Source organism: Heyndrickxia acidiproducens DSM 23148, assembly GCF_000374345.1.
In the GTDB taxonomy this organism is placed as follows: Bacteria; Bacillota; Bacilli; order Bacillales; family Bacillaceae_C; genus Weizmannia; species Weizmannia acidiproducens.
Genome location: NZ_KB893982.1, coordinates 1 through 57,671, shown reverse-complemented (window position 1 = coordinate 57,671; position 57,671 = coordinate 1). Strand labels below are relative to the sequence as shown.

Below are 57,671 nucleotides of genomic sequence, written 5' to 3'. Positions count from 1 at the left end.
CGGCGATTGCCCAGCCGCTTTTATGGCCGCAAAGTTTTATCATGCCATCCGCTTTGCGGGCGGCAGGTGATTCAAACTTCACTTCGCTGGCATCATTATTGTCGATGTGGCTTTTGCGGGTAGTGCTCGGCTATTTGTTGGGCATCACATTCGGTTTTGGGATTATCGGTGTCTGGGTTGCCATGATTGTCGAATGGTGTGCGCGCGGCTGGATCTTCACCGAGCGCTTTAAAGGCAGCAAATGGTATACACACAAGCTCGTGTAAAACAGGGCTGGATCTTTAGTGTCCAGCTTTACTTTTTTAAAATAATGAAAGCGTTAACAATTCTGTCACAGCTTTTTCCGGGCGGCCGTGTTATACTGTAACTGTAAGGAAGAGATAAACAAAAAACATTTAAAAGCTTCTTACAAGTTGGCGTTGCAGGAGACTCAACCATCCTGGTTAGTTCCGAAAGAAAACGAGGTAGCGATTATCGGGTTACTTGAAAGGATGAAAGCCGGTGAATCCACCACAAACTTTCTAATCTGCTCAATGTAAACTGAAAAGGAGCGTCTTCCGAAAATAAACCGTTGCTTAAGAAGTGATTTGAAAGCCCATTCAAACTTTAAGAATCTGAGTAAAATGAAAAAGGGCCAAGGGCGAATCGCGGTTCTATGAAAGAAAATCAGAAAACCGTCATTCAAACCGCTGCGCGGAGAAGATTGCCGGGAAGAACATTTTCAAAATAGGACGGATCGGTAAATGGCAGGCTTTCATTGGAAAGGATTCCTTAAAAGTGAAGATGCAAATTCAATAAACTTTACAGCAAAGAGGATATTGGAGGCAGCCAGGCTCATCCCAAACTTTTCAGAACCGAATCATTCGAAACTTGAGTCTTAGGATGAACAAATCTTATGAAAGATTTGAATCAGTCTCGGAGCTGACGACAGACATCCTAACGCAGACACTTCCATTTGGCGGCTTGCACAGCTGCAAACTCAAAAAAAGTTAATGATTGAGGAGTGTCGAAAACCCCATCTGAGGTTGAAATGTTACCTGAAAAGGTTGAACAATTTCATTAGGATGCGGAATGGTTGGGTCCCCTGCGATGCCAAACAAAAAGCAGTGCGATAAACATTTATCGCACTGCTTTTTACGTTTATCCGATGAAAGCCCGAAATGGGTGAAGTACGACAGAAACGGTCGTTCATTAGGGTTATGAAAGCCCGAACCAGGCAAGTGCCCGGGGAAACGGTCGTTCATTGGGGATATGAAAGCCCGGACCAGGCAAATGCCCGTAGCAACGGTCGCTCATCGGGTTAATGAAAGCCCGGACCAGGCAAATGCCCGGGGAAACGGTCGTTCATTGGGGATATGAAAGCCCGAATCAGGCAAGTGCCTGGAGCAACGGTCGTTCATTGGGGATATGAAAGCCCGAATCAGGCAAGTGCCCGGGGAAACGGTCGTTCATCTGGGCTATGAAAGCCCGGACCAGGCAAGTGCCCGGAGCAACGGTCGTTCACCGGGGATATGAAGGACGAAAAAACATATATGACAATAAAAAAGGATATGAATTATGTCATTTAAACAAACAGTACAGGTTAAAGTTTTTGTTTCTCCTGCACAACAGCATCCTCTAAAACTTTGAGTTTTTCTTCGTATTCAACCAAACGAATCCGGCAGCCCGGCCCGATCTCGATATTTTGCCCGCGGACGGTATCTGCTTCCGTATTCTCCAGATATATATCATCGCCTTCAATAGCAGAGGCCTGCAACAGCAGCCGTTTCTTACTGGCATGAAACATATTGGCCAATCCGTTCTGTACCTTGACATTGATTTTCTTACCGCCGATTTCACCTGCATGGCTATGTTTATATCTCAGCGAAATCTCAATTTCATCTGCATTTAACAAGCCGCCAACTTGAAACTGACCCTTTGAGATAAAGGTTTCCGCTTCGAGGTCGTTTTTTACCACAAGCAGCCCCTTGATCTCTGCTTTATCTCCATTATAGTTTCCGTCAATTTCAAGCGAACCGCGCACCACACAATCTTGGATATGCGCATTTTTTCCAATTTTGCATGTTCCTAATACGCTCGCTTTATCTGCCTGTAAAGTCCCGTCAAATCCTGCCTCCCCGTGTACGGACAGACATTCCGCTTTGATATCACCAGCCACTTTGCTTGTGCCGTTAATGGTGAAGTGCAGGCAGTCAAGATGATCCACAATTTCTGCTTCGCCGTTCACTTTTACTTTCCCGTACATTCCGCCGCCAAAGCTTCCAGAGCCGTTCACGGTCAAATTGTTTCTTTGCATATTTTCCACACAGCCTTCCTTTATATTTTTCTGGATTTCTTCACTGTTGCACCATCATCTTTTTGAAAAGTGCCTGTGTACTCGACAAGATCAACTTCACATTTTTTGCCGATCTTCACATTCCGCCCGCGGACCACTTTTGCGGCGGTTACTTCCAAATCAATTTCGTCACCCTCGATACTATTGACCGATAGGGTGGTTGGGAAGAACGGTTTGAGCCAGCTTGAAAAAGAAGCATCCTTTTTTACTGTGATACTTTGCCCGCCGATTTCCTGAATCGTACAGCGCCCGAAAGGTTCCAGCAAAATGTGGTCGGCATTCAGTTCCCCGCCGATTTTAACAGGCCCCCGTATATAAACGGTTTCCGCTTCACAGTTTTCCGCAATCGCCGCGCGTCCTTCGATTTTGATAGAATCACAACGGACTGTTCCGCCAAAGGAGCCGCTTCCTGAAATTTGCAAAGCAGCAGCTGTTACATCTTTCTTTATTTTTGCGACACCTTCAATGCTTATCTTTTCAGTGTCAAGGCTGCCTGCAATGGTTGTCGTCCCATTGATCCGAACCGTTTGTGAAACAATGTTACCCTTGAAAGAAGCAACCCCATTCGATTCCAAAACTTCGCATTCAATATCGCTATTTACGGTGCTTTTTCCACTCACCGCCACAGTTTGAAAAGTCCCGCCATTCGAAGATCCGACTCCGTTTATGATAAGATTTCCTTTATTCACTTTGTTCATCTTTTACCCACCGCCTGTTATAAAAAATTGATCTTTAATTCTTCTGATACATGCATAAAGTCGATTTTTGCAACGACTTTCGTATCTTTTTCAAACACAATCTCTTCAGCTTTATTTGCCAGGAAGCAGGAGGAGATGCCCAGCTTACGGATGATCCATAACTGTGTTTCGTCAGTATAAATTGCTTTCCCATTTGTAGCTTGCAATAACCGGAGGATCATTTTTCCTTCTTCAATATTAATTTCTCCAGCGTGCAATAGTTTTTCAAGAATGTAGACCATTAAAATTTCTTCAAAGGAAAATGAATGTTCCGCTGTATTCGTTTGCTCCAAATAAAAATTCATGACATATTCCGAAGCAATCCCGCGTTTGATGATTTCTTCTCTACCGGCCAGTTTGCCGCCGCCGGGGGAGAACATCTTCGCCAGCTCATCGAGTGAAAGGTTCTCTTTCATCGACTGAATCCTTGCTATGCGTTCAAGGATGCGTGCGCGCGGGAAAAAGGTTTCCTGGCCGGTGAACGTTGATTTGCGGATAAACCAGTTCTCCGGAATCAGATTTTTCCTTTTCCAGCGGTACAGCTGGCCGTAGGAAATTCCGGTTTCTTCAAGTAAATCTTTTTTGGAGATTAAATCCTCATCCATTTTTTACTCACCCCTTATGATGCCTTAAATATAACATAACACTGTTACGTTGTAAACAAAAAGAAATAAAAAGCTGCAGCCATTCCTTTCGACGGTAAAGTGAAACTTCCATCAGTGGGGTTTTCCTTCATCCTCCACTGATGAAAATCCTAACAAAGGCTAAAATCTCAGGTGTCTTGTTGCAACGCCATTGTGACCTGCATCATGCAAGCCTGCCCATTTGAACTTTTATGGCCTGCTATAAAAGTGAAATAAATTTCGAATATTTTATATTAAGAAACGCATGAAATATGGTATAGTTAACATAAAAAAGAAGTCGCTGACTTTTATATAAGGGGAGCTGAAGTTAAATGATTGCTGAAAAATATAAACAAATGCTCGGGCAGAAATCCGTGATTCGGGAAATAGCTGAGTATGGTGCTGAGCGGGCAAAAGAAATCGGTTCTGAAAATGTTTTTGACTACAGCCTTGGCAATCCGTTTGTGCCGGTTCCGCAGGCATTTACCAATAAACTGGTTGAACTGGCCCAAAGCCCTGAACCTTCCACTGTCCATGGCTACAGCCCGAGTCTCGGAATTACATCGGTTCGGGAAAAAATTGCCGAGTCGTTAAACAGGCGTTTTCATATGGGCTACCGTAAAGAACATATTTTTATGACGACAGGGGCTGCCGGCGCGATTGCCCATGCGCTGCGGGCAGTTACGACAGCAGGGGATGAAGTGCTGACATTTGCGCCCTTTTTCCCGGAATACACGCCATATGTCAATCAAACCGGCGCCGTGTTAAAAGTGGTCCCGCCCAATACAGACGACTTTCAGATTAACTTTGAAGCATTTGAAAAAATGCTGACGGCAAAAGTCACAGCGGTATTGATCAATTCACCGAATAATCCTTCCGGTGTCGTCTATTCACCGGAAACGATTCAAAAACTCGCCCAACTGCTGCAGGAAAAAGAACGGGAATTCGGACATGAAATCTATTTAATTTCAGATGAGCCATATCGGGAAATTGTTTTTAAAGGTGTCGAGGCTCCATACATTGCTAAATATCACCCGAACTCGATTACTTGCTACTCTTTCAGCAAATCGCTGTCGCTTCCGGGCGAACGAATCGGTTATGTTGCCGTCAACCCGGCATGCCCGGATGCGGAGCTGATTGTAAATATGTGCGGCCAGATTTCAAGAGGGATTGGCCATAACTGCCCGCCGTCGATTATACAGCTGGCTGTAGCCGAGGTGGCGGACATGACAGCGGACTTGTCTGTGTACGAAACCAATATGAATATTTTATATGATGCGCTGACCGATCTGGGATTTTCGTGCGTGAAGCCGGGCGGGACTTTTTATATGTTCCCGAAAGCTTTGGAAGAAGACGCCGTCGCCTTTTGCAAAAAAGCGCTTGAGTACGATTTGCTGCTCGTGCCGGCAGATAGTTTTGGCTGTCCGGGATATTTCCGGATGGCTTACTGCATCCCGACGGAAAAAGTTGAACGGTCGCTTGCGGCATTCAGAAAGCTCGCTGAAGCGTATAAAAAAGAAGGCATTCACTAAGCAGATAAGCCGTTTTAGTTTTGTGATTTGTAAGCACCATTCTTTTCAAAGTAAATAAAAAGGTTGGTAATAATTTTTGAAACGAAAGCAATTAACAGGTAACCGATAAAAAGGTGAAAATAGTTTGCTCCGTTGTATAATTTAAAAAGATTCAACATAGACAATACTGGCTTAAATACAAATGCTAAAAAGGCACTTAACAGGATCATAAATGAATAATAATTTTTCTTATGATTCAGTGTCCATTGATAAACAAACATGTACAACACCGGAATCAGTGATACATCAAGTGCAAAACTTGTTACGAAAAAAGGAAATACTTTGTAAGGGTAAAACCAATAATTATTAATCCCGCCAAGTGAGTCGATGTAAGAAAACCATACATGAATGTTAAATCCGAAAAGCCTAAAGGAAGAGCCCTCTTTCTATCAATAAAAAAATATAGAGCGATTAATGGGAGAAGTAAGAAGGCTATGGTAAGCCAAAATTGCCATGTATTAAAACTTGAATACTTCTCCCAATAGTCTGTTCCTGTATTTAATAAATGGGTTTGAATTCCTTGCATGGTTTTAATTAGTTTTTCCTGGCCGTCACCCATATTTAATCACCCTTTCAAATCATTTGGTATTAACCTTTCCGTTAGAAAAAATGTTATACAATTCATACTGGACACGTTTAGCGGATCATTACTACAAAAGGCGATTTGTCGTTGTCTGCCGCAACCATAACAAAATGTATAATCAAACAAATTGTTGCTAACTTACCGTCCGTAGTGAATGAAAATGTAAAAATTATCCTTATTATAATCTCAATCACCAAAAGGAGAACCTTCTTGCAAACTTCTATGTCTATCTCATTCCAAAATACGTAATGTTCCTTTATACTATTGAAGTGTGTTCCTGAAGATTAATCATGCGCAGGCATATGAAGATATAAATTAAGTTTTGAAAGGAGCAGTCAGGATTGGAGATTACACAAGGTGAAACATTGGTGACTGAAATCCGCCAATTAGATAAAAAGGGTTCCGGGCAGGCTGTCGTTTGGCGCGAAAATGTGTTCGGCAACCCGAAAAAATTAAAGCTGACGATTCCGCAGACGCTTCCGGGTGAAAAAGTGCGCGTTGTGGCGGACCGGCCAGAAAAAAGGCGGATAAAGGCGATTCCGGAAGAAATTCTCGAAGCCCACCCGGAAAGAATTGCGCCCGCGTGCCCGCATTTTGACCGCTGCGGCGGCTGTGTGTGGCAGCATTGGCAGTATCAGGGGCAGCTGAACCAAAAAACGGCCCATGTTAAAGAAGCGATTGCATCCCAAGGGTTTGATCCTGAACTTGTCCGCTATACGATCGGCATGGACGAGCCCTGGCATTACCGCAATAAAATGGAATTTACGTTTGCGCCGGATGGTTCAATGGGCCTTCATGAGCAGGGAAATTTCCGGAAAATCATTTCGCTTGAAACCTGCCTGATTGCCGGCACAGAAATGGTGGAAGCAGCAATGGAAGTAGCCGCCTGGGTGAAAGAACATGGCTTAAAAGGTTACGATAAGGACCTGCACGAAGGATTGTTCCGGCATTTGATGGTGCGCCAGTCGTTTGCAACCGGAGAAATGATGCTGGCTCTTTTCGCTACGGAAGCACCAGCCGGAGACTTGGTACAAGCAGCCCGCGATTTAACGGATCGGATTGAGCATAAATTTCCTTACGTAAAAAGTTTAATCTGGCTTGAAAATACGCAATGGGCCGACCGTACGCAGGCTGAAAAGACACATGTCCTGTCCGGCCGCGATTTTATTTACGATGAAATGGGCGGCTACCGTTACCGAATCTGGTTCGATACATTCTTCCAAACGAATCCGGTACAGGCGCAAAAACTTGTGGATCTTGCAATTGAAATGGGGCAGCCGAAAAAAGCAGAGAAAATGATCGATCTTTTCTGCGGTGTCGGCACTTTCTCGTTGCCGTTTGCTGACCGTGTCGGAAAACTTGTCGGGATTGAAATTGTCGAAACGTCAATTGCATCGGCAAAACGGAATGCGAAGGACAACGGGATCTCCAACACGTATTTTCTCGCCAAAGATGCCCGCAAAGGGATCGATGAAGTGCTGGAAAGCTTCGGTAATCCGGATTTGCTGCTTCTTGATCCGCCGCGCTCGGGTGCCGGCGGCAAAGTCATGCGCAAAATTGGCCGCGCAAAACCACAGCGGATCGTTTATGTTTCCTGCAATCCCGATACATTTGCCACGGATATTAAGGAACTGGAACCATTCGGGTACCAGTTGACTGCCGTGCAGCCGGTGGATTTATTTCCTCATACGGTGCATGTGGAGTGTTGTGCGCTGCTTGTTTTGAACGATGAAGGACAATTGTAAAAATAAAGGAGCTCTGAAATCCGGAACTTAAACATATCCGGCTTCAGGGCTTTTTTCTTTCCAACCCCATTTGTAATTCCTTTAATTGGGTTGGCGAATAGAATTCGAGTACTGTCACCACTCGAATTTTGTCTAATATGAAAAGGCATCCATTTCATTGACACTGCTCTGGTTTTTAGATAATATAGAATAAATCGATACAATTCCTCATACAATACAATCTCAAATAATACTAACCCCTGAAAGGACCGATCCCCATGACAACAGAATACCTCGACCTCAAAATGGACTTTATGTTCAAACAGCTATTCGGCCACCCAAGCAGAAAGAAAATCACGATTGCCTTTTTGAACGATTTACTGCATCGGCAAGGCCGCGACCGGATTACTGATGTTCAATACGAAAACACCGAACTCATTAAGGCAGAGCAGGTTGGCAAGACAAGCCGGCTTGATGTATTGGTTTACACTTCCAACGATGAAAGGATTAATGTGGAAATTCAAATGGTAGACCAGCACGATATGCCGGAACGGGTGCTGTATTACTGGTCAAAACTTTTTTCATCATCATTACAGTCCGGACAAAATTACTCCGAACTCGTCCCTGCCATCATGATCTCCATCTTAAACTACCCGCTTTTTCCCCACGAAACCGACAGCTTCCACAACGTTTTTCATCTTTACGAGGATAACGAGCACTTCATTTGGAGCCCGCATCTGGAATTCCACACATTTGATTTATCGCAGTTTATGGTAAAATGGAAAAAATACAGACGTGAGATGAAAGCGAAGCCATCTGCCGAATACCCATGGCTGATGATGCTTTCCGCTGCGGATTACCGCAAAAAGACGATTGACACAAATATTTTCCATGAACTGGAGGGATTTGCGATGAATGAACAAGAAGTGCGTGAAGCGATCAAGGAATGGGAAAGCTTAAGTGCCAACCAGGAGAATAAGGTATTGTACGAAGCGCGGTTAAAGTATTTGCGTGACCAGCTCTCAAATATCATGGGTGAAAGGCGTGCTGGACGAGAAGAAGGCAGAGAAGAAGGCATAAAAGAAGGTATAAAAGAAGGTATAAAAGAAGGCGTTAAAAAAGGCGTAAATAAAGGCATAAAAGAAGGTATTCAAAAAGAACGGGAAGCTGTAATTAGAAAAATGCTGAGCAATGGAACCGCACCCGACACGATTGCAAATATGTTGGACTATCCGCTTGAAGAAATCAAAAAAATTCAGCGGGAAATAGAGAATGGCAAGTGATTTTTCCACGAACTGGAGGAATTTGCGATGAATGAACAGGAAGTGCGTGAAGCGATCAAGGAATGGGAAAGCTTAAGTGCCAACCAGGAAAACAAGGTATTGTACGAAGCAAGGTTGAAATATTTGCGTGACCAGCTCTCGAACATCATGGGTGAAAGGCGTGCTGGACGAGAAGAAGGAAAAAGGGAAGTTCGTGAAGCGATGATCCGGAACATGTTAAACAGAGGAATGGATTCTGAAACGATTGCTGAAATTTCCGGATGTACTGTAGAAGATATTGAAGATATCAAGAGGGACATGAATAGTTGAATTTTCCACGAATTGGAGGAATATGCATTGAACGAGCAGATTTCGAATATTCGGGGAAAGGGTGCTCGTAAAGACCGCGAAACTGTAATTAGAAATTGAGGCACTGCATATGGGAAATTGCTGATTTGCCGCAATGTCCTTGAAAAAAATAAAAAATTCAGCAGAAAAAGCAACACGATTAGTAAGGAAGAAACCGTTGATGAGCTGCATACGGAACCACCGGCTTGCTTTTGCCGTACATGAGCTTTCTTTCTTGCTGCATAGACCGGAAACTGCAGGAACTGATTGAAAAGAAACGCAGCCTATTTTATGATGGAATCATAAAAAAATGTTCAAAGGGCTGATTCAGGTGAAGAAAAAAGTGTATTTCAACCATGATGGCGATGTTGATGACTTAGTTTCACTGTTTTTATTATTAAAGATGGATAATGTTGAGTTAACCGGTGTATCTGTTATCCCTGCTGATTGTTATTTGGAACCGGCAGTGTCTGCAAGCAGGAAGATCATTGACCGGTTCGGAGACGGGAAATTGCAAGTAGCGGCATCGAACTCGCGCGGAAAAAACCCTTTCCCGAAAGAATGGCGCATGCGCGCTTTTCAAGTCGATGCGCTACCGATTTTAAACGAAAAAGGGAAGATCAATACACCGGTAGCAGAGCAGCCAGCGCATATGCATTTGATTGATAAGCTGCTTGAAGCTGAAGGGAAAACAACATTGCTTTTTACCGGGCCTTTGACCGATCTGGCGCGCGCTTTGGATGCTGCACCACAGATAGAAGATAAAATTGAGCGCCTCGTTTGGATGGGCGGCACTTTTCGGGAAGCAGGAAATGTTGCTGAGCCTGAACACGATGGGACAGCAGAATGGAATGCATTTTGGGACCCGGAAGCGGTTGCGCGTGTTTGGGAAAGTGGGATTAAAATTGATTTGGTAGCACTCGAAAGCACGAATCAGGTACCACTGACTACAGAAGTTCGGAACCGCTGGGCTACAGAACGCAAATTTTCCGGCGTGGATTTCATCGGGCAATGTTATGCCATGGTGCCACCGCTTGTCCACTTTGCAACAAATTCCACCTATTATTTGTGGGATGTACTCACGACCGCTTTTATGGGAAACGAAACGCTTGTCCGGACAAAAAAAGTGTCGGGGATCGTCGTCACAGACGGGCCAAGCCAGGGAAGGATGATGGAGAGTACAGACGGGCGTACTGTAAATCTCGTTTATGATGTTAACAGGGATGCATTTTTTGATTACATCACTTCTTTGGCTAAAAAAGCGGAAGCATGAGATTTTCGAAAAAGTTCTAATACAATAAGTAAAAGCTTTGGCGCATTCTGTCTTAACAGCAAAATGCCAAAGCTTTTTTTGCATATTTTTCAAATGTAAAAGATAAAAATATTAATGTCTGAACATCCTATTGCTTTTTATGTTTACGCTTTGAAAAATAATGCAGGAACAAGGATAAAATCAAGTAGGAAAAAATGAGAAATACAAAATAATTTGTCCAGAAATGGGTAAGATCGATAAGATTGAGACTGCTCAACCATCTTTGAATTCCCATCACAATCAGCACGGTAACAGCAAACATAAAGAAAAGCTGTATATATCGTTTCAAAACAATTCCTCCCTCATAAATCCGGCAGATTCATGGCTTTTCGTGCCATTTTCTAAAGGTGATGCCAGATGATGACTGAACGCTTCAGTAAAATCTACTAAACGATCATTACTATTATGTAGGATAAAAAACATTCTACCAAAATACTATGATCCAAATCATATAAAACAAAATAAATATGGCAGAATTGTGAAATGCTGCGTCTGTTTTTCCCTTTAAAGCCGTGCTGCTATCTGCCTTACAATAGAATGTTGAAAAAATGAAACAGCAGGCACGGATTGAATTTAAACCGGCCTTTGATTTGCGATAGTTTTTGGGCTTTGCCGGTACCGCTTTCCAATACTTTCATAAAAAGTAATTCCGATTCATTTGGTAGTAAAATGGGCCACAGTTTTCGTGTTATAATGGGGCTATATAAAATTCCGCACTGCGGTAGAGGTATTAGCACCCTCTTTAAAAAACTAAGAAAACAGCACTTGTTTCTTAGTGCTGTTTTTTTGTGGAAGGGAAGCGTAAAAATTGAAAAAAGAAAAAGCACTGGTTGTTTTTAGCGGGGGACAAGACAGCACCACATGCTTGTTTTGGGCCCGGGAAAGATTTGAAGAAGTAGCGGCAGTCACGTTTGATTACCACCAGCGCCACCGTTTGGAAATCGATTGTGCAAGAAATATTGCAGAAGAACTTGGGGTTAAACATTATATATTGGATATGAGCCTATTAAATCAACTGGCTCCAAACGCGTTGACAAGAGATGGAATTGCGGTAAAAGAGGGGGAAGATGGCGGGCTGCCGTCTACTTTTGTGCCAGGCCGCAATTTGCTGTTTCTGTCTTTTGCCGGTGTGCTGGCAAGTCAAATCGGTGCCAGACATATTGTAACCGGTGTTTGCGAAACAGATTTCAGCGGCTATCCCGACTGCCGTGATATTTTTGTGAAATCACTGAATGTGACGTTAAATCTTTCCATGGATCAGCAGTTTGTCATTCATACGCCTTTAATGTGGTTGAATAAGGCTGAAACATGGAAACTTGCGGATGAGCTGAATGCCTTCGATTTCGTCCGGGAAAAAACGTTAACCTGCTACAATGGCATCATCGCGGACGGCTGCGGGGAATGCCCGGCATGCAAACTGAGGAAAAGGGGACTGGAGGAATATTTAAAAGTAAGGAGATAAATATTTTAAAATTTTATGATAAAATGGAAGAAAAAAGGGGATGAGGAAATTTGGAAATTAAAACGGTATCAATTATCGGGCTTGGGGCGCTCGGGGTACTCTTTGGCCGCCAGTTAGCGAAAAAAATGCCGGAGGGGGATCTTCGGGTCATTGCGGACCGGAAGCGGATTGAAAGGTATGAACGGGATGGCGTATATTGTAACGGTGACCGTTGTTCTTTCCATTATGTAACGCCTGAAGAAGAATGCGGGCCGGCTGATCTGCTCATATTTGCCGTGAAATTTAACGGGCTGGCAGATGCAGTTCAGGCGGTAAAAAAACATGTGGGACCCAATACGATTATTTTGTCGGCGCTCAATGGCATTTCCAGTGAGGAGATCATTAGCCGTACATACGGGATGGATAAAATTTTATACTGTGTTGCCCAGGGCATGGATGCTGTAAAAACTGGAAATCAATTGACTTACGACCATATCGGCATGCTATGTTTTGGCGAAAAAGAACCGGGATATGTTTCGGAAAAAGCAGAGCGGGTTGCCCGTTTCTTTGAAAAAACGGATTTTCCATATGAATTGGACAAGCATATGATGAAAAGACTGTGGGGGAAATTCATGCTGAATGTTGGTGTTAATCAAACGGTTGCCGTGTTCAAGAGTAATTTTGGCGAGATCCAAAAAGAAGGGCCGGCAAGGGAAATGATGATTGCCGCAATGCGTGAAGTCATGGCCTTGTCGGAAAAAGAAGGCTTTCCGCTGACAGAAGCTGATCTGCAGTACTGGCTCAAAGTTGTCGGCGCGTTAAGCCCGGACGGAAAACCATCGATGGCACAGGATGTCGAAGCAAAAAGGTACAGTGAAGTAGGCTTGTTTTCGGGAACCGTTATAGAGTTGGGAAAAAAACACAATGTTCCGGTTCCCGTAAACGAAGCACTGTACCAGCGGATTCAGGAAATGGAAAGCGGGTATGAAAATTTAAACAGCAAAGTAGCAGAGTAAAAAGGAAAAGCGGCGGGATCTAAGTTCCCGCCGCTGCAATTGAGGAATTTAACAAGTTTTCAGCTCCAGCAGCGAAAATTTTTCTTCCAGGGCGATTTGCGCATTTTTATTTGCCAAATGCACCATTTCTTTTTTCTGCCCGCGTTTCGGCTGCACGACACGGATGTAAAGAAGCTGTTTTGCTGTTTCTTTTCCGACCGTATCCGGAATCAGGATTTCCTTTGGCAGCGCAGTTTGGCTGCTGCCATAATAATACTGCAAGAATTCAAGGAATGCTGCATCCGGATCTTTGCTGCCGGTCTGTTTAAAAGATATTTCCCGTTCCATGATTTTGCCTTGCCGCAAATAAAAGGTTTGGACACACATCCATCCGTTGCCCGCGGCGTAACCGAATATATCCCGGCTTATATGATCATTCAGCGCAACGTTTTGCTGTTCCATTGTCAGTTCAAGCTGTGCCATTTGTTCTTTCAGGTTTTCTGCTTTTTCAAAATCAAGCTGTTCCGCCGCATCCTGCATTTCTTTTTTCATATCCTTTAACACTTTCCGGTAGCCGCCATGGAAGAAGTGGACGATTTTGCGGATCTGTTCTTTGTATTCTTCCTCACTTACTTCCCTTGCACAAGTTCCGATGCAAAGGCCAAGCTGGTAATAAAGGCAGGCGTGCGTGCTTGATTCCGGGCAGCGCCTGAGCGGATAAAGCCTGTCCAGCAATTTTTTTGTCTCTGCTGCCGCCCGGACATTCGGAAACGGGCCGAAATATTTTCCTTTATCCCGGACCGATTCGCGTGTCAGGATCAGCTGTGGATGCCGTTCCGCCGTAATTTTAATATAAGGATAGCTTTTGTCATCTTTAAGCATGATGTTATATTTCGGCCGGTATTTTTTGATCAGGTTCATTTCCAGTACCAATGCTTCCGTGTTTGTGTCCGTCACAATCCACTCCAAATCGAAAATCTCCCGGACAAGCTGCGCTGTTTTCTCATCATGTGACCCGGTAAAGTAGGAGCGTACACGGTTTTTCAGTTTTTTGGCTTTCCCAACGTAAATGACTTTTCCCGCCCGGTTTTTCATCAGATAGCACCCCGGCTGGCCGGGCAGAAGGGAAAGCTTGTGCTGGATGACGGGGTTCATTGCCGTATTAGCCCCATTTCACGGCAGCGGCGATCAAGCTGTTGTGCAAAAGTTTTACAGGCAGCTTTAATTTCATCATCCGGGACGACATCCACTTTTAAACCGTCAAGCAAGAGTTCACAGCCTTGTTGTTTCAATGCTTCTTCCATCGTATCCACGGCCCCGGCAAAGTGTTCATAAAAGGAGTCGCCTGCGCCAAACACCGCGCCTTTTTTGCCGGATAAGTCCACATCCGGCAGTTCTTCGTAAAAATCAATCATTTCATCCCAGAGATCGCCGTCGTCCCAGGTGCTGGCGCCGATCAATATCAGATCGTAATCTGCAATTTCCTGTGGGGATGTATTTGTTGCTTCTTTTATATCAACGGCATGCCCTGCTTCTGATAATGCCGCTGCGATTTCATCTGCCATAAATTCCGTTGTGCCTGTCATGCTCGAGTATACAATGACCGTCTTCATCTTCTACACTCCGATCGTTTTAAATTCCCTCTCTTTTTATTCTATATCAATTGTGAAAATATGCATTTGATCTGCATCAAGATTTTGACGGAATGAGCAGCTGCCGGATTCCCGGGTGCAGTGATGGCCTATTGTAAAAATGCAGTTTAAAAAAAGAAAGACTATTCCGGGATTCCGTTAAAGCAGGAAATGAGTATAGGAGCTTGTGGGAAGTGTGAATACTAAAATGAATGGGCCGCCGCGAAACGATTGGAGCATTCAGGAAAAGATTCCCGGTCATGGCTGTATGTCTGCATGCACAATATAATGAAGGGCTGTTTCCACTCACTGTAAAAGCAAAGGAGACATGAACATGTCAAACATTGGCCAAAATCAAAGCCATAAAGAACAATACCGGATGCCGGAAGCTGTCCGGAAAAGCGAGCGATCAGATTTTCAAGTCGGCTATACCTCAAATACCGGAATTGAAACAGAAGACCAGCGCCGGAAAGGTACAAAAAAATGACAAAAAAACAGCCGGACCCGAAATAGGTCCGGCTGTTTTTGCTTATTCCGTTACGCCATGTTCATACATTTGTTTGTATTGGCGGTGATAATGTGTGACGAAATACAGCAGGGTCAGCAAGGATGCAGCAAGAATGTAGATCAGCAAAATGCCGGCATTTTGCCACATCACTCCGTATTCTCCACTGGAAATCACTGCTTTGAACCCTTTTACGGTGTACGTCATTGGCAGCAGCGGGTTAAATGCTTGGATAAATTCCGGTACGGTTTCCAATGGGAATGTACCGGCGCTGCTTGTCAACTGCAAAATCAAAATGACAATCGCAAGGAACCGTCCGGGATTTTGCATCGTCGTTACAAGGAACTGGATCAGCGTAATAAAGGTCAAGCTTGTGATGACAGAGAATAGGACGAATAATGGAACACTCTTTACATGAATGCCGACAACATTCAAAATAATGACATCTGCAACGAGCGCCTGTAAAATGCCTACTCCGGCTAAAATGCTGATCTTACTTGTAAACCAGACCAGACCGCTTTTTGGAACGCCGGCAGACTCAACGAGCGGGTACACAATTGTAATCAAAAGTGCTCCGACAAAAAGGCCCAGTGACAGGAAGTAAGGGGTAAACCCTGTTCCGTAGTTTGGCACTCTGTGGTAATGATTTGTTTTTAGTGATACAGGATCCGCCATCATGTTGTACGTGTTATTATTCGCTTGGACAGCACCTGCCGTTTTTGCGGCATCTCCTAATTTATTTTTTAGCTCATTTGTGCCGTTTTTCAATTTATTCGTTCCGTCAGACAAATCCCCGGATCCTTTGGACAATTGCTGTGTACCGGAAACAAGCTGGTTAGAACCGTTCGCCAGTTGTCCGGTGCCGCTTGTAAGCGTGTTTGTTCCATCTGCCAGTTTAGAAGAACCATTTACAAGCTGGCCGGAACCATTCGCAAGCTTGGCTGTACCGTTTGAAAGCTGGCCTGCGCCATTTTTCAAGTCTTTGGAGCCGTCCGCCAGTTTCGCAGATCCGGACTGCAATTGGCTGGTACCATCCGCCAACTTCGCGGAGCCGTCTGCCAGTTGGTCAGCACCCTGTGTCATTTGAGAACCGCCACTATTCAAGGTTTCCAGTCCGCTTGCAAGTTGTGATGAACCGGATTGAACCGTTTTTGCACCTTGATTCAACTGATTCAATTTTGGAATCAGATTAGTCTGTAATGCTGTCACATAAGCATCTTCACCTTGGCTGAGTGCGGCCGCACCTTTTGCCAATTTATCAGTACCGGCGAATAATTGTTTCATTTGATCCGTTTCGGAAATGCCCCGGATACCAGCATTTAATTGGTTGATTCTTGCCGAAAGCTGATCAAACGCTGCGTCCGTCCCGGGTTGGCTGTCTGTTCCGTTTGCAATTTCCCTTGCAATTTCTCCTGGTTTCAGGAGTTCACTTTTATTTTGAGATAAGTTTTGATTAATTGTATCCGCTATTTCCTTTTTTAATTTGTCTTTATCAGTCGCATTTTCTGCCAATACTGTTTGAATTTTACTGTCTGACAAACCGGCTTTTTTTAAGCTATTCGATAAATCTTCAGCTTGTTTTTGTTGGTTCGCTACGATTTGACGGGCCATTTGATCCGCAATTTTCTCAACAAGTTGCGGAATGGTGTCGTTTTCTAACTGCTGGGAAACTTGGCTGGCAATGGCAATCGGCAACTTGGATTTCATTTCATTAACACCAGTTTGCAATTTCTGGGTCCCGCCAAGCAGCTGTGTTGGAATTTTATTCTTTGCAGTGTTTAATCCCTCCTGCAGGTCTGCACTGCCATCGGCAACTGTCTTTGCGCCTTTTTGCAGTTTCGTAGCGTTGTCCAACAGTTGCTGGCTGCCGGTTGTGGCAAGAGTGTTGATCCCTTTCGACAGAACCGTTGTTCCGGAAGCTAACTGATCTGCTCCCGATTTTGCGTCCGACAGTCCGTTTGAAAATGTTATAGAACTTCTAGCCAGTTTTTCCAAATTTGCTTTCAAAGCCTGTGCGCCGCTGTTCACTTGGCCTGCACCGGAATTTAACGAAACGGCACCTGTGTATAATTGGCCTGCGCCGTTATTCAGTTTGCCTGCCCCATTATTTGCCTGAACGATTCCGTTGTTCAGGGTAAGGGTGCCATTATGAAGTGTAAGGGTGCCCTTATGCAAATCTTTCGCGCCTTTATCGACTTTCGTGATCCCTGTGTTCAAGGCAATCTGGCCGTCGTACAATTTGTTTGCGCCTTTCCGGAGGACGCTGACGCCGTCGCCAAGCTGTACAGTACCGTTATTTAATTTTTTGGCACCATTGCTTGCGGTTTTAAAACCGTTCGCCATTTCTGTTGCTTTTTCGAAAATTGTCTCAGCGTATGTTTTTGAAACTTCTGCGGACAGTTTGTCTTTCACTTTTAACATGCCCGATCCGCCAACCTGGCTGGCAAGGAAGTTTGTGCTGTCGTTCGGGATATATTGCAGCTGGAGTTTTTTAGGTTTTTTATCCAGCAGTGTGGTCGCATTCTCGGAAAAGTTTTCCGGGATTTTTACAACCATATAATATTTTTGGTTGTCAAGACCGTCCATTGCTTCCTGCTCAGAAACAAAGTGGAATTCAAAGCCGTCGCTTTTCTTTAAATTTTTTTCCAAATCTTTCCCAATGGTAAAAGTCTCTCCGTTCATTTTGGCGCCCGTGTCCTGATTAATAACTGCAACAGGCACTTTGTCCATTCTGGCATATGGGTCCTTAAAAGCCCAGATAAACATTCCTGCATATAGAACTGGAGCTAAAATAACCGCAATGACCGGTATCAGGAATTTTGGGCTTTTGATGACTTGCATAAACTCTTTATGAATCAGTGTAAAACCATTCACTTTAAAACCTCCAAACTTCTTGACTAGAATATTCAAACGGTCATTTTTGGGTAAAAAAGAGCTTGCACGATTAACGACAGCTCTCTGGATGGTCTAAGGATAACCCCTTGAAAATGTATAGTTCAAATAACTTGGCAATCTCTTTTTTTGAAAGCGGGGGATGTTTTTTCTCCCAGTCGAAAATCAGTGCGATATACATTTTCAACATAATAAAAGCAGTCAGATTCGGGTCGCATGGAACAATCTCCTGCTTGCCGACCGCTTTTTCAATATACTGGCTGATGTAATGAATAATGGTATCTTCCATTACATGCAGTGCATCCACCACTTCCGGCGTGCCAAGTTGGACTTCCTCGTAAAGTTTGATCGCCAGTTTATGTTTGAGGCGGAACTCCAGCATGTCGTAAAGGGCACGGTGGACGTTTTCTATAAAAGAAAGATGTTCATCGATCGCCTGTTCAGCAGCCTGTTTCATGTCTGCAATCAGATTTTCCATAATATAATTTAGCAGTTCTTCTTTATTTTTGAAAAAAGTATAAATGGTGCCTTTGCCGACGCCCGCAAGCTTTGCCACCTGATCCATAGTCGTGGCTTTGTAGCCGAAAGCTGAAAAAGACTTTTCCGCAGCGCTGACAATCTGCATTTTCCGGTCTGCCATGACAATCCCTCCCTTCTTGACCAAATGAATAAAACAGTCATTTAGTGCTGCAAAAGTAAAAAATAAAAGTGGCTTTTATTTTCACCACCCAAGCATGATAACACAAATTGGGAAAAATGCATAGAAAAAAATCCTCCCGTTTACAAAAAAAGGCAAGGACGGATACCTTGCCCGGGATATGCAGCAGATCATTATTGATTTTCAGGGCCAATCACTTTTAACGGGCGCATCATGTCATAGTCTTCATGCTCTAAAATATGACAGTGCCAGACATAATCACCGCTATAAGGCGCAAATCGCATCATTACCCGCGTGATTTGTGCTGCCGGTGCCGCAACCGTATCTTTCCAGCCCCGTTCGTTCGGCGCAGGCGGTACAGCCGGTCCTGTGTAAACGATCTGGCCATTTTGATTATAAAGATTGAGATCAAACGGGCGGCGATCCAAAATTTGAAATTGGATCAAATGAATATGAATCGGATGAGTAAAGGCCGTTATATTCATCAGTGACCAGATTTCAGTCGCGCCCAGCTTCGGTGTTTCTGTAACCGGATCCATCCATTTTTTGTTATCCAAAAGCAGCAACGGGCGCCCGTATTTATCGGTCGCACCGGAAAGTTTCAAATTCCGGAGGGCTGTAATATTGTTTTTCGAAAGCGACGGAATGGATGATAAAGATTGCGGAATTTTACTGGTATCTTCGTTTGAAAGCGGCAGAGAGACCCTGAACTGCATGATATCGCCGGTTTGGTCTTCGGGATCAGCATTTGGGCCAAGGTCATTTTTTAATGTCATGGTCCGGCCGGCATACTTGGAAAAATCGATGATGATATCTGCTCTTTCTGCCGGTTCCAGCGATAATCTTTCCAATTTAACCGGTCTTCTGAGCAGGCCGCCGTCCGTACCGATTTGGTAAAGCGGTTGGCCTGAATCGAGATATAACTGGTATGGCCGTGAATTGGAGACGTCAATGACCCTAAACCGGTATTTTCTCGGTTCAACTTCTAAATACGGCCATATTTTTCCGTTAACAAGAATTGTATCTCCCAAAAAGAACGGGATCACGGAAGGATTGGGCAAATCTTCGGAAGGATTGGCCGGCTGGCTCGGGTAAAATAAGGAACCATCGTTATTGAAGGTCCGGTCCGTTATCATCAGCGGGATTTCATAGTCACCTGCCGGCAGATTCAAACCTTTTTCTTCTTGATCGCGAATGATATACATTCCCATAAGGCCGGCGTAAACGTTTAAACGTGTGATGCCGATTGCGTGGTCATGATACCATAATGTTGTGGCACGCTGTGTATTCATGTATTCATACACTTCTTTTTTAAAATGCGGGCCTGTTTCGTTAAAATTGCGGGTAAACCAGGCTTCAGGGTAGCCATCGCTTGCCGGCTCGGTTTCGCCGCCATGCAGGTGCACAACGGTTCTTACTTCCGGCAGTTCCATTCCCATTTCATCAAGTATGGTGGTATCAACCGGCAGAAAATGTCTTTGCGGCAGTTGGTTCATCCATTTGACCCGAACCTTTTCCCCGCGGCCGGTTTCAAACACCGGACCCGGAAAACTGCGGTTATATCCCCACAATCTTGTCGGCCTTAAATCCCTGTGCAGCTTCTGCCAAAATTCTTCCATCCTGACTTCATAGTAGGCATATCCATCTTCCGTCCCCACCGGCTTGATCGTATCCAGCATCGGAAGGCGGTCAACAAACTTTTCCAGATTTGGACTCAAAATCCTCAACTCCCATTGATGGTCATTTTATTCATTTACAATAGACTATGAAACAATGGAAGCGTTGGAAAGGGGCAGATGTAACAAGAAGGGGAACACAGAGAAAAGTTTATTTGGTGAACATGTATAACCAGCCTGCCCCCAGCTTATGTAAGTATATGGCAAGGTTCGCCTGTCCTTCATTTTTTCACGAAAAAATAAAATTGAACGGCACGTCCAAAAAACATATAATAGCCTATATTGGTTCGCATTTTAAAGTTATGACGAAAATGAAGGTGGCATCGATGAAAAAATTACTATTGCTGGCAACAGGCGGAACAATCGCTTCTGTAAAAAGGAAAGAAGGCCTGGTACCGGGGCTGTCCGCTGAAGAATTGCTCCGGTATGTTGAACATACTGCGTTCGCTGCGAATGTCACGGCTGAAATTTTAATGAACCGTGACAGTACGAATATGCAGCCGGAACATTGGGTTGAAATAGCCGGGGCAGTTGCCAAAAATTATGATCAATATGACGGTTTTGTGATCACACACGGGACAGACACATTGGGATATACGGCAGCAGCTTTGTCATATATGCTGCAGGGATTGCAGAAACCGGTTGTGATTACAGGTTCGCAGGTGCCGATCAGTTTTAAAAAAACAGATGCGAAGAAAAACTTATCGGATGCCCTTCTTTTTGCAAGCGAGGATATTGGCGGCGTGTTTGTTGTCTTTGACGGCCGCGTGATAATCGGAACAAGAGCCGTGAAAATGCGGACGAAAAGCTATGACGCTTTTGAAAGCATCAATTATCCATATGTCGCCCGTATTGCTGCGGATAAAGTGGAATATATTTGGAAACCGGCTCCTGCCGATCATGAGTTCACTGCTGATACAAGCCTTTGCCCTGATGTGTTTCTTTTAAAACTGCATCCCGGCACCAAGCCCGAAATCTTTGATTTTTTAAAAACCCATTACAAGGGGATTATTATAGAGAGCTTTGGAAATGGCGGTGTCCCGTTTGAAGCACGAAACCTGCTGCCGAAAATGAAAGAATTGACAGAAGCCGGCATTGCCGTTATGATTACGACCCAGTGCCTGGAGGAAGGCCATGACTTATACCTTTACGAGGTAGGGAGAAAAGTGGCACAATATCCTGTCATCGTTTCAGGCGATATGAATACGGAGGCCATCGTGCCAAAACTGATGTGGGCCCTCGGCAAAACAACGGATTTTGAAAAAGTAAAGGCGCTGATTGAAACGCCGGTTGCTTATGATTTGTCGGTAGACTGGGGAACAGCAGATTAAAAGAAGGATAGGAATGATTCAAAATGTGGCCTGATGAACGCCATTGCGGGTGAAAATTCGGATCGAAATGTCTTTCATCGGCCTGATGAACGCCATTGCGGGTGAAAATTCGGATCGAAATGTCTTTCATTGGCTTGATGAACGCCATCGCAGGTAAAAATTCGGTTAAAGATGTCTTTCATTGGCCTGATGAAAGACATTACAGGTAAAAATTTGAATCGAAATGTCTTTCATCCTTCAAATGACGCTATCCTACACAAAAAATTAGAACAGAGTGGGGTTCATTCATACTTATTTGTAAAAGCGACATGATTTTACAAATTAATATTGCCCATTCTTGCTATACATGCTATTATGAATACAAATGTATTTCCTTTAATCCGGTCCAGAGAGGCTGAAAAGGCGGTAATATAGGACGTTTGTATATACCATGCCCTTTTCCGGTTCGGACGGAAAGGGCATTTATTTTTGCCCGGATTCCAGGAAACTCTTTTAAAACAAAGTCCATGTGAGGCTTGGAAGGAGCACGATAAAATGAATTATCGCAGTAAAACAGTTGCAGCATCTGTTATAGGCTTGACATTGGAAGGCATGGATATCATGTTCATTTCCTTTGCCATGTCAATGATCATTGCCAATTTCCACATTGATATGACAAAGGGCGGCTTTATCTCTTCCATTACCAACCTCGGCATGCTTGTTGGCGGCATGGTTTTCGGAATCATGGCAGATAAATTTGGCAGAGTCAGAGTTTTTACGTATACCATTTTCCTTTTCGCAATCGGCACTGCACTAACCGGATTGGCAACCAGTATTGAGCAGGTTTACGTATTTCGTTTCATTGCGGGCCTTGGTGCCGGCGGGGAGTACGGCATTGGGATGGCGCTGGTTGCGGAGGCGTGGCCGAAAAACAAACAGGGCAGGGCATCTTCTTATGTCAGCATCGGCGCACAGTTTGGCGTCATCATTGCGGCACTTATCAGCGCGGTTGTCCTGCCGGCATGGGGTTGGAGAGGATTATTCTTCGTCGGCATCATTCCGGTTATATTTGCTTATCTCGTACGTAAAAATTTAGATGAATCCCCGGAATGGCTGGCTGCCCAGAAACAAAAACGGACAGCCAAAAAAGCGGAAAAAAGCAAGTTAATTCAACTGTTTGCAACACCGCGCACAGCGGCAACCACAGCAGCATTGGCGATTATGGCAACCGTACAGATCGCGGGATACAATGGGCTCATGATCTGGCTGCCATCTATGCTGCAGCAATCGCAGGGGCTGTCTGTCTCAAGCTCGGCGCTGTGGACGATCAGCACAGCTGTCGGTATGATTGCCGGTATGCTTGCATTCGGGCAATTGATTGACCGGATTGGAATCAAACTGGCTTACGGCATTTTCCTTCTAGCATCGGCCACGGCAGTCTTTCTGTACGCTTATGCGAGCGGCAGTGCCGGGGTATTGATTGGCGGTGCGATTGTCGGGTTCTTTTCAAACGGGATGTTTGCCGGATATGGGGCATTAATCAGCAGATATTTCCCGGTTGAAGTCCGCAGTACGGCTACCAATACGATTTTTAACTTTGGGCGTGCAGCAGGCGGTTTTTCACCGATGCTTGTCGGCTTCATTCTCCAGCATTATCAAATGTCAATGGCGATGGGTTATCTTGCAGCACTCTACTGTATCTCCTGCCTGGCAATGCTGACATTGGCAAAGAAAACTTCAGATGGGAAACAGCATAATTCAATCAGCTCGGTTTCAAAATTAGCATAAAATGAAAAAAGCCATTCATTCCGCTAAAATAGCTGAGTGAATGGCTTTTCGCTGCAAATAGCAAATGAACCGTGTAAAGAATACATTCACGGCTCATTTCAGTGGATATGTTTTTTTATCGATAAAAACATTCAGGATTATTTCTGTAAGACTTCCCTGTTAATCAAACTCGGCGGGCATTCTCCCAGCAGCCCCTTTGTTAAGTTCTCGGCTGCCAGTTTCGCCATGGCATAGCGGGTTTCAGATGTGGCAGAGCCGATATGAGGCAGGGTAACGACATTTTCCATTTTCAAAAGCGGGTTGTCGGCTGCGACTGGTTCCTCATCAAAAACATCCAGCCCGGCAGCAAGAATCGACTTGTTTTCCAGTGCTCTGATCAAAGCCGCTTCATCGACAGTCTGCCCTCTTGAGCCGTTTACAAAAACAGCTGTTTTTTTCATCAGCCGGAATTCGCGGTCTCCGATTAGATGGCGGGTTTCAGGTGTGAGCGGCGTCATTAAACAAATAAAATCGCTTTTTTGTAAAAGTTCATCGAGTGAACAGTATGTAGCGTCAAAAGCATTTTCTGCTTCCTTGTGCCGTGAGCGGTTATGGTATAGAATTTTCATATCAAAACCGCGATGGGCCCGTTTTGCGATTGCACTTCCGATTCTCCCCATTCCGATAATGCCTAGCGTTTTATGATGGACATCGATGCCATATTGGGCTTCAGAGACCGGTTCTTTCCATTTTCCTTCTTTTACATAACGATCCAGTTCTGTGAATCTTCGTGCTGCGGCCAGCAGAAGACCAAAAATAGTATCAGCGGTTGTATCATCTAAAACGCCCGGCGTATTCGCAGCCATTACCCCACGTTTTGTCAGCTCACCGATATCCAGGTTGTTATAGCCGACAGCGATGTTACAGACGATCTTCAAGGCAGGCGCGTGGTCGAGCAGGTTACGGTCCACTGCCAGCCCGGATCCGATCAGTCCCTCTGCTTCTTCCAAGTCAGGCAATAAGTCCGTATAGGCGTTGCAGTTTTTGTAATATTTTACGTCAAACTGTTGTTTTAAATTTTCTACCAGATCTTCCGGCATTTCACTGTAAACAATAACTTTCTGTTTCATGATGATCCTCCCTTGATTCATGATAATAAAAGTATATCAAATGTTCGCAATGTTTTCTTTGATAATGAATCAGAGGAAATCGATAAAGATCAAATTTGTTTATGGGGCCGATGAACGCCATTTCAAGGATCAACCCCGGTAGAGATAGCGTTCATGCGGGCGATGAACGCCATTTCAAGGATCAAACCCAGTAGAGATAGCGTTCATACGGCTGATGAACGCCATTTCAGTCATCAACCCCGGTAGAGATAGCGTTCATACGGCTGATGAACGCCATTCCAAGGATCAACCCCGGTAGAGATAGCGTTCATACGGCTGATGAACGCCATTTCAAGGATCAAACCTAGTAGAGATAGCGTTCATACGGCTGATGAACGCCATTTCAGTCATCAACCCCGGTAGAGATAGCTTTCATACGGCTGATGAACGCCATTTCAAGGATCAAACCTAGTAGAGATAGCGTTCATGCGGCTGATGAACGCCATTTCAAGGATCAACCCCAGTAAAGATAGCGTTCATACGGCTGATGAACGCCATTCCAAGGATCAACCTCAGCAGGAGACAGCGTTCATCTCGTTCCATAAATAATTGTGCCCGTCATCCAATATTTAAGCATTTTTTGGCTTTAACCAAACCTGCCCCCGCCGCAGCTGAACAGTCTTTTTAGCCGCATCGCCCGGTAAATGACCGCAGCTTGCCTGCCTTTCCTGGTATACGGATTCATCTTGGTACGCAGGCATTCAACCATTGCGCTGTCGCATTCACAGACGGACCGCCCCCGCTTGAGGCAAAGATCATGGCGCATACAGCAGGCATCCACATCATTAGTAGGAGCCCCCGGCCCGCTGCATCCCGGCCCGCACCAGCGGTATCCCGGAAATATGCAGTGAGAAAAATGTTTATTATGCTTCGGTACCTTGTACATCTAACTGCACCCCTTTTCCAATCTTTACGATAAAATATGATTGGAATGGCGGGTTGGAAAGGCATATCAGCCCTTAAATGGTAAAACTTGCATAAAAGCATAATTTTCGGGGCTCTGGATTGTAATTTTCAGCTGATAGATTATGATAAAATTAGAAATGAAAGGCGATACTGAACCAGACTCGTAAAAAATGGGGGTCCCGGATGTGGAAACATCACTTCAAATATTGCTCCAATTGTTTGAAAGGGCTGCACTGCTATTTACCTGTTTATTTTTCATCACAAGAATTCCGCGCTTCAAGGAAATTTTTCAGAAAGAACGGCCGTCTGTATTTGAATTATGTTTTATCACAACCGTTTTTTGCAGCTTTGCCATTTTTGGCACTTATTCCGGGATAAAAGTAGACGGCTCGATTGTCAACGTTCGGATCATTGCAATTGTTTCGGGCGGGATTTTGTTTGGCCCCTGGGTTGGCATTACGACGGGAGTGATCTCGGGCCTGCACCGTTACCTCATTGATATTGGCGGTATTACATCCTTTCCGTGCCTGATCAGCAGTGTTGTCGCCGGGATTATTTCGGGCCTGATCAGCAGGAAAGTAAAGGACTCTTGGCGTTGGTTTGTCGGTATTGGCGCCGGAATGTTTTGTGAAGTATTGACGATGCTATTGATTCTGGCTTTTTCCCATCCGTTTTCAATCGGCCAGGAAATTGTCTCAAAGATTGCTTTTCCAATGATTCTTGGAGAAGTCAATATTGGCTTCATTGTTCTTCTCATTAAAAGTGTTGAGAATGAGAAGGAGTTTGTTGCAGCTAAGCAGGCAAAACTGGCACTTGATATTGCCAACAAAACATTGCCCTATTTTCGCTCGATCACGACCGAATCGCTGAAAACAATCTGTACGATTATCAAAGAGGATATAAAAGCCGATGCGGTCGCGATCACCGATACAAAAAAAATCCTTGCCTATGTCGGTTTTGGGGAAGAACGGTACCAAATCGGCCATGAGATTATCAGTGATTTGACAAAGTCTGCAATCAGAAGCGGGGAAATTACAATCCGCAATCATATTCAGGACCAACAGACCCCGCAAATCCAATGCTTGTTGATTATTCCCCTGAAAGAACGGGATGAGGTAACAGGCGCGCTGAAAATCTATTACCGGAAAGCCAATAAGATTACGTATTCTTTGCAGACAATGGCAATCGGGCTTGCTCAAATTATCTCAACTTTAATGGAAGTGTCGCATATCGAAGAAATTAAGGAAGAGGCAAATAAGGCGGAATGGAAAGCCCTGCAGACGAAGATCAATCCGCATTTTTTGTTTAACTCTCTGAATGCGATTGCCTCCACAACGCGCAGGAATCCAGGGAAAGCAAGGCAGCTGATCATGAATTTATCCGGATTCATGCGCTATAATCTTGAACTGAACGATGAATTTATCGATATCCATAAAGAGTTGCAGCAAGTTCGTGATTATATTGAAATTGAAAAAGCAAGATTCGGCAGCCGCCTTCAGGTAGAATATGAGATTGACGAAGTAGCCGTCCGTATTCCAAGCCTGATGATCCAGCCGCTTGTCGAAAATGCCATTAATCATGGCGTTCTGAAAATAAAGGGGCCCGGAGTCGTGACGATTGCTGTCAAAGATATCGGGGACAGGGTCCGTATCAGTGTAAAAGATACAGGAGCAGGCATTCCGGAAGAAGTGATTGAGCATGTGTACCAGGATAATGCGCCGGTCACGCAGATTGGCCTGTACAATGTTTACCGGCGTGTCAAGCTGATTTATGGAAAAGGCTTGGTAATTAAAAGGCTTGAGCCCGGGACGGAAGTATATTTTGAGATTCCAAAGGTGAGTGAACATGAAGGCAATTATAGTAGAGGACGAAATACCGGCACGTGAGGAACTGGAATATTTGATCGAAACTTACAGCAATATTGAGGTTACAGACTGCTTTGAAGATGGCTTGGACGTATTAAAATTTTTGCAGGAAAATGAAACAGATGTCATATTTCTCGATATTAATATTCCTTCTCTTGACGGTATGCTTTTGGCGGGCAATATCAGCAAGTTTGCACATAAACCTTATATCATCTTTACAACGGCTTATAAGGAGCATGCTGTCCAGGCATTTGAACTGGAAGCTTTCGATTATATTTTGAAACCTTACGATGAAAAAAGGCTGGCCGCTACACTAAAAAGATTGGAGGCCGCTTATCAAAGAGATAGGAATAGCCGTGAAGAGACCGCTTCTCCGTTAGAAAAAGAAAATTCACCCGGGACAAAACGGGTCAATTTACGGAAAGACGAAAAGATTATTGTGACCGATGCCAATGATATTTTTTATTGCGAGGCACGGGAAAAAACCACGATCGTCTACACGCGCGAGGAAACATATGTGATGCCGATGAACATTTCTGAATTCCAGACGCATCTGCCGCCGGATTTGTTTTATCGCTGCCATCGGTCCTATATTGTAAACCTGACAAAGATCCGTGAAATTGTGCCCTGGTTCAATCAAACTTATTTGCTGCGGTTGAGCGGTTTGAACGCGGAAGTTCCAGTAAGCAGAAGAAACATGAAGGCATTTAAACAGCTGATGCATTTGTAAACGAAAGCCTGAATGGGATGGATTGTCCAGGCTTCCGCTGTTTCCTTTCCACCGCCTGCTTTATGCCCCTTCCAAATGGGTCATCTATGCGTTTCTCTTAACCGCTTATGCCTATTTAAAGCGATTTCATTCCTGAAATGGTTTCTCTCTTTATTTTCGTACTATACTTTTCACTGTAGAAAAGGAACGTGAGAAAAAGGAGGAGAGGGCATGAAGGAAAGAAAAGCAAACCGCAGTTTGATCGTCCTGGGTACAATCATTGTGCAGATGGGTCTTGGAACGGTTTATACATGGAGCTTATTTAATCAGCCGCTTGTGGATAAGTTTGGCTGGCAATTGAGCGCGGTATCCACTACGTTTTCGATTTTAAGCTTGGCGCTTGCGGTTTCCACTTTATTCGCTGCAAAGCTTCAGGAAAAATGGGGGCTGCGCCGTTTAATTGTTTTTTCAGGGCTGCTGCTGGGCGGCGGGTTAATCCTGAGTTCAATGGCCCCGTCATTATGGATGTTGTACCTTCTCGCCGGGTTGGTTGTCGGTTATGCGGACGGGACGGCATATATCACTTCATTGTCCAATATCATGAAATGGTTTCCGGAGAAAAAAGGGTTGATGTCAGGAATTTCTGTTGGTGCATATGGTACAGGAAGCCTGGTTTTCAAGTTTGTTAACAGTGCGGTTCTCGAAAATTTAGGGGTTACACAAGCCTTTATCTGCTGGGGATTAATCGCAATTGTGATGATTGCGGGAGGGGCTTTCCTTGTAAAAGAAGCCGCAATCGAAACAGAAGCCGGTTCGCGAAACGCTGAAATGGGGAAGGGAAAAGATTTCTCTGTGAAAGAAATGCTGAAAACACGGCAATCCTGGCTCTTATTCGTGATTTTCTTTACAGCCTGCATGAGCGGTTTATATTTAATTGGCCTGGCAAAAGATATTGGGACACATCTTGTTGGCCTGGATATGGCGACCGCAGGCAATGCAGTGGCATTAATTGCGATCTTCAATACAATCGGAAGGATTATCCTTGGCAGTTTGTCTGACCATGTCGGGCGGATGCGGGTTGTATCCGGCACCTTGCTCGTAACTGCAATAGCTGTTTCCATATTAAGTTATGTTCAACTGAACTATGCTTTATTCTTCATCTGTGTCGCAGCGATTGCCTTCTGCTTTGGCGGAAATGTCACCGTGTTTCCGGCAATTGTCGCAGACTACTTTGGATTAAAAAACCAAAGCAGAAACTACGCGGTCATCTACCAGGGCTTTGGTATCGGCGCATTATCAGGATCCGTCATTGCCTCTGTTTTAGGTGGATTTATGCCAACATTCAACGCCATCATGATATTATGCCTGATCTCCTTTCTGCTCACACTTATCATCAAATCTCCGGCTGATAAAGCGGTGCAGCCGGAAAACGCAACATATCGCAAAACTGTCCGGCGTATCGGAGCCCATTCAAATTAATGCATGGCATGGAGCAGAAAACCCGCCCGAAAGCATTCTCCACGGGCGGGTTTTCCATGTTCATGCCCCCCGCTTTATCCCTAATAAATGGATGATCCAGATTTTTACAAATAAATTTTTACAGCCTGGAAACAAAAAATAAGTACAAAACATTGAAATAAACAACTGATTACAAATATAATAATATTAACAATACGAGGAGGGATTCTTTTTATGGAGGCTATACAATCCAGGCAAAGGTCGATGTTTCAAAAAGTGCTTGCGGTATTCGCCGTTTCGCTTTTGTTTGCTACGGCAGGCCTGTATACGGGAAGGCTTGTGCCGCCAGCTTTGATGATGCCGCTGATGGTGGCGGAAGTGGTCATGATTATCGCAGCATTCTGGCTGAGAAGGCGTAAAAGCGTCGGCTACTTATTTGTTTATGCGTTTACGTTTATTTCCGGAATTACAACTTACCCGATCGTTTCTTATTATGCATCGGCAGCCGGGGCGGAAGTAGTCCTGCTGGCATTCGGTTCAACCTTTGGCATTTTTGCCGTCATGGGAACGATTGGTGCCGTAACAAAAAAAGACTTATCATTTTTAAGCACCGCCTTATTGGTTGCGCTGCTGGCGCTGATTTTTATCGGGATATTTAGCATTTTCAGCCCGCTGACTTCAACAGGCCTGCTTGCATTCTCTTTCATTGGGGCCATCGTTTTTTCATTGTATACGATGTATGACTTTAATATGATGAAACATCACGGCATTTCAGAAGAGATCATCCCGCTTTTGGCACTTAGCCTGTATCTTGATTTTCTTAATCTGTTTACGTATATTTTGCAAATCCTCGGTATCTGGGGAAGCGACGATTAATTCAGCACAGACCCCAAACTTGCACCGTCCGGATCTCCATTGTTTGAATGGGATGAGCCTGTGGCGGATATGAAAAACTCCTGCCTGAACCGGCAGGAGTTTTTCGTTAAGGTTTCCTTTTTATGACAGTGTCTTTTTCACACGCCGTAACCGGTCGCAAGGGGCTTTTCATCCCACTTAACGGGCCGTAAGTTTTCCATCTCAACTTTTTTATAAAGGTTTCCTTTTTATATCTGTTAGGATAAAGCCGCTTTCCGGCAATGTTGGCATTTTATTCATGTGGAAGCTCAGGTCCTGGGCCGGCACGCGATAGTCAATTTTGTTGCAGAGAAAATCGAGAGAAGCTTTTATGACTTCCTGTGTGATGCCTTCTCCAGGGCAGCGGTGGCCTTTTGCCGGGTCGGAACCGCCCTGTGGAATCAATTCAAATAAGCTGCTGTTCCAATCTTCAAAACGTTCAGGGCGGAAAGCATCGGGATGGTCCCAAATTTCCGGGTCGTGGTTGGTGCCATAAATATCCAATAAAACAAGCGTGCCTTCTTTAAACTTGTACGCGTTCCATTCGAAATCTTTACGTACTTTTGCACCGAGGAATGGGCCAAACGGATAATACCGCCTGACTTCACGGGCAAACCAATCGAGCTGTTGTTCATCCTGTGTCCGCAGTTTTTCTTTATAGCCGGGATGCTCATGCAGGGCCAACGCTGCGAAAGTAATAAAAGTGGCAATCGCTGTAATCGGGCGCAAAACATTAATGAGTTCAATGGCTGCCATGCGCGGTTCCCATTCGCGGCCTTCACTGTCACGGTAATGTGCCATTCTGCTTAAAGCGGATCCTTCTTTCACCTGCAGTTTGCCCGCTCTTGTGTCTTTTATGATGCCTTCTATCCAATCTTCCGTGTTTTGTCTTGCCAATCTGCCTTTCCAGTGGCGGGGTCCGACAGCGCCAAAAGCATAAACCATGTCAATAAAATCTTCCGCCCGTTTTTCTGCTTCCTGTTCCTCCAGCGGTACACCGGTCCAGCTGCACGCAACACGGCACAACAGTAATTTTGCTTCATCAAATAAAACAACTTTTTCACTTTTTTCCCATCTTGGAATCAAAGCTTCCCATTCGGCTAATGCCAAATCGGCGAGCTGTTTTTGGTGTTCAGGTGTCATGAGTGACATAAACAGCAGTTTGCGGCGGCTGTGCTCCTCGCCGTCGATCGTTTGAATGGCATTTTCACCGAATAGCGATTTTTGGATGCGTTTGGGGACAGCGCTGCTGCGTTTGAATTTTTCCCGGTCATAAAATAATTTCCCGGCTTCTTTGCCGCTGATGCAGATGGCTTTTTGCCCCAGAACGCGTGTTTCGAATATATTTGTTTGGTACTCATCCGTGCGGTTTTTGATGTAAAGATAGCCTTCCTTTAATAAATCCGCGGTATCGTCAATTGTTCGTTCGTTAGGGATTTGGTTATCCATTGTATGATTCTCCTTTTTATTTCCTTTTCACCTTTTTTGAGCTGCTTAAACGCCGGGGATTTTGAACGGGTTTGTACTAGCTCAATTTTTCCCGGGGAATGAAATAAATATGAGCTGTTTTCCGAAAATGTCATTTTTGTTTACATTTGCTTCTTCAGGGTAAAAAAAAAGGGGAAGCTTACGAAACTGGAGTGGAATAGGGTAATGAAAAATGAAATCAATGTTGGAATTGGTTTTGTGACTGGAAGAAAAAGTTTTAAAGCGGTCCTGAAAACCTATATGTATAATTTAAAGGAATCCGAATTAACGGATAGCGAGCGTATCCGCTTGCATCTTTTTGTTGCCTACGATCTAAGTTATGAGGATGCTGAACCGGAAGATTTCCTGCGTATTGATCCGGAGTTAATGGAGGATCTTGACAGTACTTGCTTTATAGGGGAAAAGGAGACAGATCAGGAAATCAGTTCAATGACGGCACGCGGCATCATTGATGAACAGGAGGCGCAGCTGTTGTTTGGAAACGGATACGCGGCGAAACGGAACATCATCATGTATAAGGCGATGAAAAAGGGGATCGATTATTTAATGTTTCTCGATGATGATGAGTATCCGGTTGCGGTTACGAAAACGCGGTCGTATGCCATCTGGGGCGGCCAGCAGGTGTTGCGTGCCCACTTGAGGCATATCAGGGAAGCGGATATCACCAATGGCTTTCATTGCGGCTACATCTCCCCAATTCCTTATATTGCTTTTAATGAGACGCTAAAGGAAGCCGATTTTAAAGAATTGATTCAAGCGCTCAGCAATGATATTGTGAACTGGGAGACGATAAAGGCAGTCATGGCAAATGGCGGGGTGACCTATGCAGATACGGGCGTGCTGGTCAGTGAACAGGTTGAGGAAATAAAAGAAGAAAACAGGGCGAAATTTATTACCGGATCGAATTTAACATTGAACTTAACAGACCCAAGCCGTGTATTTCCGTTTTACAATCCGCCGAATGCGCGCGGTGAGGATACTTTTTTAGGCACATGCCTCAGCGGCCGCAGAGTGCTTCGTGTTCCCGTATATACATTTCACGACGGATTCGGGATTTACCAGCATCTTCTGTCAGGTGTACTGCCGACAAATTTAAACTATATTAAAGCGGATACAAAAAAAGTGATCGAACGTTTTTACAAAGCATGCATGGGATGGATCCGCTATAAGCCGCTTTATTTGTATATTACACAGCATGAGCAATACGAAACGAAGATCAGGGAAACCCGGCGGCAGCTGGCTGATGCGCTGCCAAAAGTTTGCCATTATTTTGGGCGGGACGATTTCATGAACGTACTTGCCGCATTTGAACAGTATCATAAGCAAGTTGAAAAACATTATCGGGAATTTTTGGATACAAAAAGAGCGTGGAAAAAGATCTGCGCAAGTTTTCCTCAATCGGCTGAAATAGAACAATAAGGTTGAAGCAGGCCTTTTGGAATGAATTTCCAAGGATGAAAAATGATCAAGGATTTCCATAGACATCGGGGAGATTTTTGTAAAAAGTAAGGAGGCCGCTTCGATATGCGGCCTCTTTACTTTTTACGTGTTTCGCAGCCCTTGGGCAAAAATAACGATCCCGATTAAAATGTGCAGAATCATACCGACACCCGGGATGATCGCCAGTACATTGCCGGCCATCCCGAATACATGCCCCCACTTCGCTTTTCCGCCCACAATGGCGAGCACCAGCCCGACAAGGTGGAGCAGAAATAATCCGCCTAAAGGAGCCCAAAGATTTGAAAAGATAATGATTCCGCCCAAAAATGGAATGCCAAAAAATAATTCTGTTAAGCCTAACAGTATTTTGTATATTCGTGTTAGTGACGCCATGTTCATATGCTCCTTTATACCGTTTTTTTGTCAATATCGCATAACCCCTGCGCTTTAAGCCATAAGGATTTTTGTTGATCGGCAGGCTTGCCCTGTAGATCCATTATCTGTTTTTTTTCTGTTTTTTCCTGCAGCTTCTGCGGTCCTTACCATTATACGGGAAGTAAAGGCGAAAGTTTCATAAAAAACTTCTTCATGTATTTTATCTGGAAAACAGAGCCGCTGCAAGGAACATTATTTTTTATATCATTGCCGGGTATAGAGAATTTTACCTGCGAAAATTGGTGGAAAATCCCAAATGGCATAGGAAATTAGATCCAAAATATACGTTTACGGGGATGGCCGGCTGGGTATAAGAATGGTATTCTTTTAAAATAGAGAGCGGTTATAGGCAGCTTTGCTGACAAAAAGGGATGCAGAATTGTACGCTAAAGGAATAAGGAACTTTACTATCAGCCTGGGGGAGAACAGGCCTCTTTATAAATTAGATGGATGAGGTGCGCAGAAATGAGATCAATCACAGATGAAAAGGAAGAAATTAAGGCATTTTTATTGGAACATCGGGATGAGTTTGAAGAGAAATTATTGAATGAAGCGGTAAATGTACGGGATAAGATTGATGAAATTCTGAAGATCGGCAATATTGATCTGTTGAATAATGCCCATAAGCTGGTCTTATATGTCGTGGAACAGCGGGAAAAAGAACTCATTGATTTTGCAAATCAGGAGGGAATTGCCTGGGCAACCCATTCTTTGACGCTGGCGTTTAAATTGGAGTGGGTCCAGGCTATCCGCAGGACATTATGGGTATACTTAAAAGACTATGGTAAACAAACGCAGACAGAAGTTGATCAGGATTATTTCTTCGACATGGAGAAAAGGGTCAACGATAAAATTGACCAGTTTTTAAACCAATTTTTTATTTGCTATTCCACCTATAAGGATAAATTGATTGATACGCAAAAGCGGCTGGTGGAAAATCTTTCGGTACCGATTATTCCGATTACACCGTCTGTCTCTATCTTACCTTTGATCGGGTCTATCGATTCTTTCCGGTCTAATATAATTGAAGAAAAAGTACTGCTTGGAGTAGGAAGAATGCATATCCAAACCTTAATCATGGACTTTTCAGGAATTGCAGAGATGGATATGGATGTGATTGAACATATTTTTAAAATCATTGACGGAAACGCGATGATGGGCTGCCGTGTCGTGATTACAGGGCTGCGTCCGCAAATTGTCCGGGAACTGGTCTTAAAGGGCTTGTCTTTTGAAAACAAGGCCGAAACAAAAGGTACATTGCAGCAGGCGTTAAGGGATTATATTAAAATGGATGAAAATAAACAGGACCCCCATCTCTGTTAAAGTACGAATCCGGCCAAAAGGAAGCTTGAAGTTCAAAACCTGTATCCCGGTACAATATTATAGAAGAAACCCGTCAAAATGAAAAAATCCCGGCATTAGCCGGGATTTTTTGATATATGGGCAAGACGGATTATGAAAAGTTACAGGCTATCGTTGGTTACTTTGGGATTCACAGCCGGCTGTGGTTCGGTGTGCGGGCCCCATTTGCTTAACGCGATGCCTACAGCAGCGCCGAAAAGTGCAGGTACAACCCATTCAAGGCCTGCTGAAGCAAGCGGCAAACTTTGCGCGAAGGTTTGAACGTAGCCTAGTGGGACGCCAAAGCCTTCAAGCCCTTCAATGACTGCAAATACACCGGCAAATAACAATGTGCAGGCATACACTTTTTTGGAACCGTTGAAAAGATGATGGAAAAACGTCAGAACGACCAGGACGATCGTTACCGGATAGGCCATCTCTAAAAATGGTACAGAGAACTTTAAAATAAAGTTTAACCCAAGATTGGAAAGTGTAAAACCAACCAATGATACTGCAATGACAATCTGATGGTAGCTGAAACGCGGCATTAATTCTGAAAAATATTGCCCGCATGCAGTGGTTAAACCAACAACAGTTGTAAAACATGCCAGCATAAAGATGAATCCGAGCAATGCTTTACCGGCCTCTCCGAAAAGAAGTGCCGACATTGCTGTCAGAATATCGGTGCCGTTTTGGAAAGTGCCGGCAGATGCCATTTTTGCACCGATAAATCCAAGTGCCAGATATACCAGCGCGAGAATCAAGCCGGCAATCAGCCCCGCTTTTAATGTATAGGCGGTTAATTGTTTCTTATCATGTACACCGCGGTGTTTCACTGCCGTTAAAATCACGATTCCAAACGCCAATGATGCAAGTGCGTCCATTGTTGAATAGCCATTAATAAACCCTTTAAAGAACGGAACGGATTGATAACCTGCCGACGGAGCCTGGAATGGGCGGCCCATCAGCCTGAAGAAACCGACTGCGCATAAAATTACCATCGCGGCCAGCAGCACCGGCGTGATCCAACGGCCGAGGTATTTTGACATTTTATCCGGATTTAAGCTGACGAGGTAAACCAGCAGGAAAAATACGAAACTAAAAAGCAGTAAGGATAAAGATGAATGCCGGGCAGAGCCGGAAAGGAACGGCCGCACGCCCATCTCGTAGGCGACATTTGCATTCCGCGGGATTGCGAGAAACGGCCCGATACATAAATAAACGATCACGGTAAAAATCGTACTGAAAAGCGGATGGACCCGGTTGCCGATCGCCTGGATGCCGCCGTCAACTACTGAAACCGCTGCAATTACCAAAACAGGCAGCCCAACCCCGGTAACAATAAATCCAGCCATCGCAAGCCAATAGGATGTTCCGGACTGGACACCGAGCAGTGGAGGAAAAATTAAATTCCCGGCACCGAAAAACATGGAAAAAAGCATAAAGCCGATAAATAAAGTCTCATTTCTTTTCATATCTGTCTGCTCCTTTATGATGAAAAATAAAATAATAGAAAAATAAAAAACCCGCCCCCAAATAAAGGGACGAGTTTGCTCGCGTTACCACCCTAATTCTGCAGATAAAAACTGCAGCACTCCAGTCAACGTACCATCATACGTGTTCCTTCTAACGGTGGACAATCCGTCAAAGCCTACTATCGTTTCAGCTTTGCATCTCAGAGGTGATCTTCGGAAAGGGCTTGAACATTGGCTTTCAGCAAAACACCAACTCTCTGGGGGACAAGTTCCCTGGCCTACTCTTCTCGTCATTGATTTTGAAAAGTATTGGTTCGTATTATTTGAAAATAAGCTTATCACTGAATATTTTTTGTGTCAATATCATTTTTAAACTTTTTAGCAAGAATGATAAAAGAAGTCCCCGCTGATGGAAGGCTGCTTCATTTTCTTCTATAGATGCCAAATTTAATCCCGGCTCCGTTTTATAGAAGATCGTGCTGCGAAAAGCCAACATCCGTTTAACAGAAGATCGTACTGCGAAAGGCTAACAACATATATTGCGCATAAAAAAATTCAAAACGATGAAAATCCGTTTATAACAGTAATGGAAGCGTTTCCAAGTAGACGCTCAAATCAAAACTGTCAAAAAAATTGACAAAAAAGGGTTGACCTGAAACCCTATAAGTCGTATGATTGACAACAATTAAAGAATATAAAAAATTCACGCAAGGCAAATAAGAAAATATTTGGTGCCAAACGTGAAGGATGAACACCAGGAAATGATTGAATGGGAGTGGTGGAATGCGAAGTGACATGATCAAAAAAGGGATTGACCGCGCCCCGCACCGCAGTTTATTGTATGCTGCCGGACTGAAAACTGAAGACTTTGACAAACCGTTTATTGGTGTCTGCAATTCTTATATTGATATTATTCCAGGCCATAAACACTTAAATAAGTTTGCTGAAGTTGTAAAAGAGGCGATCAGGGAAGCAGGCGGTGTACCTTTTGAATTTAACACAATCGGCGTGGATGATGGCATTGCGATGGGCCATATCGGGATGCGCTATTCGCTGCCGAGCCGTGAACTCATTGCGGACAGTGCAGAGACGGTCATCAATGCACACTGGTTTGACGGGGTATTTTATATTCCAAACTGTGATAAGATCACGCCCGGCATGTTGATGGCGGCAGTCAGGACAAATGTTCCGGCTGTGTTTGTCTCAGGCGGCCCAATGGAAGCGGGAAAAGCGCCGGATGGCAAACAGCTTTCCCTGACATCAGTTTTTGAAGGTGTCGGCGCCCATAAATCAGGAAAGATGAGCTACGAAGAATTGAAAATGCTGGAAACGAGTGCCTGTCCTACTTGCGGATCGTGCTCCGGAATGTTCACAGCAAATTCCATGAACTCATTAATGGAAATGCTCGGACTTACTCCGCCTGGGAATGCAACCATCGTGGCCACATCAGAAGACCGGCACCGCATTATCCGTGAGGCCGTCCAATACTTAATGAACTGTATTAAAAAGGACATCCGCCCGCGTGATATTGTGACAAGAGATGCAATCGATGACGCCTTTGCGCTCGATATGGCAATGGGCGGGTCGACAAATACGGTGTTACATACATTGGCAATCGCACATGAAGCCGGTATTGAGTATGATTTAGGCCGCATCAATGAAGTGGCAAAACGCGTTCCCTATTTGGCAAAGATCATGCCGGCATCGGATTATTCGATGCATGATGTCCACCTGGCTGGCGGCATCAGCGCGATCATCCATGAATTATGCAAGGTAAGGGGGGCTGTACATCCGGAGCGCCTGACAATTACCGGCAAAACCGTCTATGAAAATATAAAACATGCTGAGATTAAAAATCCGCAAGTCATTCGCCCGAAAGATCAACCATACAGCCCGGTTGGCGGCCTGTCGATTTTAAATGGCAATTTGGCTCCAAATGGCGGGGTGATCAAGGTCGGGGCAGTAGATCCTTCCATCAAAACCTTTACCGGCGAAGCCATTGTTTTTGAGTCGCAGGAAGAGGCGCAGGCCGGGATTGACAGCGGGCTGGTCCATGAAGGCCATGTCGTTGTCATTCGTTACGAGGGGCCGAAGGGAGGACCGGGCATGCCGGAGATGCTCGCGCCGACCTCATCCATTATGGGGCGCGGCTTAGGCAAAACAGTTGCCTTGATTACAGATGGCAGATTTTCCGGTGCGACCCGGGGGATATGTGTCGGCCATATTTCACCGGAAGCAGCAGAAGGCGGGCCGATTGCTTTTATAGAAAACGGCGACCGGATCTCCATTGATTTAGTAAACCGCAGGATTGAATTGCTTGTACCGGATGACGTGCTCAGGCGCAGAAAAGAAAATTGGCAGGAGCCGGAACCGAAAATTACAAGTGGTTATTTAGCAAGATATGCCGCATTGGTGACCTCTGCCAATACAGGCGGAGTTATGAAAATTGGATCAGCGAAAAAAACGTTGACGGGGACAAAGTGATTAGAACCGGTATTGATAGAGAGTCGGGGATGCTGGAAAACCGATAATACCCCTAATCACGACATCTCCCCCGAGTGCGGGCCTGAACGGCGTTGTTGCCAACTAGGGTCTGCCGAGTCAGCAGCTTGTTGCAGCTGACTCGTTACAAAAAAGCAGCATCCAAGTTTGGAAGCTGCATGAGGCGGTGTTTGTGAAAACGCCGCGAAGTTGGGTGGTACCGTGAAAAGATGCCTTTTCATCCCTGCAAAACCGGTAAACTTTCATTTGCCGTTTTCAAGGATAAAAGGCATTTTTTATTGGAATACAGGAATCAGCCAGTGGTGCTCCCCCTGGTAAAGATAGGGGCGGCCCCAGCATGATCATTGATTGGTCATTTCTAATTTTGGCAGGTGCCAAGACGCCGGCGCCTGCACATGTCGACGAGGAGGTTAGATTGTGTGCGCGAAAGCAAGGATGGATGGGAATGTGAAAACAGCTGCATGCAGCGGGGCAGACGCACTTGTCCGGTTAATTGCCAATGAAGGGGTAAAAGTCTTGTTCGGTTATCCGGGCGGTGCAGTTCTCCCCATTTATGATGCATTATATGACAAATCGGTCCGGCATGTCCTGACCCGCCATGAACAGGGTGCTATCCATGCGGCGGAAGGTTATGCACGGGTAACAGGGAAACCGGGTGTGGTTATTGCCACATCAGGACCGGGTGCGACCAATTTAATCACGGGAATTGCAGATGCGATGATGGATTCCCTGCCGCTTGTTATCTTCACCGGCCAGGTAGCCAGTTCTGTCATTGGTTCTGACGCTTTCCAGGAAGCGGATGTGATCGGGATGACGGCGCCGATTACGAAACATAACTATCAGGTGCGGGACTTAAAGGATTTGCCGCGCATCGTGAAAGAAGCTTTCCATATTGCAGTCTCCGGCAGGCCGGGTCCGGTTGTGATCGATATTCCAAAAGATATCCAGAGGGCAACCATTGAAATTCCAACAGATGCCGAGGTGCACCTGCCCGGATATCAGCCGAATTTTAAACCGAATCCGCTGCAAATCAAGAAGCTGTTAGAGGCAGTCTCTTACGCTCGTAAACCGGTGATTCTGGCAGGGGCGGGCATCCTGCATGCCAATGCTTCTGATTTATTGCGGGAGTTTGCAGAAAAGTGCCAAATTCCGGTCGTCAATACTTTACTCGGGCTGGGCAGTTTTCCATGCAGCCATCCGTTATTCCTCGGTATGGGCGGCATGCATGGATCCTATGCGGCAAATATGGCGATTTGCGAAAGCGATCTGCTGATTAATATCGGGGCAAGGTTTGATGACCGGCTTACCGGCAACCTGGAATATTTCGCCCCGCAGGCAAAGGTGGTCCATATTGATATTGATCCGGCCGAAATCGGAAAAAATGTGAAAACAGATATTCCGATTGTGTCCGATGCAAAAGAAGCGCTGCTAAAAATCTGCGCTGAAGATCTGAAAAACAATGGAACCGATGAATGGGTCAAACATGTAAAAGCCAACGCAGAAGCTTATCCGCTTTGGTATGAACAAGAGGGGGAAGAACTTTCCCCGCAGCATGTGATCAAAAGAATCCACCATTATACAAACGGGGAAGCCATTGTTGCGACAGATGTCGGGCAGCATCAAATGTGGGCGGCACAATTTTACGGTTTTGAAAAACCAAACAGCTGGATCACATCAGGCGGCCTTGGCACGATGGGCTTCGGGTTCCCGGCAGCGATCGGCGCACAGATTGCCTGTCCCGGGCGGCAAGTCGTAGCGATTGTCGGCGACGGCGGTTTTCAAATGACCTTACAGGAACTTGCCGTTGTGAAAGAACTGAATCTGCCGTTGAAAATTATCATTGTCAACAACCAGTATCTCGGCATGGTGCGCCAATGGCAGGAGTCTTTTTACAATGAAAGGTATTCTTCTTCAACGATTACCGTCCAGCCTGACTTTGTAAAATTAGCCGAAAGTTACGGCATCAGAGGCATCCGCGTGCTGAATAACGAAGAGCTTGAACAAACGCTGCAAACCGTGGTGCAGGATGATGAGCCGGTCTTGATCGACTGCCGGGTGAAAAGGCTGGAAAAAGTGAATCCGATGGTCGCGCCGGGCAAGGGGCTGCACGAAATGATAGGGGTGAAGCCATGAAAAGAATTGTCGTAGCTACTGTTTTGAACCAAAGCGGCGTCTTGAACAAGATTACAGGTGTTTTGGCAAAGCGCCAGTTTAATATCGACAGTATTACGGTCGGGCGCACAGAAACGGAAGGCATCTCAAGAATGACCATTGTCGTCAATGTGGAAGACGACCGCCAAGCCGAGCAGTTAACCAAGCAGCTGAATAAATTGATTGATGTCATAAAAGTCCAGGATGTGACCGACCAGGCAATTGTTTCGCGGGAGCTGGCATTAATTAAAGTATTAAGCACCGCGCAGACAAGGAGCGAAATTGGCGGATTGGTCGAACCTTTCCGGGCATCAATTATTGATGTCAGCCGTGAAAGTGTCACCATCCAGGTCACCGGCGACAGTGATAAAGTCGAAGCATTGGTGGATCTGTTAAAACCTTATGGGATTAAAGAAATGGTGAGGACCGGTCTGACTGCCTTCTTACGGGGCTCTCAAAAACAAGTGACCGACCTGACATCATATTCTTTACTAAAATAAATAAACAGCTGAAAAGGAGCGAATCAAAATGGCAAAAGTTTATTATGACAAAGATGTACAGGAAGACGTATTAAGAGGTAAGAAAGTCGCAGTCGTTGGATATGGCTCCCAAGGCCATGCACACGCACAGAACCTTCGTGACAACGGATATGATGTAGTTGTGGGCGTTAGGAAAGGGAGATCATTTGACAGAGCCGCTCAAGACGGATTTGCCGTTAAATCTGTGAAAGAAGCTGCAGAAGAAGCAGACGTTGTCATGATGCTTTTGCCGGATGAGCAGCAGACAAAGGTATATAAGGAAGAAGTTGAAGCTGGCTTGTATCCTGGAAATGCATTGGCATTCGCCCACGGATTTAACATCCATTTTACGCAAATCGTGCCTCCTGAAAATGTCGATGTCTTCATGGTCGCACCAAAAGGCCCGGGACATTTGGTAAGGCGTACTTTCGTTGAAGGAGCGGGTGTACCGGCGCTTGTGGCTGTCTATCAAGATGTTACCGGGGAAGCAAAAGATCTGGCTTTTGCCTATTCAAAAGCAATCGGGGCTGCCCGTGCAGGTGTGCTTGAAACCACATTTAAAGAAGAAACCGAAACAGATCTGTTCGGTGAGCAAGCAGTCCTGTGCGGCGGATTAACTTCCCTCATCAAAGCCGGGTTTGAAACGCTGACAGAAGCAGGATACCAGCCGGAACTTGCCTATTTTGAATGTTGCCATGAAATGAAGCTGATCGTTGATTTGATCTATGAAGGAGGATTGAAAAACATGCGTTATTCAATCTCCGACACTGCCCAATGGGGAGACTTTGTATCAGGCCCGCGCGTTGTGAATGAGGAAACCAAACAGCGGATGCGCGAGGTATTGAATGACATCCAGCAAGGCGTCTTTGCAAAAGGCTGGCTCTTGGAAAATCAAGCGAACCGTCCGATGTATAATGCGATCAATGCCCGTGAACAAAAACATCCGCTCGAGGTCGTTGGAGAGGAATTAAGGGAGCTCATGCCTTTTGTGAAAAATCCGATTAAACAAAAGGAAGTGGCTGCCAATGCGAAAGGTTAATATCTTTGACACGACCTTGAGGGATGGAGAACAGTCCGCAGGCGTCAACCTGAATATGGCAGAAAAAGTCGAAATCGCGAAGCAGTTGGAAAGGCTTGGAGTGGATATCATTGAGGCAGGATTTCCTGCCTCTTCCAAAGGGGACTTCCAAGCGGTTGAAGCGATTGCAAAAACAATAAAAAATAGTTCTGTCACCGGTTTGGCAAGAGCGAACAAGCGTGATATTGATGCGGCCTGGGATGCTTTAAAATCCTCTGAAGATCCAAGAATCCATGTTTTTTTAGCAACATCGCCCATCCATATGAAATACAAACTGAAAAAAGGCCCTGAAGAAGTATTGCAATATTCAGTAGAAGCAGTCCAATACGCAAAACAAAAATTTTCTGTGGTCCAGTGGTCTGCGGAAGATGCAACCCGTTCTGATAAAGATTATCTCGTCAAGATTATTACAGAAGTCATTAAAGCCGGTGCAGATGTCATTAATTTGCCGGATACAGTCGGCTATACGACACCAAAAGAATATGGTGAACTCTATGATTATATATTGACACATGTACCGAACATAGAAAATGTCATTCTATCTACCCATTGCCATGATGACCTTGGCATGGCGACGGCCAATACGCTTGCTGCGATCGAACATGGTGCGCTGCAGGTGGAAGGGACCATCAACGGCATCGGTGAACGGGCAGGCAATGTGGCACTGGAAGAAATCGCGGTTGCACTTCACATCAGAAAAGACTTTTACCAGGCTGCAACCGGGCTCAAACTTGATGAAATCAAACGCACAAGTCAGCTTGTCAGCAAATTGACAGGGATGGTCGTGCCCGGCAACAAAGCCGTTGTCGGCGCGAATGCGTTTGCCCATGAAGCAGGGATCCACCAGGACGGCGTCTTAAAAGAAGCATCCACCTATGAAATTATTACACCGGAACTGGTTGGGTTTGCGAGCAACCGCCTTGTGCTTGGCAAACACTCCGGACGCCATGCATTTAAAGACCGGGCGCTGGAACTCGGCTTTGAATTGGATCAGGACAAATTAAACGAAGCTTTCACAGCATTTAAAGCATTAACAGACCGGAAAAAACATGTAACTGATGATGATATATTTGCAATATTAGCAGATAAACAGACAAATCAGCCTGATGAAAAACAATACGAACTTGAAAGTGTGCAAGTCCAGTACGGGACACTGAACACCCCGACGGCAACGGTCCGGATTAAAACCCCTGAGGGAAGTATTTTGGAAGAAGCCGGTACCGGATCCGGAAGTGTGGAAGCCATTTACCATACGATTAGCAAAATGGTTGAGGGTACGGTTAGGCTAATGGATTACAAATTGCAGTCTGTCGGTTCAGGGAAGGACGCGCTTGCGGATGCATATGTGAAAATCAATTATGAGGCGTCCGAATCAGGCGGGCGCGGTTCGGCGCAGGATGTTTTGGAGGCTTCAGCAAAGGCCTTCCTAAATGCGATTAACCGGTCGATGGTTTCCAAACAGCCAGCCAGAAACAAAGTAAATGTCTGAGCAACAGGAGGAGGGATCCGAATGAAGATGAAGCTTGCTGTTCTGCCGGGAGACGGCATCGGGCCGGAAGTAATGGATGCATCCGTCCGCGTATTGAAAACAGTATGCGCTTGTTTTAACCATGAAGCAGGATTTACAAAGGGGCTGCTCGGCGGCGCGGCGATTGACGAAACGGGCTCGCCGCTTCCAGAGGAAACACTCAAACTGTGCCGCGAAAGTGACGCGATCCTTCTCGGTGCAGTGGGCGGCCCGAAATGGGACCATAACCCCGCCCGGCTCCGGCCGGAAAAAGGGCTGCTCGGGCTCCGCAAAGCAATGGGATTGTTTGCAAACTTGAGGCCGGTAAAGGCATATCGCCCATTGTTGCCAGCAGCACCATTAAAACCTGAAGTGATCGATAAAGTTGATTTGCTGATTGTAAGGGAATTGACCGGCGGCTTATATTTCGGGCAACCGAGTGAACGGCGCGGGCCGGAAAAAGAATCGGTTGTGGACACCCTGCAATACTCCAAAACTGAAATCGAAAGGATTGTAGAGAAAGCCTTTCAGCTTGCACAGATCCGCAGAGGAAAGTTAACTTCTGTCGATAAAGCCAATGTCCTCGAATCAAGCAGGATGTGGCGCGAGATAGTTGATAAAACCGCATCCCGTTATCCTGATGTGGAAGTGGAACATATGCTGGTTGACGCAACGGCGATGCAGCTGATCGCGAGGCCGGGGCAATTTGATGTGATCGTCACGGAAAATCTTTTTGGGGATATTTTGAGCGATGAGGCCTCTATGATTACGGGCAGCCTCGGCATGCTTCCTTCAGCCAGTTTGCGCGCGGACCGGTTCGGCATGTATGAACCGGTGCACGGATCCGCCCCTGATATTGCAGGCCAGGGCAAAGCCAACCCGCTCGGCATGATCCTGTCAACCGCAATGATGCTGCGTTATTCTTTCGGGCTTGAAAAAGAAGCGGCAGCAGTTGAAAAAGCGGTGGATGCTGTGCTTGCTGCCGGATATTGCACAGGGGATCTAAAAGTGCCGGATGGAAAAATTGTCAGCACAAATGAACTCGCGGATAAAATTATTGATCATTTGAAAGAAAACCATGCCAAAAGCCTGCATGTTTAATGCGAACCAAATAGAATGGTATTTTTGCATAAAGTGTAATCAAAGAATGTGGATGGGAGTGATACGATGGCACCACAAACGATCATTGATAAAATTTGGAACCGCCATTTAGTCCACCGGGAAGCGGGAAAACCCGATTTGCTGTATATTGACCTTCATCTTGTACATGAAGTGACTTCTCCGCAGGCGTTTGAAGGGTTGCGGATGAACGGCCGGAAAGTGAGAAGGCCGGATTTAACGTTTGCGACAGTTGACCATAATGTCGCCACGACAAAGCAGAGAATCTCAAAAGATCCGATATCTAAAAAACAGATGTCAACATTGGAAAAAAACTGTAAAGAATTCGGAGTTCCGCTTGCAGGCATCCGCCATCCCGACCAAGGCATTGTCCATGTCATCGGCCCTGAACTCGGCTTAACCCAGCCCGGGAAAACGATTGTCTGCGGCGACAGCCACACCTCAACACACGGGGCATTCGGGGCACTGGCATTCGGCATTGGCACGAGTGAAGTCGAACATGTCTTAGCAACGCAGACGCTGTGGCAAAAGCGGCCGAAATCAATGCAAATCAAGATAAACGGAAAACTTGGCGCCGGGGTCACGGCAAAAGATTTAATCCTGGCAGTGATTGCAAAATTCGGGATTGGCGTCGGTACCGGCTATATTGTCGAATACACGGGAGATGCTATCCGCGGCCTGTCGATGGAAGAAAGGATGACCGTCTGCAATATGTCGATTGAAGCGGGCGCAAGGGCAGGCCTGATCAGCCCGGATGAAACCACGATATCATTTTTAAAAGGCAGAAAATATGCGCCGAAAGAAGATTTTGAAGCAAAAGCTGCGGAATGGCTTTCGCTTGCTTCGGATGAAGGGGCGGTGTATGACCGTACGCTTGAAATGGATGCAAGTGAAATTGAGCCGCAAGTTACATGGGGGACCAACCCATCCATGTGCCTGCCGGTGAATGAAACATTGCCTGATCCGGCTCTGATTGCAGATGCGGGCGAACGCCAGGCAGTTGAGAAAGCTTTGCGCTATATGGGGCTGGAACCCGGGATGAAAATTACCGACATTCCTGTTCAGCATGTCTTTATCGGTTCCTGCACGAACTCGCGGATTGCAGACTTGAGGGCAGCAGCTGAAGTGGTGAAAGGCAGGCATGTCCGTGAAAGGGTGCGCGCCCTGGTTGTGCCCGGTTCGCAAAGCGTCAAAGCCCAGGCGGAAGAAGAAGGCTTGGATAAAATCTTTACGGAAGCCGGTTTTGAATGGCGGGAATCCGGCTGCAGCATGTGCCTTGCCATGAATGACGATGTAGTGCCGGCAGGGGAAAGATGCGCCTCCACTTCAAACCGCAATTTTGAAGGCAGGCAGGGCAACGGCGCCAGAACCCATCTTGTCAGCCCGGTCATGGCTGCAGCCGCCGCCGTTTACGGCAAATTTGTTGATGTAAGAAAACTGGATCAAACCGTATCAGCCGGATAAAAAAGTTCCGCTTTTGAAGGAGGCGATAGATAGGATGGAGCCATTTAAAACTTTGACAGGACTTGTTTTTCCTTTAAACAGAAAGAATGTGGATACTGACCAGATCATCCCAAAGCAATTTTTAAAAAGAATTGAAAGACAGGGTTTTGGGGAATGCCTGTTTTATCACTGGCGCTTCGACAATAACGGGCAGAAGCGGGCTGATTTTCCTTTAAATGACCCGAAATACGCAGGCGCTTCGATTCTTGTCGCCGGAGAAAATTTCGGCTGCGGTTCTTCGCGCGAACATGCGCCCTGGGCTTTGCAGGATTACGGGTTTAAAGTGATTATCGCTCCCAGCTTTGCCGATATTTTTCACAATAACTGTTTGAAAAACGGGATTTTAACGATTGAACTGCCTGAAGAAAATGTTGCAGCACTGTTGAAAGAGGCAGAAGCGGACTCCCTTTATGTAACGGTTGATTTAGAAAAACAGACCGTTTCAAACGGAAATGCTGAATTTTCATTTGACATTGATCCGTATCCAAAACATATGCTGCTAAACGGGCTGGATGAAATCGGCCTGACTTTAATGCTCGAAGAAGAAATTTCAAAATATGAACAGTCTGTCCAATGAGGAGTGTGACGAAAAATGGGGATTCCTTGCGAACAAAGGATGTTATAGAAGCATTTGAAAATTTACTGCCGGTGATCCACCGGACGCCTTTAAACGAATCGAAGACATTTAATGAAATGGCAGGGGCAAAGCTTTATTTTAAAATGGAAAATCTGCAGCGGACCGGGTCTTTTAAAATCAGAGGGGCGCTGAATAAGCTGACCAACCTGCCAAATGCAGCCAGGAAAAACGGCGTCATCGCAGCCTCTGCAGGCAATCATGCACAAGGGGTGGCGTTCTCGGCTACGAAGCTCGGGATCAAAGCCAAGATCTATATGCCGAAAAAAACGCCGCTTGCCAAAGTGCTGGCTACAAAAGCATACGGTGCGGAAGTCGTACTGACAGGAGAATCTTTTCAGGAATCGTATGAGGCTGCAGTGCTTGACCAGCAAATCAGCGGGGCAGCATTTATTCACCCTTTTGACGATTATGAAGTAATGGCGGGCCAGGGTACCATTGCACTCGAAATGATCCAGCAGTGTTCCGATTTGGACACGGTTGTAGTTCCAGTCGGCGGGGGCGGCTTAATTGCCGGCATGGCCTGTTTGATTAAACATTTCGACCCGAAAATAAAAGTGGTCGGGGTGCAGTCTGAAGGGGCGCCTGTTGTTTATAACCGGTATAAAGGCATCAGCAGCGGGCGGCTTGCACATGTATCCGGGATTGCAGACGGCATCCTTGTGAAAGAAACGGGGCAGCTGACTTTTCCGCTCATCAATCAGTATGTTGATGATGTGGTGACAGTCAGTGATGAAGAGATCGCCACGGCGATTATTTATATGCTTGAACGCGAGAAAATGTTCGTTGAAGGTGCCGGGGCTGCTGCCTTTGCTGCTGTGCTGAGCGGGAAGCCGGGTGTACTGGGCAAACATATCGGCATCGTTGTCAGCGGCGGGAATGCGGACCTGGATAAAATATCGCATTTTAAACATTTGGCCATGTCAGGCAAAAAAAAACGTAGGATTGTTGCTTTGTAAAAAACGGCACCGTGCCGCATCAGGAATGAAGGTGCAAAATCCGGGAATCCTTTTGTGCGGTACGGCGCTTTTTTGCAGTCCTGGAAATGATGCGGTTATTCTAAAAAAACGATGAAAATGATTGAAAATTTTGTTACACTAAAGTAGGAAAGAGGTGAAGAAATGATTCGAACGGTACTATTTGATGTAGATGGCGTTTTATTAAGTGAAGAGCGCTATTTTGATGCGTCCGGCTTAACCGTTTGGGAAATGATACATAGCAGCCATTATTTAGGGCTTGAACCGGATCAATTCAAAACAAATCTTACAGATGAGGAAATCAATAGGATCAGGGCTGAAGTTTTCAATCATGATGAGGTCCTGCGGTTTTTAAAATCCCGCGGGTTGAACGCAAACTGGGATATGATTTATTTAACCTTCAGTTACCAGCTTTTGCACCTGCTTGCGCAAATAAAGGAACCGGAAGCGGCGCACATCAAGGAATGGCTGACCCATGAAATGGATTTAGACGTGCTTGCCGAAATCAGGCAGGTGCTTTCGAAATATCCGCTTGCTCTGGATTTTTCAGCATTTCTGGCTGATTTTAAAGGAAGAACGGAGACGAAGCAGGCACTTTTGAAGGTATTGGATGAGCTCGCTTTTGAAAAATTTGGCATTGAGGGTACGGTGCTTGGCAGGAAGGGTACGCTCTGGTCCATATGCGAACACGCTTCCCAGGAATGGTATGTGGGGGATCAGCATATTTTATCATCAACTGGCAGGCCGAGCGTGCAAACCGGGAAAAAAGGCTTTTTGGAGGAAGAAATCCCGCTTGCTGCTCCGGAAGAAATCGGCGCCTTATTTCAGCATCTGTCAGAAAAAGGAATCCAGCTCGGCGTAGGAACGGGCAGGCCGCAGCTTGAGACGTTCGGGCCGTTTAAGGCTTTAGGGTGGCTGGAGTTGTTTGATGAAAACCATATCGTGACCGCGGATGAAGTTCTGAAGGCGGAACAGGAACTGGGAGCGGGCGTCCCGCTTGCAAAGCCAAATCCGTTTACGTATTTGCTGGCATTAAAAGGGAAACAGGCAAATGTCCGTACCTGTACTACTGCCGAGTTGCCGCTCTCTGACGGCGATGAAATCCTGATTGTCGGGGATTCGCTGGCAGATCTATTGGCTGCCAGAAAAATGGGATGCGTATTTGCCGGGATTTTAACCGGCTTATCCGGAAAAGAAGCAAGAGCCGAATTTGAAGCGCATGGTGCGGATTATATTTTTGAAAATGTGACAGAATTGAAAAATATATTTTAAATGGTATTGAAAAGGCGGCAAACTTCTCATTGCCGCCTTTCCACATCATCCTACATGATGTGTGAGGTATTGTTACATAAAATTAGAATGGATGTGATTTTCCCGGCGGCAATAGATCTATTGGAGAATATCGTATGCATTGTGCGGAAAAGTTGTAAGAAAGTCTAATATAAATATTTTTCTGGCATAACATACCGTTCAATTTTACCAGCGACAACACGATAAAAATGTCAAAAAAATGTTTGAAAATAATATTTTTAAATAAAATTAAAGATTGACTTATTTTTAAAATTGATGTAATATTGCAACATCAAATTAAAAAAGGGGTTCATCCACATGATACGAATTATGGATCAAGATATTTTACTCATTATTTTATTATGCTGAAGCCGGACTAAACCATTCATTTATTTGAATTTGTTTGAGTCCGCTTCGTGTTCAAAGTGGCGGCGCTCAAGCGGGAATTTTAACAGCGCCCATCGAAATCGAGCGCGTTTTTATTTACTTGCCTTTAACAGAAAATTGAAACAACTATAATTTATTTACGCACTTATAAGAGAATATTTTATAACTACCAAGGAGTGGGGAAGATGAAACAGGCAACAAAAGACTATTTGATCGATCGAATGTATAAAGCTTCAGTAGGTACTGCAAATGCGGTGCTTGTGACTTTAGGGATCGGCCTTCTGTTTGAAACATTCGGCAAATTTCTGGGCTGGGACGGATTTTTGACAATTGGCACAGCAACGAAATCCGTATTGGCTCCGGCAATTGGTGCGGGGATTGCCTATCAGCTCGGCGGAAATACACTGGTCATTTTCAGCACAATGGCTTGTGCGGCGATTGGTGGAAATGCAATCAGCACGACACCGGACGGTTTAATTACAATTGTCACCGGGCAGCCTGTCAGTGCGGTATTGGCTGCCGTAATTGCTACCTGGGTGGGAAAACGGATTGCCGGTAAAACAAAATTGGATATGATGGCGATCCCATTTGCAGCGGTTCTGGTCGGCGGTGTCGCCGGAGTCGGACTTGCTGCTGTTACGACCCCATTTCTTCAATGGCTGAGCGGAGAAATTACGACTTCTGTACAAGGTTCACCGTTGCTTGGTTCAATGATTGTTTCACTTGTTTGGAGCATCTTGCTGATGTCGCCTGCATCTTCAGCAGCGCTTGCAATTGCGTTACAGCTTGATCCGGTTTCAAGTGCTGCGGCATTAATCGGTTGTACAGTCCAGTTTGTAGGATTTACGGCCATGTCTTTGAAACAAAACGACTGGGGCGGAAATATTGCCCAGTCTCTGATTACACCAAAAGTTCAATTCCCGAATTTGGTAAAGAATCCGCGGCTTGTAATCCCGCCGTTTATCTCGTCGATGATCTGCGCGCCGGTCGCTACAATGGCCTTTCATTTGAAAGTACCATATGAACTGGGCGGGCTTGGCTTAAATTCAATGATTGCACCACTCAATATTTTGGCAAACCAGGGTGCCGTGGTATTTATGGCTTATGTCGGAGCCGGCGTTATTCTTCCTCTTTTCACAACGCTTGGCATGTATCACCTTATGAAAATGTTCGGCTGGGCAAAGGCCGGGGATCTGCGGATGGAAGTTCAATAAGACCAAACGAAAAACCGGGCTGGGCGGCCCGGTTTTTTTCGCTTTCTTCTATACTTTTGCAAATTATACTTCTACAAATGGTTCTTCCTGAAACGTATAGCCGGTTGTCAGCTCGAGTATTTGCGCATCCTTCATGCCGATCAAGCCTTTGATTTGGTCTAAAACAGGCTGGCTGACGGTTTTATCAAGCGTGAGTACCATCACCGCTTCACCGCCAATCTCTCTCCGGCCCACTTGCATCGTTCCAATATTCGTATCGTTATCACCCAAAATGGAGCCGACCTGGCCGATCATGCCCGGAATATCCAAATGTTTAATATAAAGCAAATGCTGTTCAGGGCGGACATCGATGCGGTAATCATTTAATTTTACAATCCGGGCGCCGAAGCCGTTGATGATTGCAGCCCCGATATTGACCTGTTTTCCTTCTTTATAAAGGGTGACTTCCATATAATTTGAGAAGCCTTTGTATGAAGCATTCCTTTGGATATTGTAGGTAAGCCCCTGTTCTTTCAACAGATGAAGGGCATTGACCAAATTGACCGTGCTGCCAAGATGGTGGCTAAGTATCCCTTTCATAATCGTTCTCGTTATCAGTTTCGTATCTTCATCGAGCAGTTCCCCGCCATAAGTAATGTCAATTTTTTCCGGTGCTTCATGCAGCAGCTGGATGCCGAGCTGGGCGACCTGTTCGCCAAGTAACAGATACGGTTCCATGCGTTCCTGGTTTTTCCCGGAAGTTTGCGGCATATTGATCGCATGGCGGATCGACTGTGATTCAAAAATATTGATGATCTCTTCGCTTACGTCTTCGGCCACCCTGATCTGTGCTTCTTGGGTAGATGCACCCAGGTGCGGCGTAACGATGACGTTTGGCAGCTTAAGCAGCCCTTCTGTAATCACCGGTTCTTTTTCGAATACATCCAAAGCAGCGCCGGCGACATGCCCGTCCTCGATGGCCTGAAGGAGCGCCTGTTCATTGACAAGGCCGCCGCGCGCGCAATTGATAATGCGGACGCCTTTTTTTGTTTTGGCTAAAAATGCTTCATCAATGATGTGGCGTGTTTCTTTAATAAGCGGCGTATGGAGGGTGATAAAATCAGCCTGTTCGGCAATTTCATCAAGTGACCCCTTTGTTACGCCCAATTTGCTTGCCCGTTCTTCCGTTAAGTAAGGATCATAGCCAATAATGCTCATTTCAAAAGCTTTTGCCCGTTTTGCGACCTCTGTGCCGATTTTCCCCATGCCAATAATGCCCAAAGTTTTTTTAAACAGCTCGACGCCTTTGAATTTTTCCCGTTCCCATTTGCCCTGCGATGCGGAATGATGGGCCTGCGGGATATTGCGGGAGAGCGAAAGCATCATCGCCATTGTATGCTCAGTGGCGGAAATCGTATTGCCCCCGGGGGAATTCACGACAATGATGCCTTTTCTTGTCGCAGCATCGATGTCAATATTGTCAACACCGACGCCGGCGCGCGCGATGACGCGGAGGTTTCCGGCTGCCTGGATGATTTCCTTTGTGACTTTTGTCTGGTTGCGGACAATAAGCCCGTCATACCCGCCAATGACTGTTTTGAGGTCTGCAGGTGTCAGGTTGGTTTGATGTTCCACAGTGAAATTTTGATGTTCATATAATTTTGCAAGTCCCTGATCACTGACTTTATCTGTTACCAAAATTTTATACATATGCTTTCCATACCTCCTCGGCTTTTTTAACGGCTTTGCCAAATGTGTCTTTCCCTTCCAGATCATGAGCGGCAATTTCAAGGGCGCTTAGAAAGTTCAGGACATCAAACGGGGTGCTGTAACCCATATGCCCGACGCGGAAGATCTCGCCTTTTAAGCGTTTCTGGCCGCTCGCAAGCGTCATCGCAAAATGCTCCTGCATGTATTTTTTGTATGAATCGGCTTTGCCTTCCGCCGGTTTTACAGCCGTTACAGTTGGCGAAGCATCTTCGTCTTTTTCCACTAATAACGGGAGTTCCAAAGCTTTAATGCCGGCCCTGGCCATGTTTTTCAGGACTTCATGCCGTTTAATGACTTGATCAAAACCTTCTTCTTCAATCATCTGGCAGACTTCGTTTGCGCCGTAAACGAGTGAAACAGGCGGGGTAAACGGTGTTGTCGTCCCTTCTTCGTACGATTGGATGTAGCGGTTTAAATCGAGATAAAAGCGTTTGGCAGGGCCGCTTTTGATTGCATCTTTCGCGTGCTTATTAACCGCTACGAACGCAAGCCCAGGTGGCAGCATCAGCGCTTTTTGCGAACCGGAAACCAAAATATCAATCTTGTAATCTTCCATATCAACCGGGACACCGCCGATGCAGCTGACACCATCGACAATATAGAGTGCGTCTGTCAACCTTTTTACAACGGCGCCAAGTTCTTTGACCGGATTTAAAACAGATGTTGATGTTTCACAGTACGTGGCAAAAACAGCCTGCACCGGATGATCCAGCTCTTTTAAAAAGGTTTCAAGCTGTTCAGGCCGGCACGCTTTGCCCCATTCGATGTCAAGGCGGTGTACAATGGACCCGTATGTCTCGCAGATGGAGGCAAAACGTTCCCCGAATACGCCGGTTACGACGACAACAACATGGTCCCCATCATGAACCGTATTGCAAACGGCGCTCTCCAGTGCGGATGTCCCGCTGCCGGCAATGACAATGACCGGTTCTTTACTTCCGAATACCGGCATTAATCTGGTTGCAACTTGTTGCAGACTCTTGGAGAACACCTGGCTGCGGTGCGCCACCATGGGTTGGTTCATTGCCTGTTTTACCCGATCCGGAACAGGTGTCGGGCCGGGTGTAAATAAAGATTCCTTGCAAAAAAGCATGTATGTCATCCTCCAATTCTAATGTGTAAAAATAAAACGCCCCCCATAACAAGACGGATTCTTGTTATGAGGGGCGTGAAGACGCGGTGCCACCCTCTTTTACTGCAAAATATCTGCAGCCTCGTAAGCAGATAACGGTTGTATGCCGGGACAGCCTACTGTTATTTCAGCCGGCCAGTTCAGAAGCGCTAGGCATTGCATTTGCAAAAGCATCGGTTCGCAGCAACCACCGACTCTCTGAGGCTTTTTGCAAGGCGCCCTCTTCATCATGACTTGTGTCTGTCGATTTCACTTGCTCTTTGTTGAATATTCTAACAGTAGTTTTCACTCTTGTAAAGGGAAAAATGGAACAATTTTAAAATCTTTTTATATGCTAAATTATTTAGGCATTGATAGTTGGGTTACCCATCTTCATTCTCATGATTCACAAATTAGTCATATTTTGGCCGGATCGACGGTATGTCAAGGACTTTTCGCCTATTTTGCAAAAAACTTGAATCGCTTTCATCTGGCTAAAAGAAGTATACAGGTCTAAAGTACTATACAGGAAGGAACAGCGGGATACGATAAATAGGTTAGAAAGTAAGCTATCAAAGGAGTTGCAGTTCTATATGAAAAAAACGATAAGAAGCCATGCACGCTGGAATATGAAAGCCAAATTACTTGTCTCCTTATTGGCCGTTTTGCTGATTCCTTCCGTGCTGATCGGATACAGCTCGACACAGTCGGCAAAAAAAGAAGTCCGGAGCCGGATGCTGGAAGATGCTAGTGAAAATGTAAAAGTTTTAAAAAACGTAGTGGATGATACGTTGCAGCCAAAAATGCAGGATGTGGATTACTACTCAAAGCAAATTACCTCAAAACAATACAAAGGGGAGAAAAGCCCTGCCATCCGTGAAAAGTTCAGCCAATATAAAGATTTAAACGAGGATACTATAAGCATTTATGTGGGGACAAATGATGGTATCATGATTCAGGAACCGAAGTTGAACCAGGCTGCAGATTATGACCCGAGGCAGCGACCGTGGTACAAGCAGGCGATGAAAACACCGGGAAAGGTCGTGATTACCGCTCCTTACCAAGCGGCATCGACAGGGGATACCGTCATCACGATTGCAAAAACAACGGCAGACGGAACAGGCGTAGTTGCGGTCGATCTCAAAATCACTACAATCCAAAACCTTGCCAAAAATATTAAAATTGGCGAGAAAGGCTATGCCGTCCTGTTAGATGCTGATCGGCATTTTATCAGGATGCCAGGGAAAAAAGCGGGCGCCTATGCGACTGAAAAAGTGTACGATGATGTTTACGGCAAGCAGGCCGGAAAAATCACTTACGCTTACCAAGGTGAAAAGAAGGAAATGGTGTTTACGACAGAAAAGCTGACTGGATGGAAAATTGCCGGAACGATGTATGCCAGGGAAATTGATGATGCAGCCCGGCCGATTGTGAACAAAACGATGACAATGGTCATCATTTTCCTTGTTTTAGGCATGGCGTTAACATATGTTGTGATCCGGTCATTGACGAAGCCGCTTAACCGCCTGAAACATTCCGCACTGAATATCAGCAACGGAGACTTAACTGAGGAAATTGATATCCGGCGAAATGATGAAGTGGGGGAACTGGCGCAAAGCTTTAAGAAGATGCAGGACAGTTTACGGGATTTGTTGGATCAAGTTGATAAAAGTGCCGATATGGTCGTATCCTCCTCTGAAAAACTAAAAACGAATGTGGAGAATACAACAGCGGCAAGCCGTGAAATCAACGAAGCCGTCAAACAGATTGCCAGCGGTGCTGAGACGCAAACAAACGGGACAGAAAACAGTGCTGTAGCGATGAGCGAAATTGCAAAAGCGATGGAAAAAGTGACCGACAGCACGATGACCATTTCAAATCTGACGAAGCAAACGATGGAGCATGCGAAAATCGGCGGCGAATCGGTTCGGGAAACCGTTGAGCAAATGAATTCCATTTCCGAGTCCGTTGCGCTTTCAAACAATAAAATTCAGGCACTCTCTGAAAATTCCAAGCAGATCAGCCAAATTACCGAGGTCATTAAGGGAATTGCAGCGCAAACTAATTTGCTTGCCCTGAACGCTGCCATAGAAGCTGCACGGGCGGGGGAACACGGGAAAGGTTTTGCAGTTGTCGCGGAGGAAATCAGAAAACTTGCAGACCAGTCGCAAGTTTCCACAAAGGAAATTGAAAAACTGATTCAAAAGATCCAAAACGACACGGAAGACTCCGTCCAGGAAATGGAGCAGGTTTCAAAAGACGTCAAAGACGGTGTGTCCCGCTCGGAAGATACAATCGGGAAATTCAAAACGATTATGGACGGCATGGAAGAAATCGCGCCGCAAATTGAAGAAATGGCGGCTGTTTCCGAAGAAATTTCGGCATCCGTACAGGAAGTCACATCAACAGCCAATGAACTCGCCCATATTGCAGAAGAAAATGCCGCAGCAACGGAAGAAATGGCAGGATCCATCGACGAGCACCGGAACGCCATGGATGACATGGCCGACTCAGCAAGATCCCTATCCTACCTCTCAGAATATTTGCAAGACCTGGTAAAGAAATATAAATTTTAGAAATAACGTTGGCAGCCAAAAAATCAGAACGCCTTTATCTTTGGTTTTAGCATCAATGACACGGTGCACCCATTTTACCTCTCCGTATCTTCCGTTTGGCGGCGTCCGGGGCAAGCGGAATTGGCGCATACAACGGAAAGGGAAGCTTCGGTACCTTTCCACACCGGAAAAGTGTATTAAAGCAGTCAACGGTCTTTGGTACCCGTTTCGTTAGCCGGATGCCAAAAACGGGCGGCAAAAAATAAAAAAATTTTAAAAATAAGGTTGACAAATCGATTTTTCAGCATTAATATAATTATTAATCAATTAAACATTCCAGGCGATGAAGAAGAGTAGTAACTTGTATCGATTCCAAAGAGAGCCGGTGGCGGGTGTAAACCGGTGATGAGGTGCAGGTGAATGGACTTCCGAGCTTCCAAACTGAAACGATTATGAAGTAGGCTTTGGCGAATGCCTTATCGTTACAAAAGGCGGGTATTAAAGAAGTGTTTTTGATACCGCTAAAGCTGGGCTGATGTAGCTAATAAAGGTGGCACCGCGGGTTCCCCGTCCTTTCATAGGATGGGGAACCCTTTTTGGTGCGCCGCGCATGACGATTCGCTAGGCGGCGAAAGTCCGCTATGGGGGTAGATAGCGACCAACCATTAGCCAAGAGCAAGGGTGTCCATTGTGAAGTGGAATCTGAAGGAAGCTGGAGGCAAAATTCTGACCCGAGGAACACGAATACCATCAGGCGTACTCTTACAGGGTAAGACTGCCAAACAAGTCAAAGCCCAAAAGCTATCCGGATGTGGAGGCGTAAATG

47 protein-coding genes and 3 other annotated features (1 of these 50 running past the window's edge) are annotated in these 57,671 nt (G+C 45.4%); of the genes, 29 read left to right on the top strand and 18 right to left on the bottom strand.

Translation table 11 applies throughout. The annotated features are described in order from the left end of the window. Positions 1 to 266, top strand: partial view of an MATE family efflux transporter gene (locus tag C232_RS0104355; protein ID WP_018661665.1) — the 3' portion only. 1,129 nt of this gene lie to the left of the window's left edge; 266 of the gene's 1,395 nt are visible here — the last part of the coding sequence; its start codon lies beyond the left edge, outside the window; its stop codon occupies positions 264 to 266. Positions 267 to 1,582: 1,316 nt separating this feature from the next. Here the strand turns inward: C232_RS0104355 and C232_RS0104350 are convergent. The 3 genes from C232_RS0104350 to C232_RS0104340 are packed head-to-tail and all read right to left on the bottom strand — an operon-like array spanning position 1,583 to position 3,677. Continuing rightward, complete coding sequence (locus C232_RS0104350) at positions 1,583 to 2,296, bottom strand: hypothetical protein (protein WP_040399958.1); 714 nt, start codon at positions 2,294 to 2,296, stop codon at positions 1,583 to 1,585. Positions 2,297 to 2,316: 20 nt separating this feature from the next. After that, entirely contained in the window at positions 2,317 to 3,033 is a 717-nt protein-coding gene (locus C232_RS0104345; protein WP_018661661.1) for a bactofilin family protein, read from the bottom strand. A 17-nt stretch (positions 3,034 to 3,050) separates the two neighbouring features. Beyond that, the gene (locus tag C232_RS0104340; protein WP_018661659.1) at positions 3,051 to 3,677 is read right to left on the bottom strand and encodes a YhbD family protein; all 627 of its coding nucleotides are present in this window, start codon (positions 3,675 to 3,677) and stop codon (positions 3,051 to 3,053) included. Between the two features lie 350 nt (positions 3,678 to 4,027). Here C232_RS0104340 and C232_RS0104335 point away from each other — a divergent pair, with 350 nt between their 5' ends. Beyond that, positions 4,028 to 5,227, top strand: coding sequence for a pyridoxal phosphate-dependent aminotransferase (locus C232_RS0104335; RefSeq protein ID WP_018661657.1), 1,200 nt, complete (start codon positions 4,028 to 4,030; stop codon positions 5,225 to 5,227). Between the two features lie 14 nt (positions 5,228 to 5,241). On the opposite strand, the gene C232_RS20450 is transcribed toward C232_RS0104335, so the two are convergent. Both C232_RS20450 and C232_RS20190 read right to left on the bottom strand, forming a co-directional pair. Further along, on the bottom strand, positions 5,242 to 5,577 hold the full coding sequence (locus C232_RS20450) for a CBO0543 family protein (protein ID WP_302466510.1): 336 nt from the start codon (positions 5,575 to 5,577) through the stop codon (positions 5,242 to 5,244). After that, positions 5,529 to 5,825, bottom strand: a complete 297-nt coding sequence (locus C232_RS20190; protein WP_235801514.1) for a DUF2781 domain-containing protein — start codon at positions 5,823 to 5,825, stop codon at positions 5,529 to 5,531. The genes C232_RS20450 and C232_RS20190 overlap by 49 nt, the downstream gene beginning before the upstream one ends. Positions 5,826 to 6,190: 365 nt before the next feature. Here C232_RS20190 and rlmD point away from each other — a divergent pair, with 365 nt between their 5' ends. The 4 genes from rlmD to C232_RS0104305 all read left to right on the top strand — a co-directional run bounded on the left by rlmD (position 6,191) and on the right by C232_RS0104305 (position 10,456). After that, positions 6,191 to 7,594, top strand: coding sequence for a 23S rRNA (uracil(1939)-C(5))-methyltransferase RlmD (gene rlmD, locus C232_RS0104325; protein WP_018661655.1), 1,404 nt, complete (start codon positions 6,191 to 6,193; stop codon positions 7,592 to 7,594). Between the two features lie 257 nt (positions 7,595 to 7,851). Beyond that, positions 7,852 to 8,856, top strand: coding sequence for an Rpn family recombination-promoting nuclease/putative transposase (locus C232_RS0104320; RefSeq protein WP_018661653.1), 1,005 nt, complete (start codon positions 7,852 to 7,854; stop codon positions 8,854 to 8,856). 27 nt (positions 8,857 to 8,883) lie between these two features. Then, positions 8,884 to 9,165: a hypothetical protein gene (locus C232_RS0104315; protein WP_018661651.1), complete on the top strand. Its 282-nt coding sequence runs from the start codon at positions 8,884 to 8,886 to the stop codon at positions 9,163 to 9,165. Positions 9,166 to 9,514: 349 nt separating this feature from the next. Further along, positions 9,515 to 10,456: a nucleoside hydrolase gene (locus tag C232_RS0104305; RefSeq protein ID WP_026314471.1), complete on the top strand. Its 942-nt coding sequence runs from the start codon at positions 9,515 to 9,517 to the stop codon at positions 10,454 to 10,456. Between the two features lie 127 nt (positions 10,457 to 10,583). Here C232_RS0104305 and C232_RS0104300 read toward each other — a convergent pair whose 3' ends face one another. After that, positions 10,584 to 10,784, bottom strand: coding sequence for a hypothetical protein (locus C232_RS0104300; protein ID WP_018661647.1), 201 nt, complete (start codon positions 10,782 to 10,784; stop codon positions 10,584 to 10,586). 519 nt (positions 10,785 to 11,303) lie between these two features. On the opposite strand from C232_RS0104300, the gene queC reads away from it, so the two are divergent. Both queC and C232_RS0104285 read left to right on the top strand, forming a co-directional pair. Next, the gene (gene queC, locus C232_RS0104290; RefSeq protein WP_018661643.1) at positions 11,304 to 11,957 is read left to right on the top strand and encodes a 7-cyano-7-deazaguanine synthase QueC; all 654 of its coding nucleotides are present in this window, start codon (positions 11,304 to 11,306) and stop codon (positions 11,955 to 11,957) included. A gap of 50 nt (positions 11,958 to 12,007) precedes the next feature. After that, entirely contained in the window at positions 12,008 to 12,952 is a 945-nt protein-coding gene (locus C232_RS0104285; RefSeq protein WP_018661641.1) for a ketopantoate reductase family protein, read from the top strand. Between the two features lie 48 nt (positions 12,953 to 13,000). Here the strand turns inward: C232_RS0104285 and uvrC are convergent, their stop codons facing one another. Together uvrC and C232_RS0104275 are read right to left on the bottom strand one after the other, a co-directional pair. Further along, complete coding sequence (gene uvrC / locus C232_RS18375; RefSeq protein WP_018661640.1) at positions 13,001 to 14,086, bottom strand: excinuclease ABC subunit UvrC; 1,086 nt, start codon at positions 14,084 to 14,086, stop codon at positions 13,001 to 13,003. Next, the gene (locus tag C232_RS0104275) at positions 14,083 to 14,544 is read right to left on the bottom strand and encodes a flavodoxin (RefSeq protein ID WP_018661638.1); all 462 of its coding nucleotides are present in this window, start codon (positions 14,542 to 14,544) and stop codon (positions 14,083 to 14,085) included. The genes uvrC and C232_RS0104275 overlap by 4 nt, the downstream gene beginning before the upstream one ends. Positions 14,545 to 14,896: 352 nt before the next feature. Here C232_RS0104275 and C232_RS19985 point away from each other — a divergent pair, with 352 nt between their 5' ends. After that, a complete protein-coding gene (locus C232_RS19985; protein WP_018661634.1) occupies positions 14,897 to 15,049 on the top strand; it encodes a hypothetical protein in 153 nt (50 codons plus the stop codon). 42 nt (positions 15,050 to 15,091) lie between these two features. Here the strand turns inward: C232_RS19985 and C232_RS0104260 are convergent, their stop codons facing one another. The 3 genes from C232_RS0104260 to C232_RS0104250 all read right to left on the bottom strand — a co-directional run bounded on the left by C232_RS0104260 (position 15,092) and on the right by C232_RS0104250 (position 20,335). Next, positions 15,092 to 17,941 carry a YhgE/Pip domain-containing protein gene (locus tag C232_RS0104260; protein ID WP_018661632.1) on the bottom strand — a complete coding sequence of 950 codons (2,850 nt, stop codon included), beginning with the start codon at positions 17,939 to 17,941 and terminating at the stop codon, positions 15,092 to 15,094. Positions 17,942 to 18,011: 70 nt separating this feature from the next. Next, positions 18,012 to 18,599, bottom strand: coding sequence for a TetR/AcrR family transcriptional regulator (locus C232_RS0104255; protein ID WP_018661630.1), 588 nt, complete (start codon positions 18,597 to 18,599; stop codon positions 18,012 to 18,014). A 191-nt stretch (positions 18,600 to 18,790) separates the two neighbouring features. Further along, positions 18,791 to 20,335 carry a multicopper oxidase family protein gene (locus C232_RS0104250; RefSeq protein ID WP_018661628.1) on the bottom strand — a complete coding sequence of 515 codons (1,545 nt, stop codon included), beginning with the start codon at positions 20,333 to 20,335 and terminating at the stop codon, positions 18,791 to 18,793. Positions 20,336 to 20,619: 284 nt separating this feature from the next. Here C232_RS0104250 and C232_RS0104245 point away from each other — a divergent pair, with 284 nt between their 5' ends. Further along, on the top strand, positions 20,620 to 21,624 hold the full coding sequence (locus C232_RS0104245; protein ID WP_026314470.1) for an asparaginase: 1,005 nt from the start codon (positions 20,620 to 20,622) through the stop codon (positions 21,622 to 21,624). A gap of 534 nt (positions 21,625 to 22,158) precedes the next feature. Beyond that, a complete protein-coding gene (locus C232_RS0104240; protein WP_018661625.1) occupies positions 22,159 to 23,391 on the top strand; it encodes an MFS transporter in 1,233 nt (410 codons plus the stop codon). 137 nt (positions 23,392 to 23,528) lie between these two features. On the opposite strand, the gene C232_RS0104235 is transcribed toward C232_RS0104240, so the two are convergent. Further along, a complete protein-coding gene (locus C232_RS0104235) occupies positions 23,529 to 24,500 on the bottom strand; it encodes a 2-hydroxyacid dehydrogenase (protein WP_018661623.1) in 972 nt (323 codons plus the stop codon). A gap of 625 nt (positions 24,501 to 25,125) precedes the next feature. Next, complete coding sequence (locus tag C232_RS0104230; RefSeq protein WP_018661621.1) at positions 25,126 to 25,425, bottom strand: hypothetical protein; 300 nt, start codon at positions 25,423 to 25,425, stop codon at positions 25,126 to 25,128. 190 nt (positions 25,426 to 25,615) lie between these two features. On the opposite strand from C232_RS0104230, the gene C232_RS0104225 reads away from it, so the two are divergent. The 4 genes from C232_RS0104225 (at position 25,616) to C232_RS0104210 (ending at position 30,353) form a co-directional block, all read left to right on the top strand. Next, positions 25,616 to 27,331, top strand: coding sequence for a LytS/YhcK type 5TM receptor domain-containing protein (locus C232_RS0104225; protein WP_081622725.1), 1,716 nt, complete (start codon positions 25,616 to 25,618; stop codon positions 27,329 to 27,331). Then, on the top strand, positions 27,291 to 28,040 hold the full coding sequence (locus tag C232_RS0104220) for a LytR/AlgR family response regulator transcription factor (RefSeq protein WP_018661617.1): 750 nt from the start codon (positions 27,291 to 27,293) through the stop codon (positions 28,038 to 28,040). Before C232_RS0104225 ends, C232_RS0104220 begins: the two co-directional genes overlap by 41 nt. A 210-nt stretch (positions 28,041 to 28,250) precedes the next feature. Next, positions 28,251 to 29,498 (top strand): L-lactate MFS transporter, encoded by a 1,248-nt coding sequence (locus C232_RS0104215; protein WP_018661614.1) that lies wholly within the window; start codon positions 28,251 to 28,253, stop codon positions 29,496 to 29,498. Between the two features lie 213 nt (positions 29,499 to 29,711). Further along, on the top strand, positions 29,712 to 30,353 hold the full coding sequence (locus tag C232_RS0104210; RefSeq protein ID WP_018661612.1) for a Bax inhibitor-1/YccA family protein: 642 nt from the start codon (positions 29,712 to 29,714) through the stop codon (positions 30,351 to 30,353). A 210-nt stretch (positions 30,354 to 30,563) separates the two neighbouring features. Here the strand turns inward: C232_RS0104210 and C232_RS0104205 are convergent, their stop codons facing one another. Further along, positions 30,564 to 31,820 carry a CYP152 family fatty-acid peroxygenase CypC gene (locus tag C232_RS0104205; RefSeq protein WP_018661610.1) on the bottom strand — a complete coding sequence of 419 codons (1,257 nt, stop codon included), beginning with the start codon at positions 31,818 to 31,820 and terminating at the stop codon, positions 30,564 to 30,566. Between the two features lie 204 nt (positions 31,821 to 32,024). Here C232_RS0104205 and C232_RS0104200 point away from each other — a divergent pair, with 204 nt between their 5' ends. Beyond that, complete coding sequence (locus C232_RS0104200; RefSeq protein ID WP_018661608.1) at positions 32,025 to 33,278, top strand: hypothetical protein; 1,254 nt, start codon at positions 32,025 to 32,027, stop codon at positions 33,276 to 33,278. 123 nt (positions 33,279 to 33,401) lie between these two features. Here the strand turns inward: C232_RS0104200 and C232_RS0104195 are convergent, their stop codons facing one another. Next, complete coding sequence (locus C232_RS0104195) at positions 33,402 to 33,692, bottom strand: hypothetical protein (protein WP_018661606.1); 291 nt, start codon at positions 33,690 to 33,692, stop codon at positions 33,402 to 33,404. A 507-nt stretch (positions 33,693 to 34,199) separates the two neighbouring features. On the opposite strand from C232_RS0104195, the gene C232_RS0104190 reads away from it, so the two are divergent. Beyond that, positions 34,200 to 35,057 (top strand): STAS domain-containing protein, encoded by an 858-nt coding sequence (locus tag C232_RS0104190; RefSeq protein WP_018661604.1) that lies wholly within the window; start codon positions 34,200 to 34,202, stop codon positions 35,055 to 35,057. Between the two features lie 140 nt (positions 35,058 to 35,197). Here the strand turns inward: C232_RS0104190 and brnQ are convergent, their stop codons facing one another. Then, complete coding sequence (gene brnQ, locus C232_RS18370; RefSeq protein WP_018661602.1) at positions 35,198 to 36,550, bottom strand: branched-chain amino acid transport system II carrier protein; 1,353 nt, start codon at positions 36,548 to 36,550, stop codon at positions 35,198 to 35,200. A 62-nt stretch (positions 36,551 to 36,612) separates the two neighbouring features. Then, positions 36,613 to 36,853, bottom strand: a binding site (T-box leader). Between the two features lie 480 nt (positions 36,854 to 37,333). On the opposite strand from brnQ, the gene ilvD reads away from it, so the two are divergent. The 11 genes from ilvD (at position 37,334) to C232_RS0104130 (ending at position 51,430) form a co-directional block, all read left to right on the top strand. Beyond that, the gene (gene ilvD / locus C232_RS0104180) at positions 37,334 to 39,034 is read left to right on the top strand and encodes a dihydroxy-acid dehydratase (RefSeq protein ID WP_018661600.1); all 1,701 of its coding nucleotides are present in this window, start codon (positions 37,334 to 37,336) and stop codon (positions 39,032 to 39,034) included. A 435-nt stretch (positions 39,035 to 39,469) separates the two neighbouring features. Then, positions 39,470 to 41,185, top strand: coding sequence for an acetolactate synthase large subunit (gene ilvB, locus C232_RS0104175; RefSeq protein ID WP_018661599.1), 1,716 nt, complete (start codon positions 39,470 to 39,472; stop codon positions 41,183 to 41,185). After that, complete coding sequence (gene ilvN / locus C232_RS0104170; protein ID WP_018661597.1) at positions 41,182 to 41,703, top strand: acetolactate synthase small subunit; 522 nt, start codon at positions 41,182 to 41,184, stop codon at positions 41,701 to 41,703. The genes ilvB and ilvN overlap by 4 nt, the downstream gene beginning before the upstream one ends. Positions 41,704 to 41,731: 28 nt before the next feature. Further along, on the top strand, positions 41,732 to 42,760 hold the full coding sequence (ilvC, locus tag C232_RS0104165) for a ketol-acid reductoisomerase (protein WP_018661594.1): 1,029 nt from the start codon (positions 41,732 to 41,734) through the stop codon (positions 42,758 to 42,760). Beyond that, positions 42,747 to 44,288, top strand: coding sequence for a 2-isopropylmalate synthase (locus tag C232_RS0104160; protein WP_018661592.1), 1,542 nt, complete (start codon positions 42,747 to 42,749; stop codon positions 44,286 to 44,288). The genes ilvC and C232_RS0104160 overlap by 14 nt, the downstream gene beginning before the upstream one ends. Before the next feature lie 21 nt (positions 44,289 to 44,309). Beyond that, positions 44,310 to 45,407 carry a 3-isopropylmalate dehydrogenase gene (gene leuB / locus C232_RS0104155; RefSeq protein WP_018661589.1) on the top strand — a complete coding sequence of 366 codons (1,098 nt, stop codon included), beginning with the start codon at positions 44,310 to 44,312 and terminating at the stop codon, positions 45,405 to 45,407. 66 nt (positions 45,408 to 45,473) lie between these two features. Further along, positions 45,474 to 46,889, top strand: coding sequence for a 3-isopropylmalate dehydratase large subunit (gene leuC / locus C232_RS0104150; RefSeq protein ID WP_018661587.1), 1,416 nt, complete (start codon positions 45,474 to 45,476; stop codon positions 46,887 to 46,889). A 34-nt stretch (positions 46,890 to 46,923) separates the two neighbouring features. Beyond that, positions 46,924 to 47,505: a 3-isopropylmalate dehydratase small subunit gene (gene leuD, locus C232_RS0104145; protein ID WP_018661585.1), complete on the top strand. Its 582-nt coding sequence runs from the start codon at positions 46,924 to 46,926 to the stop codon at positions 47,503 to 47,505. 5 nt (positions 47,506 to 47,510) lie between these two features. After that, positions 47,511 to 48,521, top strand: a complete 1,011-nt coding sequence (gene ilvA / locus C232_RS0104140; RefSeq protein ID WP_018661583.1) for a threonine ammonia-lyase — start codon at positions 47,511 to 47,513, stop codon at positions 48,519 to 48,521. A gap of 162 nt (positions 48,522 to 48,683) precedes the next feature. After that, on the top strand, positions 48,684 to 49,811 hold the full coding sequence (locus tag C232_RS0104135) for an HAD family hydrolase (protein ID WP_018661580.1): 1,128 nt from the start codon (positions 48,684 to 48,686) through the stop codon (positions 49,809 to 49,811). 590 nt (positions 49,812 to 50,401) lie between these two features. Further along, positions 50,402 to 51,430 (top strand): PTS sugar transporter subunit IIC, encoded by a 1,029-nt coding sequence (locus tag C232_RS0104130; protein ID WP_018661579.1) that lies wholly within the window; start codon positions 50,402 to 50,404, stop codon positions 51,428 to 51,430. Positions 51,431 to 51,493: 63 nt separating this feature from the next. Here the strand turns inward: C232_RS0104130 and serA are convergent, their stop codons facing one another. Both serA and C232_RS0104120 read right to left on the bottom strand, forming a co-directional pair. Continuing rightward, positions 51,494 to 53,119 carry a phosphoglycerate dehydrogenase gene (serA, locus tag C232_RS0104125; RefSeq protein WP_018661577.1) on the bottom strand — a complete coding sequence of 542 codons (1,626 nt, stop codon included), beginning with the start codon at positions 53,117 to 53,119 and terminating at the stop codon, positions 51,494 to 51,496. Beyond that, positions 53,112 to 54,272 (bottom strand): pyridoxal-phosphate-dependent aminotransferase family protein, encoded by a 1,161-nt coding sequence (locus tag C232_RS0104120; RefSeq protein ID WP_018661575.1) that lies wholly within the window; start codon positions 54,270 to 54,272, stop codon positions 53,112 to 53,114. The genes serA and C232_RS0104120 overlap by 8 nt, the downstream gene beginning before the upstream one ends. A gap of 66 nt (positions 54,273 to 54,338) precedes the next feature. After that, positions 54,339 to 54,551 (bottom strand) — a binding site (T-box leader). A 332-nt stretch (positions 54,552 to 54,883) separates the two neighbouring features. Between C232_RS0104120 and C232_RS0104115 the strand changes: the two genes are divergently transcribed. Next, a complete protein-coding gene (locus C232_RS0104115; protein WP_018661573.1) occupies positions 54,884 to 56,866 on the top strand; it encodes a methyl-accepting chemotaxis protein in 1,983 nt (660 codons plus the stop codon). Between the two features lie 313 nt (positions 56,867 to 57,179). After that, positions 57,180 to 57,423 (top strand) — a binding site (T-box leader). Positions 57,424 to 57,671 lie beyond the last annotated feature (248 nt).

Bases quoted from the DNA above. Each gene is read 5' to 3' on its own strand.
- C232_RS0104350 (WP_040399958.1), bottom strand. From the start codon at position 2,296: ATGCAAAGAAACAATTTGACCGTGAACGGCTCTGGAAGCTTTGGCGGC.
- C232_RS0104345 (WP_018661661.1), bottom strand. From the start codon at position 3,033: ATGAACAAAGTGAATAAAGGAAATCTTATCATAAACGGAGTCGGATCT.
- C232_RS0104340 (WP_018661659.1), bottom strand. From the start codon at position 3,677: ATGGATGAGGATTTAATCTCCAAAAAAGATTTACTTGAAGAAACCGGA.
- C232_RS0104335 (WP_018661657.1), top strand. From the start codon at position 4,028: ATGATTGCTGAAAAATATAAACAAATGCTCGGGCAGAAATCCGTGATT.
- C232_RS20190 (WP_235801514.1), bottom strand. From the start codon at position 5,825: ATGGGTGACGGCCAGGAAAAACTAATTAAAACCATGCAAGGAATTCAA.
- C232_RS0104320 (WP_018661653.1), top strand. From the start codon at position 7,852: ATGACAACAGAATACCTCGACCTCAAAATGGACTTTATGTTCAAACAG.
- C232_RS0104315 (WP_018661651.1), top strand. From the start codon at position 8,884: ATGAATGAACAGGAAGTGCGTGAAGCGATCAAGGAATGGGAAAGCTTA.
- uvrC (WP_018661640.1), bottom strand. From the start codon at position 14,086: ATGAACCCCGTCATCCAGCACAAGCTTTCCCTTCTGCCCGGCCAGCCG.
- C232_RS0104275 (WP_018661638.1), bottom strand. From the start codon at position 14,544: ATGAAGACGGTCATTGTATACTCGAGCATGACAGGCACAACGGAATTT.
- C232_RS19985 (WP_018661634.1), top strand. From the start codon at position 14,897: ATGTCAAACATTGGCCAAAATCAAAGCCATAAAGAACAATACCGGATG.
- C232_RS0104255 (WP_018661630.1), bottom strand. From the start codon at position 18,599: ATGGCAGACCGGAAAATGCAGATTGTCAGCGCTGCGGAAAAGTCTTTT.
- C232_RS0104245 (WP_026314470.1), top strand. From the start codon at position 20,620: ATGAAAAAATTACTATTGCTGGCAACAGGCGGAACAATCGCTTCTGTA.
- C232_RS0104240 (WP_018661625.1), top strand. From the start codon at position 22,159: ATGAATTATCGCAGTAAAACAGTTGCAGCATCTGTTATAGGCTTGACA.
- C232_RS0104235 (WP_018661623.1), bottom strand. From the start codon at position 24,500: ATGAAACAGAAAGTTATTGTTTACAGTGAAATGCCGGAAGATCTGGTA.
- C232_RS0104230 (WP_018661621.1), bottom strand. From the start codon at position 25,425: ATGTACAAGGTACCGAAGCATAATAAACATTTTTCTCACTGCATATTT.
- C232_RS0104225 (WP_081622725.1), top strand. From the start codon at position 25,616: ATGGGGGTCCCGGATGTGGAAACATCACTTCAAATATTGCTCCAATTG.
- C232_RS0104220 (WP_018661617.1), top strand. From the start codon at position 27,291: ATGAAGGCAATTATAGTAGAGGACGAAATACCGGCACGTGAGGAACTG.
- C232_RS0104215 (WP_018661614.1), top strand. From the start codon at position 28,251: ATGAAGGAAAGAAAAGCAAACCGCAGTTTGATCGTCCTGGGTACAATC.
- C232_RS0104210 (WP_018661612.1), top strand. From the start codon at position 29,712: ATGGAGGCTATACAATCCAGGCAAAGGTCGATGTTTCAAAAAGTGCTT.
- C232_RS0104205 (WP_018661610.1), bottom strand. From the start codon at position 31,820: ATGGATAACCAAATCCCTAACGAACGAACAATTGACGATACCGCGGAT.
- C232_RS0104200 (WP_018661608.1), top strand. From the start codon at position 32,025: ATGAAAAATGAAATCAATGTTGGAATTGGTTTTGTGACTGGAAGAAAA.
- C232_RS0104195 (WP_018661606.1), bottom strand. From the start codon at position 33,692: ATGGCGTCACTAACACGAATATACAAAATACTGTTAGGCTTAACAGAA.
- C232_RS0104190 (WP_018661604.1), top strand. From the start codon at position 34,200: ATGAGATCAATCACAGATGAAAAGGAAGAAATTAAGGCATTTTTATTG.
- brnQ (WP_018661602.1), bottom strand. From the start codon at position 36,550: ATGAAAAGAAATGAGACTTTATTTATCGGCTTTATGCTTTTTTCCATG.
- ilvD (WP_018661600.1), top strand. From the start codon at position 37,334: ATGCGAAGTGACATGATCAAAAAAGGGATTGACCGCGCCCCGCACCGC.
- ilvN (WP_018661597.1), top strand. From the start codon at position 41,182: ATGAAAAGAATTGTCGTAGCTACTGTTTTGAACCAAAGCGGCGTCTTG.
- ilvC (WP_018661594.1), top strand. From the start codon at position 41,732: ATGGCAAAAGTTTATTATGACAAAGATGTACAGGAAGACGTATTAAGA.
- C232_RS0104160 (WP_018661592.1), top strand. From the start codon at position 42,747: ATGCGAAAGGTTAATATCTTTGACACGACCTTGAGGGATGGAGAACAG.
- leuB (WP_018661589.1), top strand. From the start codon at position 44,310: ATGAAGATGAAGCTTGCTGTTCTGCCGGGAGACGGCATCGGGCCGGAA.
- leuC (WP_018661587.1), top strand. From the start codon at position 45,474: ATGGCACCACAAACGATCATTGATAAAATTTGGAACCGCCATTTAGTC.
- leuD (WP_018661585.1), top strand. From the start codon at position 46,924: ATGGAGCCATTTAAAACTTTGACAGGACTTGTTTTTCCTTTAAACAGA.
- C232_RS0104135 (WP_018661580.1), top strand. From the start codon at position 48,684: ATGATTCGAACGGTACTATTTGATGTAGATGGCGTTTTATTAAGTGAA.
- C232_RS0104130 (WP_018661579.1), top strand. From the start codon at position 50,402: ATGAAACAGGCAACAAAAGACTATTTGATCGATCGAATGTATAAAGCT.
- serA (WP_018661577.1), bottom strand. From the start codon at position 53,119: ATGTATAAAATTTTGGTAACAGATAAAGTCAGTGATCAGGGACTTGCA.
- C232_RS0104120 (WP_018661575.1), bottom strand. From the start codon at position 54,272: ATGCTTTTTTGCAAGGAATCTTTATTTACACCCGGCCCGACACCTGTT.
- C232_RS0104115 (WP_018661573.1), top strand. From the start codon at position 54,884: ATGAAAAAAACGATAAGAAGCCATGCACGCTGGAATATGAAAGCCAAA.